At 66.6% G+C, this 57671-nt stretch carries 49 protein-coding genes, 3 rRNA genes and 1 pseudogene (1 of these 53 cut by a window edge); 13 read left to right on the forward strand and 40 right to left on the reverse strand.

The genetic code is table 11. The annotated features are described in order from the left end of the window. Positions 1–38 precede the first annotated feature (38 nt). On the forward strand, positions 39–380 hold the full coding sequence (locus tag BJ987_RS31175) for a DUF6766 family protein (protein ID WP_209896650.1): 342 nt from the start codon (positions 39–41) through the stop codon (positions 378–380). Here the strand turns inward: BJ987_RS31175 and BJ987_RS31180 are convergent, their stop codons facing one another. After that, positions 381–725, reverse strand: coding sequence for a MerR family transcriptional regulator (locus tag BJ987_RS31180; RefSeq protein WP_209896651.1), 345 nt, complete (start codon positions 723–725; stop codon positions 381–383). 63 nt (positions 726–788) lie between these two features. On the opposite strand from BJ987_RS31180, the gene BJ987_RS31185 reads away from it, so the two are divergent. Next, entirely contained in the window at positions 789–1571 is a 783-nt protein-coding gene (locus BJ987_RS31185; RefSeq protein WP_209896652.1) for an alpha/beta fold hydrolase, read from the forward strand. Here BJ987_RS31185 and BJ987_RS31190 read toward each other — a convergent pair. Further along, positions 1540–2172 carry a TetR/AcrR family transcriptional regulator gene (locus BJ987_RS31190; protein ID WP_209896653.1) on the reverse strand — a complete coding sequence of 211 codons (633 nt, stop codon included), beginning with the start codon at positions 2170–2172 and terminating at the stop codon, positions 1540–1542. The two genes, BJ987_RS31185 and BJ987_RS31190, sit on opposite strands and share 32 nt — an antisense overlap. A 75-nt stretch (positions 2173–2247) precedes the next feature. Here BJ987_RS31190 and BJ987_RS31195 point away from each other — a divergent pair, with 75 nt between their 5' ends. The 3 genes from BJ987_RS31195 (at position 2248) to BJ987_RS31205 (ending at position 5048) form a co-directional block, all read left to right on the forward strand. Continuing rightward, positions 2248–3255, forward strand: a complete 1008-nt coding sequence (locus tag BJ987_RS31195) for a GlxA family transcriptional regulator (protein WP_209896654.1) — start codon at positions 2248–2250, stop codon at positions 3253–3255. 92 nt (positions 3256–3347) lie between these two features. Further along, a complete protein-coding gene (locus BJ987_RS31200) occupies positions 3348–4310 on the forward strand; it encodes an alpha/beta hydrolase (RefSeq protein ID WP_209896655.1) in 963 nt (320 codons plus the stop codon). 27 nt (positions 4311–4337) lie between these two features. Next, positions 4338–5048: an alpha/beta fold hydrolase gene (locus BJ987_RS31205; protein WP_209896656.1), complete on the forward strand. Its 711-nt coding sequence runs from the start codon at positions 4338–4340 to the stop codon at positions 5046–5048. 9 nt (positions 5049–5057) lie between these two features. Here BJ987_RS31205 and BJ987_RS31210 read toward each other — a convergent pair whose 3' ends face one another. Next, a complete protein-coding gene (locus tag BJ987_RS31210; RefSeq protein WP_209899384.1) occupies positions 5058–5714 on the reverse strand; it encodes a formylglycine-generating enzyme family protein in 657 nt (218 codons plus the stop codon). 170 nt (positions 5715–5884) lie between these two features. Between BJ987_RS31210 and BJ987_RS31215 the strand changes: the two genes are divergently transcribed. After that, the gene (locus BJ987_RS31215; RefSeq protein ID WP_209896657.1) at positions 5885–6451 is read left to right on the forward strand and encodes a 3'-5' exonuclease; all 567 of its coding nucleotides are present in this window, start codon (positions 5885–5887) and stop codon (positions 6449–6451) included. Positions 6452–6518: 67 nt separating this feature from the next. On the opposite strand, the gene BJ987_RS31220 is transcribed toward BJ987_RS31215, so the two are convergent. The 3 genes from BJ987_RS31220 to BJ987_RS31230 all read right to left on the reverse strand — a co-directional run bounded on the left by BJ987_RS31220 (position 6519) and on the right by BJ987_RS31230 (position 9180). Then, positions 6519–7712 (reverse strand): MFS transporter, encoded by a 1194-nt coding sequence (locus BJ987_RS31220; RefSeq protein ID WP_209896658.1) that lies wholly within the window; start codon positions 7710–7712, stop codon positions 6519–6521. Positions 7713–7780: 68 nt separating this feature from the next. After that, positions 7781–8374 carry a TetR/AcrR family transcriptional regulator gene (locus BJ987_RS31225; RefSeq protein ID WP_209896659.1) on the reverse strand — a complete coding sequence of 198 codons (594 nt, stop codon included), beginning with the start codon at positions 8372–8374 and terminating at the stop codon, positions 7781–7783. Positions 8375–8415: 41 nt separating this feature from the next. Beyond that, on the reverse strand, positions 8416–9180 hold the full coding sequence (locus BJ987_RS31230) for a hypothetical protein (RefSeq protein WP_209896660.1): 765 nt from the start codon (positions 9178–9180) through the stop codon (positions 8416–8418). A 176-nt stretch (positions 9181–9356) separates the two neighbouring features. Here BJ987_RS31230 and BJ987_RS31235 point away from each other — a divergent pair, with 176 nt between their 5' ends. The 5 genes from BJ987_RS31235 (at position 9357) to BJ987_RS31255 (ending at position 15118) form a co-directional block, all read left to right on the forward strand. Next, positions 9357–10046, forward strand: a complete 690-nt coding sequence (locus BJ987_RS31235) for a class I SAM-dependent methyltransferase (RefSeq protein ID WP_307869815.1) — start codon at positions 9357–9359, stop codon at positions 10044–10046. Between the two features lie 53 nt (positions 10047–10099). Further along, positions 10100–11131, forward strand: a complete 1032-nt coding sequence (locus BJ987_RS31240) for an FAD-dependent oxidoreductase (protein ID WP_209896661.1) — start codon at positions 10100–10102, stop codon at positions 11129–11131. Positions 11132–11227: 96 nt separating this feature from the next. After that, positions 11228–11680 (forward strand): VOC family protein, encoded by a 453-nt coding sequence (locus tag BJ987_RS31245; RefSeq protein WP_209896662.1) that lies wholly within the window; start codon positions 11228–11230, stop codon positions 11678–11680. Positions 11681–11776: 96 nt separating this feature from the next. Then, positions 11777–12442 (forward strand): peptidylprolyl isomerase, encoded by a 666-nt coding sequence (locus BJ987_RS31250; RefSeq protein WP_245366210.1) that lies wholly within the window; start codon positions 11777–11779, stop codon positions 12440–12442. Between the two features lie 288 nt (positions 12443–12730). Further along, a complete protein-coding gene (locus BJ987_RS31255) occupies positions 12731–15118 on the forward strand; it encodes a beta-glucosidase family protein (protein ID WP_209896663.1) in 2388 nt (795 codons plus the stop codon). A 1-nt stretch (position 15119) separates the two neighbouring features. Here BJ987_RS31255 and BJ987_RS31260 read toward each other — a convergent pair whose 3' ends face one another. From BJ987_RS31260 to BJ987_RS31365, 22 genes are all read right to left on the reverse strand, one after another. Then, positions 15120–17150 (reverse strand): M13 family metallopeptidase, encoded by a 2031-nt coding sequence (locus tag BJ987_RS31260; RefSeq protein ID WP_209896664.1) that lies wholly within the window; start codon positions 17148–17150, stop codon positions 15120–15122. 142 nt (positions 17151–17292) lie between these two features. Next, on the reverse strand, positions 17293–17919 hold the full coding sequence (locus tag BJ987_RS31265; protein WP_245367658.1) for a LysE family translocator: 627 nt from the start codon (positions 17917–17919) through the stop codon (positions 17293–17295). A 41-nt stretch (positions 17920–17960) separates the two neighbouring features. Further along, entirely contained in the window at positions 17961–18422 is a 462-nt protein-coding gene (locus tag BJ987_RS31270) for a CinA family protein (protein WP_209896665.1), read from the reverse strand. Between the two features lie 17 nt (positions 18423–18439). Further along, on the reverse strand, positions 18440–18766 hold the full coding sequence (locus tag BJ987_RS31275) for a plasmid stabilization protein (protein ID WP_209899396.1): 327 nt from the start codon (positions 18764–18766) through the stop codon (positions 18440–18442). A gap of 51 nt (positions 18767–18817) precedes the next feature. Next, the gene (car, locus tag BJ987_RS31280; protein ID WP_209896666.1) at positions 18818–22252 is read right to left on the reverse strand and encodes a carboxylic acid reductase; all 3435 of its coding nucleotides are present in this window, start codon (positions 22250–22252) and stop codon (positions 18818–18820) included. Between the two features lie 385 nt (positions 22253–22637). After that, positions 22638–24056: a ribosome biogenesis GTPase Der gene (gene der / locus BJ987_RS31285; RefSeq protein ID WP_209896667.1), complete on the reverse strand. Its 1419-nt coding sequence runs from the start codon at positions 24054–24056 to the stop codon at positions 22638–22640. Then, positions 24053–24724 carry a (d)CMP kinase gene (gene cmk / locus BJ987_RS31290; protein ID WP_209899399.1) on the reverse strand — a complete coding sequence of 224 codons (672 nt, stop codon included), beginning with the start codon at positions 24722–24724 and terminating at the stop codon, positions 24053–24055. Before cmk ends, der begins: the two co-directional genes overlap by 4 nt. A gap of 65 nt (positions 24725–24789) precedes the next feature. After that, entirely contained in the window at positions 24790–25650 is an 861-nt protein-coding gene (locus BJ987_RS38295) for a pseudouridine synthase (protein ID WP_372446907.1), read from the reverse strand. 545 nt (positions 25651–26195) lie between these two features. Next, entirely contained in the window at positions 26196–26924 is a 729-nt protein-coding gene (scpB, locus tag BJ987_RS31300; protein ID WP_209899405.1) for an SMC-Scp complex subunit ScpB, read from the reverse strand. Positions 26925–27130: 206 nt separating this feature from the next. Further along, positions 27131–28006: a segregation and condensation protein A gene (locus tag BJ987_RS31305; protein WP_209896668.1), complete on the reverse strand. Its 876-nt coding sequence runs from the start codon at positions 28004–28006 to the stop codon at positions 27131–27133. Then, positions 28003–28878, reverse strand: coding sequence for a ParA family protein (locus BJ987_RS31310; protein ID WP_209899408.1), 876 nt, complete (start codon positions 28876–28878; stop codon positions 28003–28005). Before BJ987_RS31310 ends, BJ987_RS31305 begins: the two co-directional genes overlap by 4 nt. Before the next feature lie 346 nt (positions 28879–29224). Beyond that, entirely contained in the window at positions 29225–30154 is a 930-nt protein-coding gene (gene xerD / locus BJ987_RS31315) for a site-specific tyrosine recombinase XerD (RefSeq protein ID WP_209896669.1), read from the reverse strand. Positions 30155–30166: 12 nt separating this feature from the next. Further along, on the reverse strand, positions 30167–30817 hold the full coding sequence (locus tag BJ987_RS31320; protein ID WP_209896670.1) for an NUDIX domain-containing protein: 651 nt from the start codon (positions 30815–30817) through the stop codon (positions 30167–30169). A gap of 3 nt (positions 30818–30820) precedes the next feature. After that, positions 30821–32539, reverse strand: a complete 1719-nt coding sequence (gene pyrG / locus BJ987_RS31325) for a CTP synthase (protein WP_209896671.1) — start codon at positions 32537–32539, stop codon at positions 30821–30823. A gap of 183 nt (positions 32540–32722) precedes the next feature. Then, positions 32723–33667 carry a copper transporter gene (locus BJ987_RS31330; protein WP_209896672.1) on the reverse strand — a complete coding sequence of 315 codons (945 nt, stop codon included), beginning with the start codon at positions 33665–33667 and terminating at the stop codon, positions 32723–32725. Between the two features lie 31 nt (positions 33668–33698). Beyond that, on the reverse strand, positions 33699–34910 hold the full coding sequence (steA, locus tag BJ987_RS31335; RefSeq protein WP_209896673.1) for a putative cytokinetic ring protein SteA: 1212 nt from the start codon (positions 34908–34910) through the stop codon (positions 33699–33701). Positions 34911–34978: 68 nt separating this feature from the next. Continuing rightward, positions 34979–36193 (reverse strand): cytochrome P450 family protein, encoded by a 1215-nt coding sequence (locus BJ987_RS31340; protein ID WP_245366212.1) that lies wholly within the window; start codon positions 36191–36193, stop codon positions 34979–34981. A 17-nt stretch (positions 36194–36210) separates the two neighbouring features. Further along, positions 36211–37512 carry a cytochrome P450 gene (locus tag BJ987_RS31345; protein WP_245366213.1) on the reverse strand — a complete coding sequence of 434 codons (1302 nt, stop codon included), beginning with the start codon at positions 37510–37512 and terminating at the stop codon, positions 36211–36213. Further along, positions 37509–38117 (reverse strand): GTP-binding protein, encoded by a 609-nt coding sequence (locus tag BJ987_RS31350; protein WP_372446908.1) that lies wholly within the window; start codon positions 38115–38117, stop codon positions 37509–37511. Before BJ987_RS31350 ends, BJ987_RS31345 begins: the two co-directional genes overlap by 4 nt. Continuing rightward, positions 38098–38478 carry a DUF742 domain-containing protein gene (locus tag BJ987_RS31355; RefSeq protein ID WP_209896674.1) on the reverse strand — a complete coding sequence of 127 codons (381 nt, stop codon included), beginning with the start codon at positions 38476–38478 and terminating at the stop codon, positions 38098–38100. Before BJ987_RS31355 ends, BJ987_RS31350 begins: the two co-directional genes overlap by 20 nt. Next, positions 38475–38888 carry a roadblock/LC7 domain-containing protein gene (locus BJ987_RS31360; RefSeq protein WP_209896675.1) on the reverse strand — a complete coding sequence of 138 codons (414 nt, stop codon included), beginning with the start codon at positions 38886–38888 and terminating at the stop codon, positions 38475–38477. The genes BJ987_RS31355 and BJ987_RS31360 overlap by 4 nt, the downstream gene beginning before the upstream one ends. Further along, a complete protein-coding gene (locus tag BJ987_RS31365; protein ID WP_307869816.1) occupies positions 38885–40255 on the reverse strand; it encodes a sensor histidine kinase in 1371 nt (456 codons plus the stop codon). Before BJ987_RS31365 ends, BJ987_RS31360 begins: the two co-directional genes overlap by 4 nt. Positions 40256–40522: 267 nt before the next feature. Between BJ987_RS31365 and BJ987_RS31370 the strand changes: the two genes are divergently transcribed. Next, entirely contained in the window at positions 40523–40948 is a 426-nt protein-coding gene (locus BJ987_RS31370) for an SRPBCC family protein (protein WP_209896677.1), read from the forward strand. A gap of 70 nt (positions 40949–41018) precedes the next feature. On the opposite strand, the gene recN is transcribed toward BJ987_RS31370, so the two are convergent. The 6 genes from recN to BJ987_RS31400 all read right to left on the reverse strand — a co-directional run bounded on the left by recN (position 41019) and on the right by BJ987_RS31400 (position 46889). Continuing rightward, positions 41019–42788 carry a DNA repair protein RecN gene (recN, locus tag BJ987_RS31375; protein WP_209896678.1) on the reverse strand — a complete coding sequence of 590 codons (1770 nt, stop codon included), beginning with the start codon at positions 42786–42788 and terminating at the stop codon, positions 41019–41021. Next, on the reverse strand, positions 42778–43836 hold the full coding sequence (locus BJ987_RS31380) for an NAD kinase (RefSeq protein WP_209896679.1): 1059 nt from the start codon (positions 43834–43836) through the stop codon (positions 42778–42780). Before BJ987_RS31380 ends, recN begins: the two co-directional genes overlap by 11 nt. Continuing rightward, positions 43833–44654, reverse strand: coding sequence for a TlyA family RNA methyltransferase (locus tag BJ987_RS31385; protein ID WP_209896680.1), 822 nt, complete (start codon positions 44652–44654; stop codon positions 43833–43835). The genes BJ987_RS31380 and BJ987_RS31385 overlap by 4 nt, the downstream gene beginning before the upstream one ends. A 1-nt stretch (position 44655) precedes the next feature. Beyond that, a complete protein-coding gene (locus tag BJ987_RS31390) occupies positions 44656–44925 on the reverse strand; it encodes a hypothetical protein (protein ID WP_209896681.1) in 270 nt (89 codons plus the stop codon). 45 nt (positions 44926–44970) lie between these two features. Next, a complete protein-coding gene (locus BJ987_RS31395) occupies positions 44971–45858 on the reverse strand; it encodes an HAD-IIA family hydrolase (protein ID WP_209896682.1) in 888 nt (295 codons plus the stop codon). Positions 45859–45920: 62 nt separating this feature from the next. Beyond that, positions 45921–46889 carry a glutamate ABC transporter substrate-binding protein gene (locus tag BJ987_RS31400; RefSeq protein ID WP_209896683.1) on the reverse strand — a complete coding sequence of 323 codons (969 nt, stop codon included), beginning with the start codon at positions 46887–46889 and terminating at the stop codon, positions 45921–45923. A 260-nt stretch (positions 46890–47149) separates the two neighbouring features. Between BJ987_RS31400 and BJ987_RS31405 the strand changes: the two genes are divergently transcribed. Beyond that, the gene (locus BJ987_RS31405) at positions 47150–48031 is read left to right on the forward strand and encodes a hypothetical protein (protein WP_245366215.1); all 882 of its coding nucleotides are present in this window, start codon (positions 47150–47152) and stop codon (positions 48029–48031) included. 36 nt (positions 48032–48067) lie between these two features. Here BJ987_RS31405 and BJ987_RS31410 read toward each other — a convergent pair. From BJ987_RS31410 to BJ987_RS31435, 6 genes and pseudogenes are all read right to left on the reverse strand, one after another. Next, positions 48068–48988 (reverse strand): annotated as a pseudogene (locus tag BJ987_RS31410) (tetratricopeptide repeat protein); the annotation flags it as partial. Between the two features lie 1303 nt (positions 48989–50291). Continuing rightward, positions 50292–50408: ribosomal RNA gene (rrf, locus tag BJ987_RS31415) — 5S ribosomal RNA — on the reverse strand. Positions 50409–50511: 103 nt separating this feature from the next. After that, positions 50512–53649, reverse strand: a 23S ribosomal RNA gene (locus BJ987_RS31420). A 322-nt stretch (positions 53650–53971) separates the two neighbouring features. Further along, a 16S ribosomal RNA gene (locus BJ987_RS31425) occupies positions 53972–55490 on the reverse strand. The 16S, 23S and 5S rRNA genes sit together here, the layout of an rRNA operon. Positions 55491–56004: 514 nt before the next feature. Then, complete coding sequence (tyrS, locus tag BJ987_RS31430; RefSeq protein ID WP_209899423.1) at positions 56005–57288, reverse strand: tyrosine--tRNA ligase; 1284 nt, start codon at positions 57286–57288, stop codon at positions 56005–56007. 266 nt (positions 57289–57554) lie between these two features. Then, positions 57555–57671, reverse strand: partial view of a DoxX family protein gene (locus BJ987_RS31435; RefSeq protein WP_209896684.1) — the final stretch only. Its footprint extends 318 nt past the window's final position; only the last 117 of its 435 coding nucleotides appear in the window; its start codon lies off the right edge, out of view — the gene reads right to left on this strand; it ends in the stop codon at positions 57555–57557.

A 57671-nucleotide genomic window follows, 5' to 3' on the forward strand; every position in this document is an offset into this window, starting at 1 on the left:
CCGAGAATGAGCTGCATATTCGCGGGTATTCCCCGATCATGGCCCACTTCAGACGGTGGGGAGCGGTCTACCTGCTGCTCCTCTTATTCGCCGGATCATGGTTCGGGCAGTTCGTCATGCAGCTGAACGATTTCCGCAGCACGCAGCAGTCCCTCGGGCAGCCTTTCGCCTGGACCGATTTCTGGCACAACTTCCTCGCCAGCACCTTCGAGAACTGGCAGAGCGAATGGCTGCAACTGATCTTCCAGGCCATCCTGTTGCTCGGCGCCAAACATTGGCTGTTCCGCGTCGACGCCGAGGATCTGGAACGGATCGAAGCGAAGGTCGACGCGATAGCGTCGGTGGTCGCGCCGGGCGAGGTGCGCGAAGATCCCGCGTGACTAACGCAGAGTGCCGCTGACGTCCAGCAGCGCGGCGCGGCGGCGCCGCAGTTCGCTCAGTTGCTCGTCGACCCTGGAGAGCTGGTTGTCCAGCACCTGGACCGAGTGCGGGCAGGCCACCAGACCGGGACCCTGCTCGGTGCACGGCAGTAAGGAACGAATCGCTTCGGTGGGCAGACCGGTGTCGAGCAGTTCACGAATACGGGCCACGCGGGTGACGGCGTCGGGCTGATACCAGCGGTAACTGTTGGCATCGCGCTCGGAGGTCAGCAGGCCCTGCTGTTCGTAGTAGCGCAACAATCGTGGGCTCACTCCGGTGCGGCGCGACAGTTCTCCGATGCGCATGGGTGCGAGATTCCCTTCGACGACTTGACCTTCACACTGATGTCATACGGCAACCTCGCGGCCATGACACGAATTCCCACACTCTCCGCCACCACGCACGGCACCGGTCCCGGCATCCTGCTCGCACACGGCGCCGGCGGCAGTATCGCGGGCAATTACGCGCCGATCATTCCCGCGCTGGCCGCAGGCCACACGGTGGTCGCCCCGGACTATCCGGGCTCGGGTGCGACACCGCGGGTCACGGGCGACCTCACCGTCGACATGCTCGCCGAGGGCATCGTCGCGGCCGCTGATCGCGCCGGCGTGGAAACCTTTACGCTGCTCGGGTATTCGCTGGGCAGCCTGGTTTCGGTACGGCTGGCGGCGCGCTGGCCGGAACGCGTGCGGGGGCTGGTGCTGACGGCCGGGCTGGCGCTGGCCGACAACCGGACGGCAGCCGCGTTGGACCTCTGGCAACGCCACCTCGCGGCGGGCGATCTCGCGGGCTTCGCCCGATTCGTCGCGCTGACGGGCTTCGGGGAGGACTTCTTCAACGCGGTGCCGCGCGATCAGGTGGCCGAGTTGCTCGACACCATCGCGGCGGGCGTGCCCGCCGGAGCCGCCGAGCAGGCGGGGGCGGTGCGCAGTGCCGACACCACCGCCGATCTGGCCGGGATCGCCGTGCCGACGCTGGTCATCGCGACTACCCGAGACACGCTCGTCTCCCCCGCCAATTCCCGGTACCTCGCCGAACACATCGCGGGGGCGGAATACGCCGAGATCGATACCGGGCACGTGCCGATGGCGGAACGCCCGGAGGAATGGCAGAAGGTGATCACCGACTTCCTGAACCGCCACGGTCTGTGACGACGAGTTGAACCGGAGTCAGCCCCGCCGCCGAAACCTCCGCGATCTCGGACAACCGGTCCCGGGCAATGCCCAAGCGGCTCAACTGGATCAGGCCCTGCGCCACCACCACGACGGTGGCGCTGTGCGCGGCCAGGGCTTGCTCGTCGACCGGTTCGCCCGCCGTCCGGGCCGCCCGGCGTAACCGCTCGGCGACGCCGTCCTCCATGGCCGCGGTGGTCCGGGCGCCGATGGTCAGCACCTCGGGGATGCGGCTGCCCAGCTGGGCGATGCTGTTGATCATCAGGCAACCGCGCCGATCCGGATGCGCGGTGCAATCGTCGATGACCGCCTCGAACAGCGTCCGCACGGCGGCGCGCGCCGAACCCGGCGCGGCGACGACGGTATCGCGGACGAACCGTCCACGGCCCTCGCAGTAGCGCGCGAACGCGGCGAGAAACAGCCCCCGCTTGTTGCCGTAGGCACCGTAGATACTTCCGTTGCCGACGCCGGTCGCGCGCGACACATCCTCCACCGACGTGTCGTCGAATCCGTGCGACCAGAACAACTCCGTGGCGGCGTCCAGCAGGCTCGATTCATCGAACTGTCGTGGCCGTCCCATTCGGTCACCGTACCAACGCGCGTGGGTTGGCCCACATCGCTTGTTCTGGAGGCATGCCTCCAGAATACTGGTGCGATGGCTCCCACTCCCCCCGAGCAACCTCGCCGCCGCGTCGGCATCCTGGTCTTCGACGGCGTCAAGATGCTCGACTTCGCCGGCCCGGCGGAGGTCTTCGTGGAAGCCAATCAGGCGGTGCCCGGCTACGACGTCGTGCTGGTCTCGCCGGACGGCGGCAGTGTGCAGACCTCCATCGGCGCGAAGATCGAGGTGCACGTCGCGGCCGCCGACGCCGGACAATTCGACACGGTCGTAATCCCCGGCAGCGAATTACCGGCATCGCGGTTCATGACCCCCGAGGTGCTCGCCGCGGCCCGGCGGTTGGCGGCGCGGACGCGGCGGTTGGCCTCCATTTGCAGCGGCGCCGCCGTCCTGGCCGAACTCGGCCTGTCCGACGGACGCCGCGTGACCACGCACTGGAAATTCGCCGCGGATCTGGCCCGGCGCTATCCCGCGGTCACGGTGGAACCGGACGCGATCTTCGTCCGCGACGGCAATCTGTACAGCTCGGCCGGGGTGGCGGCCGGGGTGGATCTCGCATTGGCGCTGGTCGAGGAGGACTACGGAGCCGATGTGGCGCGCCGGGTGGCGCAGTTGCTGGTGGTCTACATGCAGCGCTCGGGCGGGCAATCGCAGTTCTCGGCGTCGCTGTCCGGGCCCGCGCCGCGCAGTCCGCTGGTGCGCAAAGCCGTCGATCTGATCTGCGCGGATCCCGCGTACCCGCATACCGTGCAGACACTGGCCGCCCATGCCCGGGTGAGCGCCCGGCACCTGACGCGGTTATTCCGGGCGGAGCTGGAACGCTCCCCCGCCGAGTACGTCGCCTTCATCCGGTTCGGGGTCGCGCGCGACATGCTGCACGCCGGGCACAGTGTCACCGAGGCCGCCATGGCCGCCGGATACGGCAGCAGTGAGGCACTGCGGCGGGCGTTCGTGGCCCGGTTGGGCATTCCGCCGCTGAAATATCAGCAACGATTCCGGTCCACTCGGCCGGTCACGCACCGGGAACCGGCGCTGGTGTCCTGATCCGTGGTATTCCCGGCCCGTGGCGAGGGGCGCGCGCAGGATTGCCAGGAGGAAACTGGAAGTGGCCCAATCCCGTTCAGGAAGGAAATCTCATGTCTGGAAATCCGCACGGAATCGCCCTCGAACCGGCAGCTCAGGAGTTCGTCGACGCGACCTCCGAGCCCCCGTTCCTCTACCAGCTCGCCCCCGAGGAAGGCCGCAAAGCGGTTGACTCGGTGCAGGATTCGCCGATCTTCAAGCCGGAGATCGACGAGCAGTGGATCACCGTCGAGGGCGGGCCGACCGGCTCGGTGCGGGTGCGGATCGTCAAGCCGCAGGGTGTCACCGAGACGCTGCCGGTCATCCTCTACACCCACGGCGCCGGGTGGGTCTTCGGCGACGCGCACACCCACGACCGGCTGGTGCGCGATCTCGCCGTCGGCGTGCGCGCCGCGGTGGTCTTCCCCGAATACGACCGCTCGCCCGACGTCCGGTACCCGGTCGCCAACGAGCAGTCCTACCGTGTGGCGCAATGGGTTTCGACCGACGGCGCGGACTACGGGCTGGATTCCGGACGGATCGCGGTCGCGGGTGACTCGGTCGGCGGGAACATGGCCATCGCGCTGACCCTGATGGCCAAGGAACGCGGTGATGTGTCCTTCGCGCAGCAGGTGCTGTTCTACCCCGTCACCGACGCCAATTTCGACACCGGCTCCTACCAGCAGTTCGCCACGGGCTACTTCCTGACCCGGGAGGGCATGCAGTGGTTCTGGGATCAGTACACCACCAGCGCCGAGGATCGCGCCCAGATCACCGCCTCCCCGCTGCGCGCCACCACCGAGCAGCTGACCGGCCTGCCGCCCGCGCTGGTCATCACCGCCGAAGCCGATGTGCTGCGCGATGAGGGCGAAGCGTTCGCCGGGAAGTTGCGGGCGGCCGGTGTTCCGGTCATCCAGGCGCGCTATGGCGGAATCATCCACGACTTCGTCATGGTCAACTCCATGCACGACACCCATGCCGCCAAAGCAGCAGTCGCCCAGGCGGTCTCGGTGCTGCGCGCCGCCCTGCACGCCTGACGTGCCGTCCCGGAAGGAACTTCACCCATGAGCACCGAACCCACCATCGTCCTGGTGCACGGCGCCTTCGCCGACTCGTCCAGCTGGCACGGCGTCGTCGAAAACCTGCGGGCCCAAGGCTATTCCGTTCTCGCCGCCGCCAACCCCCTGCGCGGGCTGGCCACCGACGCCGCCTACGTCGCCTCGGTGCTCGACACCGTCGAGGGCCCCGTCGTGCTGGCGGGCCATTCCTACGGCGGCAGCGTCATCACCGTCGCCGCGGCGGGCAAGACGAACGTGACCGCGCTGGTCTATATCGCCGCGTTCATTCCCGCCGAGGGCGAAAGCGCGCTCGAGCTGACCGGCAAGTTCCCCGGCTCCACCCTCGGACCCACCACCCGCCCGGCGAATTACCCGCTCGCCGACGGCGATTCCGGCACCGAGCTCTACATCCGCCAGGATGAATTCCCCGCCCAGTTCGCCGGGGACGTGCCCGCCGCCACCGCGGCGCTGATGGCCGCCACCCAGCGTCCCGTGGCGCTGGACGCTCTGGAACAGGGAGCCACCGCCGCCGCCTGGCAGCACATCCCGTCCTTCGCCCTGCTCACCACCGACGACAAGAACATCCCGATTCAGGCCCAGCGCTTCATGGCCGAACGCGCCGGGTCGCATGCGGTGGAGATCGCGGCTTCGCACGCGGTCAGCGTCTCCCACCCGGGCGCGGTCAGCGATCTGATCACACTCGCGGCGACGAAGTAGCGCGAGCCGTTAGCCAGGAGGTCGCGCGGTTGCCGACCGCGCGACCCGGAAACCGGTGTCGTCGATCCGCAGACTGGGATGGCTGCGGCGGCGCACCGAGGCCCGGCAACTCCAGTGTTCGTCGAACCAGCCACCACCGCGCAGCACTCGATAGGCGCCGTAGACCTCGATGTCGTAGAGATCCCAGCACCATTCCCAGACATTGCCGAGCATGTCGTGCAGGCCCCAGGCATTGGCGAGCTTGCTTCCGACATCGTGCGGTCGTTCGCCGGAATTGGCGCGATACCAAGCGATTTCGTCGAGGTCGCCGTAGCGCGGCCCGGTGCTGCCGGCCCGGCACGCGTACTCCCACTCGGCCTCGGTCGGCAATCGATAGCCGTCCGCCGCGCGGTCCCACTCCGTCTCGTCGCCGCGGCAGCGGTAGGCGGGCCGCAGCCCCGCCGCGCGCGACAGCGCGTTGCAGAAGCGCACCGCGTCCGGCCACGACACACTCTCGACGGGTCGCCGCTCCCCGTGCGCGGCGCTCGGCCGCTCGCCGGTGATCTCCGCGTAGTGGACCTGGGTGATCGGGAAGACCGCCAGCTCGAACGGCGCCACCTCGACCGGCCAGCTGCGCTGGGTCCGTCGATCGGTCAAGGTCACCTCGCCCCCGGACAGAGCGGTCATCTCGATTGCTGCGTTCATCGGAGGTCATCGTAGGCGTGTGGCGCGCCTGGCCGGACTCCCGCACCAGTCCCTGCCAGGCTCGCCGGTCCACCGTGAACTCGACAGGCGCAACACGATGAACGCGGCGTAATTCGATTGAACCGCGCGGCACACAGCCCTACGCTCGCCCGATGACCAACGGCCTGCTCAATGTCGTCGACGTGGAGGCGACCTGCTGGGCGGATTCGACGCCGCCCGGCATGGTGAACGAGATCATCGAGATCGGCCTGACCGTGGTCGATCTCGACGCGGGCGAACGAATCGCCAAGCACCGCATCCTCGTCCGCCCCGAACGCTCCGTCGTGAGCGAATTCTGCACCGAACTCACCGGGCTCACCCAGGCCGAGGTCGACACCGGCCGCTCGTTCGCCGAAGCCTGTCAGCTTCTGGTCACCGAACACCGAGCTGCCGTGCGCCCCTGGGCGAGTTGGGGCGACTACGACCGCAAGCAATTCATCACCCAGTGCCGTGCCACCAACACTCCCTACCCGTTCAATTCCCGGCACACCAACGCCAAACTGCTTTTCTCCGAGGCCTACAACCTGCGCCGCCGCCAGGGCATGGCGGGCGCACTCGGCATCGCCGGACTGCCGCTGGAGGGTCGCCACCACAGCGGCGCTGACGACGCCTGGAATATCGCCGCCCTGGTGCTCGACATCGTCGGCCGGAACGTGTGGCGGGCGACAACGACCGAGTAACCCGGCCGGCACCAGTCGCCTCGCACGACGATCGAAATGCCTGGGCGACAACGACAATCGAGTAAGCCTAGGCGCGGTCCTCAATCCGTTCCACTGGGACGGCCGGCTTCGCGGCGTTGACGGCGAGGGTCAGCACGGCCAGGGCGGTCAGGCCGAGCGCGGCCGCGAGAGCCGGGAGTTGTTGAGCGCCGAGGCTACCGAGGGTCAGACCGCCGAGGGCTCCGCCCAGGGCGACGCCGAGGTAGGTGCCGGAGGTGTTGAGAGCCAGCGCTTGAGCCGCGACGGGACCGGCGAGGGTATAGAGGCGAGCGGAGACTGCCGGGGCATTCCAGAAGGCGATCCCACCTTGCACCGTTCCCACCACAATGATGACCGGAAGCGGGACCGGCCGGGCGAATCCGAGCAGCCAGAGGATCGCCATGGTGGCGATGAACAGGATGATTCCGGCGCGCAAGGTACGGTCCGGGCCCCACCGGTCGGTGGCCAGACCACCGAGCCAGATGCAGGCGATCCCGGCGAAACCGGAGAGGGCGAACGCGAGTGCGCGTTGTTCCACGGTGGCGTGGCTGACGGCGGCGAGGTAGGGGGCCTGATAGGTCAGCATCATCATCGACCCGGTCATCAGGGCACAGTTCGCCAACAGGCCGAGGGAGACCGGTGGGCTGGCGAGAGCGCGCAACTGGTCGGTGATCGCGAGTGCGCCGGTGGACGGGCCCAGTTGCCTGGGCAGGACGCTGAGCAGGAACGCCAGCGCGGCGGCTCCCGCCACGGCCATCGCGAGGAAGGTCGCCTGCCAGCCGTACCGGCCGCCGATCCAGGTGCCGATCGGGACGCCGGCCGCGATCGAGCCGGTCACGCCGAGTGCGACGACAGCGACGTATCTTCCGGTGCGCTCCACAGGCGCGCGTTCGGCGGCGAAGGCGAACAACGCGGGGGTCGAGGCGGCCGCGGCGATCGCGGCGAGCACCCGCAGCGCCAGCAGTGCACCGAAACTGTTCGTGGTCGAGGCCAGCAGGTTCGCCGCAATGAAGAGTGCGAATGCGATGGTGAACAGACGCCGGCGGGTGACCCGTGCCAAGGCGACGGCCGCGATCGGTGCGACGAGGGCGACGGTCAGGGAGAAGACGGTCACCAGTTGACCGGCTTGCGCTTCGCCGACACCGAGATCCCGAGCGATCTCCGGCAGCACACCGGCGATCACATAGTCGTCGGTATAGAGCACGAAAGCGGCGGCGAGCAGTGCGAACAGCCACGCGGGCACGGCGAATCTCCTTGGGCGCAGGACGAGATACCCGATGCGTCGCGCAGCGGGCTCAGTGTGCGATACGGTCAGCCGGACAGCACCGAATCAAGGTGCGCCCGAAGGGTTTTGCGCAATCGTTCGATGCCGATCGAACCGTGCGGCGTCACCGCGTCGATCGCCAGGCCACCGATCAACGCGACGAGCTGTTCGGCTCGCTCGGCCGGTTCGGGCGTCCCGAGTACACCCAGGGCCTCGGTCAGCACCGATCGCATGTCGGCGGCCATCTGTTCGGTCACCGGCCGGAAGATCGGGTGCACCCGTGCCGCGAGGATGAATTCCAGCAGCACGATGGATTCGACGCGGCGTTCGGCGTCGACCGGCAGCAACTCCTCGACCAGCGCCTGTAGCGCGTCGACGGCCTGTGTGCCGGTACGTCCGCGCAGCGCCTCGAGCGGATGACGAGCGAGCCGCTGCCCCATCCGATCGCCGACCTCGGTGGCCGCCGCGACCAGCAGATCGCGGTGGTCGTCGAAGTAGTGGCGCACCGAGCCGATGTTCAAACCGGACTCAGCCGCGACCTTGCGCAGGGACAAGCCGCTGAATCCCTCGGCCACCAGCAGCCGGAACGCCGCTTCGACGACATCCCTGCGGCGTTGTTGCGCGTCGATTCGAGCTGGCATGAAAGCAATGTATCACATGTGTGATAAATAGCTTCCGCCGGTCACGGCACGCGAGGCGACCACATCGCCTCCCACTCCCGCACGCCCTCGGTCAGGCGCCGCGTGATGAGGTGCCTGAGTACATCCGGTACAGCGCTGAGCACATCGGTGGTCTGATCGGGGCCGGAGCCGTAAGTGTGTGCCGCAACGGTGAATCCGATGCCGTAGGAGGCGGACGCGACCTCTTGGGGCTCGAAATCCGACCAACCCCATTTGGTGCCCAGCGCCCCCGGCAGCCAGGTGGTGCCCCAGTCCTGCACGGTGCCGTCGGCGGCGACCGCGCCCGGCGAGGACATCCAGTCCAGGATCGGGGAATCCGGATCTTGGTGGCGCTTCTTGTTCAGGAAGTCGGCGACATCGGCGGTGCTGGTCGTGCAGGTCCGCCAGTCGTCGCCGGAATGCGTGTCACGCAAACGGTATTCGGCCGCGACCAGTGCGATGCCCTTCGGATACTTCGCGGCCATCGTGGTGGCGGCGCTGTCGTCGGAATAGCGGATCATGCGCTCGGCCAGGTCCCGGTCCTCGGCGGAGTGGTCGCCGTGGCGGATCGCGTAGTCGGCCAGATACAGCTTCGCCAGCGACAGCGCCCCGCGCTGCTGATGCTCGTTGGCCGTGCCCCATTGCAGGTTCGGCACGTTGGTGCGCACCGATATCGCCGAGCGCGGTGGCACCGCGTTCGGGTCCAGCGGGTCCGCCCCCGCGGCCGGTGCACCCAACAGACCCGCCAGAGCCGCGATCATCACAGCCGCTCGCATCGGACTACTCATTCGGCCACCTCCGTATCCGCTGGTCATCCGTACCGGGCCAGCTTGCCCACCGGACTGCGGAGGCAAGCCCCGACACGCGGCAGCGAAAAGACACCGTTCCGCATCGCAACGGCACACGCTGCCGGGCAGCCCGCGCTATTCTGCGACCGTCGCTTCCGGAACGTGAGGAGCCCGTGGTGGTGGACGTTCGAGAGATGTGGCGCGCCAAGGCGTTCGGGCAGGTCTGGGCGGCAGCTTACGACGCCGTGGTCGAGCGGGAGGCGCTGGCTCGGCCCGCCGGGTGGGCGCTGTGGGGAACCGATGTCGGGTCGCTCTACCGGAGCATGGCATTCCTCGGGGAGTTGCCGGACGGGACCGCGGTGCTGGACGTGCCTTGCGGAGGTGGAGTCGCGTTGCGGGGATTGCGGACGGGTCAGCGGCTGCGTTATGTGGCGACCGATATCTCGGCGGCGATGCTGGAACGGACTCGGGCCCGCGCGCGGCGGCAGGGTGTCGAAGGGCTCGAGGTGGTGGAAGCCGATATCGAGGCAATGCCGTTCGCCGACAACGAGTTCGATGTGTGCGTGAGTTATAACGGGCTGCACTGCCTGCCGGACCCGGCGGCCGCGCTGCGGGAGATCACCCGGTGTCTGCGGCCGGGTGGCCGACTGGTCGGAAGCTGTGTGGTGCGCGGGGCCGGGGTGCGATCCGAGGCGTTTCAAGTGCTCGCACGGCGGGTCGGGATGTTCGGCCACAGCGGTAGCCGCGAAGACATCGCGCGCTGGATGACCGGAGCGGGCTTGACGATCGAGCGGTTCGACTGCTCGGGTCCGATCCTCTACTTCGCCGCGCGGCGGGCCGGAGCGGTGGAGCATACCGGACCCTGAAGCTATTCTGCCGCAAGGGATCTGCGATACAGGCTCGACTCGGACGGGGACACATGGTCACGATAATCGGTGGCGGCATCGCCGGAACCGTGCTGGCGGGGGCTCTCGCGCGGCGCAATCACTCCGTCACAGTGTTCGAGCGTCAGCCCAGCGCCCGGGGCGGCGCCTTCCTCGTTCTCGACAGGCACGCCCACGATGTGCTCGCCGGCCTCGGCGTATCGCTCGGCGATCTGCACGCCGCGTCCTACCCGGTGCCGGGCCTGCAGTTCCACTACCGGCCGGACACCCGCAACGCCATCGGCAGCGGCGGGCAACGACTCTACCGGCGGTCCGAGCTGATGCGTGTGCTCACCGAATTCGCCACTGCCGCAAGGGCGGACATCCGTTACGACGTGGCTGTCACCGAGGTGGACCCGGTGACCGGCACCCTGTACAGCGAGGATCGGGGCGTCGCCGTGGACGACTTGCTCATCGCCGCCGACGGGATCGATTCGATCGCCCGCGGACGACTCGAACCCGAGCGAGTCCCGCGATACGCCGGGCAGGTCGTCCTCTACGGAACGACGCGGGGCCGGGTGTTCCTGCACACCGACCCGACGATCCTGCACTTCGACGGACAACTCGGCGCGGGCCCCATCCCCCTCAGCACGTTCGGCCACCACTGGAACGACGATGCCGCCTTCTGGTTCGTGCGCCTGACCCGCGACCCAATCCTCCAGCAAGGCAACGGATTCCACCCAACGGCGGACTGGGCCGAGGCGGTCCGGCAGGCCGCGCCAAATCTGCCCGAGGCCATGGATACGCTCCTGGCCGCCACCGACCGGGTGCACGTCTCGAACGCCCGCATCGTGCCGCTCACCGGCGCCGCGCCACCAGCCGCGCCGGTCATCCTGTGCGGAGACGCCGATCACGCCATCACCCCGGCCGCCGCCCGCGGCGCGATCGAGGCGATCGACGATGCCGCCGCACTATTCGAGGCACTGCTCGCGGGCGGCGACCCGGCGGCGGCGATGGCAGACCGGCGAGCGCGCATCACCGTCGAACGCGAGCAGTCCCAGCGTCGCTTCGCCAGCCCGCGACCGTAGATCAACTCAGGTGCCGCGCGGCGAATTCCAACGGCACGGTCGCGGTGCGAATCGAAATCCCGTAGTTGTCGTACCCCTTGTCTAATGTCTACGCCCATGGCATTAGGTTGGAAACTCATCATCGACAGCGTGAACGCGCCTGTCCTCGCCGATTTCTGGGCCGCCGCGCTGGAATACGAGGTCGAAGATCCCACCCCGCTGATCGAGCAGCTCCTCGCTTCCGGTCAGCTGCCCGAGGCCGCCGTGATCGAACACGAAGGTCGTAAGAACTTCCGAGGGCTGGCCGCCGTCCGGCATCCCGACGATCCGTTCGACCAGACCAGCGGCGTGGGCCAGGGCAGGCGGCTGTTGTTCCAGGACGTGCCGGAGCGCAAGTCGGCCAAGAATCGCCTGCACATCGACATCCACAGCGGCCCGGACGGACGGGACAAGCTCGTCGAACGGCTCGAAAAACTGGGTGCGACCCGCGTTCAGGAGTTCGACCAGGGCCCCGCCGGTCACTGGTGGGTCATGCGGGATCCGGAAGGCAACGAATTCTGCGTCGCCTAGTTCGCGGTTCGGTCGCCCGGCTCGTCTGGTCAGCCGGGTTCGCCCGGATTGTGGCTTCCGCGAACGTGTTCGGGTGGATTCGGCTAGCTTGCTTGCATGGGATCACGTTGGGGTTTCGCGCTCGCCGTTTCCATCGCGTCGCTGGGCGGGCTGATCACCGGTTCGACACCGGCGGCCGCCTCCGTGTCGCCACCCGTGGTGTGGTGCGAATTCACGCCCACCCCAGAGAATCCCGCGGCACGTCCGGTGTCGCCCCCGCCGCCCGTCGCGCCGGCACTCGGCACCATGGATGTCACCTTCCACTTCAACTACGGTCCGGTGACCATCCGCCTCGACCGTGCCGGCGCCGCGCCCTGTGCCGTCCAGAACATGGCAAGTCTTGTGGCGCAACGCTTCTACGACCAGAGCCGATGCTGGCGGCTGACCGACAGCGCCCGCCTTGGCGTCCTGCAGTGCGGTGACATCTACGAGGTGGAGAAGGGCGGTCCCGGCTACAAATTCCCGGACGAGGTCAGCGGCACCGAAACCTATCCTCGCGGCACAGTGGCGATGGGCAACCAGGGTCCAGGTACCAACGGCAGTGAGTTCTTCATCGTCCATTCGTTCGCCAACATCCCAGCGAACTACTCCGTGCTCGGCCAGGTGATCCGCGGCATGGACGCCCTGGACCGTATGGTCGCCGCGGGCATCACGCCCAGCGAACGCGGCCCCCGTGACGGGTTGCCCGCCCAGCCGGTGACCATCACCACCGCCACCTTCTGATCACAAACGTCGAGGTCAGTACGCGGTGAGTTGACCCTTCGGGCGAGAAAGACACCACCACTCGCCGATCCGGCCCAGTTGCGCGACCGCTGCTCGTCGCCTACGTCGACACCGAGGATCTGCGGCGTCGCAGGTGCACAACCAATGGGTGCGCGATCGGCCCGGTACACGTGGGTCGACCACCTGACTGACGAGGACGTGCCCCAGAAGGTGGGCGCAGACCTCGTCGAGTTCCGGGTCGCTTCAGTAGCCTGATATTTGCCAACTGACTCGAGACGGGACATCGCCATGGATGATCGCATCGACGAACTGCTCGCGAAGCTCGATCTGTCCGGGAAACTCCGGTTGATCACCGGGTCGGGGATGTTCCGGCTGGCGGGTGACCCGGCGATCGGGCTGGCCGAGATGCCAGTGTCCGACGGCCCCTCCGGGGTACGCGGTGAACACTGGGACGAGCGGGACCCGTCGGTGAGCCTGCCGTCCGGGACCGCCGTGGCGGCGAGCTGGAATCCGGAGTTGCTCGGTGAGATCGGCGCGCTGATCGCACACGAGGCACGACGCAAGGGCGTCTACGCGGTACTCGGGCCGACCATCAATCTGCACCGGTCCCCGCTCGGCGGCAGACATTTCGAATGCTTCTCCGAAGATCCGGTGCTGACCGCGGAGATGTCGGCCGCCTATGTCGCCGCGGTGCAGGCGCACGGTGTCGGCGCGTGCCCGAAACACTACGTGGCCAATGATTCCGAAACCGATCGCTTCACCGTCGACGTGCGGGTCGGCGATCGCGCGCTGCGCGAGCTGTACCTGTATCCGTTCGAGCGGAGCGTGCGGGCCGGGGCGTGGATGATCATGGACGCCTACAACTCGGTCAACGGCGTCACCATGACCGAGAACGAACTGCTCGACGAACCACTCAAGGGCAGCTGGGGTTTCGACGGTGTCGTGGTGTCGGACTGGACCGCGGTGCGGTCGACCGCGGGCGCGGCCAAGGGCACCGACCTCGCGATGCCGGGACCGCCGGCGCTGTGGGGTCAGCCGCTGGCGGAAGCCGTCCGCAAGGGTGACGTGCCGGAATCGGCGATCGATGACAAGGTCCGCCGCATCCTGCGTTTCGCGATGCGGGCCGGCGCGCTGGACGGGGAGCCGACTCCCGCGGCGGAATTCAGCGCGGAACAGGCGCAGGCCCTGGTGCGCCGTGCTGCCGCCGAAGGCATGGTCCTGGTGCACAACGACGGCGTACTGCCGCTGCGGCCGGAGACGAAGGTCGCCCTGCTCGGGCCGCACGCCGCGCTGCCGCGGTTCATGGGCGGCGGTAGCGCCAGCGTCATCCCGGCGCACACCACGACGCCGCTCGAAGGACTGGAAGCCGTTCTGCCGGTTACCCATACGCCCGGTGTGCGGTTGGCGGAGAAACTCGTCCCCGTGCCGGTGGACCTGGTGACCGACCCGGAAACCGGCACACCGGGCTTGTCCCTGCGCTATCTGGACGGTGACACCGTCCGCGATACCCAGCACCGCACCGCGGGCAACCTCATGCTGTTCGGCGACGAGCGGGCCGCCGCGGCCGACACCATCGAGATCCGCGCACGGCTGCGCGCGGATGTCGCGGGCGATTGGCAACTCGGCATCGGCACCCTCGGCCGGGCCCGGCTCGAGCTCGACGGCGACCAGGTGCTGGACGAGACCATCACCTTCGAAGGCAACGACCCCGTAGGCGCGATCCTGTACCCGCCGCAGCGGTCGGTCACTCGCCCGCTCGCCGAGGGACAGGAGGTGGACGTGCGCATCACGGTCGGCACGCCGCCGGCGGTTCCGGGCCTCGGCGTCGTGCTCGGCGTGACCTTCGGTATCACTCGCCCGCAACGCTCGGCGGACGAAGAGTTCTCCGCCGCAATCGAATCCGCGCGCAACGCGGAGGTCGCGGTGATCGTGGTCGGCACCACCGAGCAGATCGAATCCGAGGGTTTCGACCGCACGGACCTCCGGCTGCCCGGCCGCCAGGACGAGCTGGTCTCCGCCGTCGCCGCCGTGAACCCGCGCACCATCGTGGTGGTCAATTCCGGTGCGCCGGTCGAGTTGCCGTGGCGCGACGAGGTGGCGGCGGTACTGCTGTCCTGGTTCCCCGGGCAGGAGTTCGGCGCGGCCCTGGCCGATGTGCTCACCGGCACGACAGAACCCGGCGGCCGCCTGCCCACCACCTGGCCGAAAACCATCGATGACGTGCCGGTGCTGAACACCACACCGGACGAAGCCGGCACACTCCCCTACTCCGAGGGTATTCACATCGGGTACCGCGCTTGGCTGAAAGCCGATGTGGCACCGGCTTATCCGTTCGGGCACGGACTCGGCTACACCACGTGGACACTGCGCGACCTCACCGTCACGGGGCGCACCGCCACCGTCACGGTCACCAACACCGGCGACCGCACGGGCAAGCAGGTGGTGCAGGCCTACCTGTCCCGCGCGGACAGCACCATCGACCGGCCGGTGCGCTGGCTCGCCGGATTCACCCCTGTCGCAGTCGAACCCGGCGAATCCCGCACGGTAGCCATCGAAATACCGCGGCGCGCCTTCGAGCACTGGACGGATGCGGGCTGGGCGACCGAACCCGGCGCCTACACACTCCACGTCGGCACGTCGGTGACCGCCCTGCCCCTGACCGCCGAGATCCGCTGAGCTACAGCGTCACCCGCTCACCTGTCGGCAACCACATCTTGTCGCTCTGCTTGACCCCGAAGGTCTCGTAGAAGTCGGCGAGATTGCGCACGGTCTGGTTGCACCGGAATTCGGCGGGTGCGTGCGGATCGCTCGCGAGCTGCGCCTCCAGCGCCTGGGGCGTGGTCTTGGTGCGCCACGTCCGAGCCCAGGATTCGAAGACGGTGCGCAGGGCCGGATCCGAGCCGTCCCGCCCGGCGGCCAACCGGATAGCGGCCAGCGCGATCTGCAGACCGCGCAGGTCGGCCAGATTCTCACCGACGGTGAGCGCGCCGTTGACGTGCTGGCTCGGCGGCAGCCCCGCGGGCACGAGCGTGTCGTACTGTGCGATGAGCTGCTTGGTCTTCGCGTCGAACGCGGCGCGGTCTTCGGGCGTCCACCAGTCGTGCAGGTTGCCGTCGCCGTCGTAGCGGGAACCCTGGTCGTCGAAACCGTGCCCGATCTCGTGACTGATCACCGCGCCACCGGCGCCATAGTTCACCGCGGGCACGGCGTCCTTGTCGAAGAACGGCGTCTGCAGAATAGCCGCGGGGAACACGATTTCGTTGGCGCTCGGGTTGTAGTAGGCGTTGACGGTCTGCGGCGGCATCTCCCACTCGGTCTTGTCGACCGGCTTGCCGAGCCGGTCGAACATCCGCTTGTCCTGGAAAGCGATTGCGGTGCGCAAGGATTCGACGAGCTTGCCGCGGGTTATGGTCAACCCCGAGTAGTCCGGCCACCTGTCGGGATAACCGAGCTTGGTGGTGATCTTGTTCAGCTTCACGATGGCGGCCGCCCGCGTGGCCGGCGACATCCAGGTCGACTTCTCGAAGTCGACGCGGTAGGCCGCGAGCAGGTCGCCCACCATGTCCTGCACCCGTTGCTTCGCCTCGGCCGGAAAGTACTCGGCCACATACATCTTGCCGAGTTGATCGCCCAGGTATTCGTTGACCGTGGCGAGCGCGGTCTTCCACCGCTCCGGCTGCTGCTGCACGCCCTCCATCACTTTGCCCCAGAAGTCGAAGCGGGCGTCGGCGATCGGGGTCGGCAGGTACTGCGCGAACGTACGGACCAGCCCGAGCTTCAAATAGTCACGCCAGGTGGCGATATCGACGTCCTGCCACAGCTGTGCCGCGCCGGACACGAACGACGGTTCCCGCACCACCACCTGCTCGAAGAGCTCCCGGGGCCGGTCGGTGCGGCCGGCCAGCCACCGATCCCACTCGAAACCCGGTGCGCTGCGGGTCAATTCGGTCCAGCTGGTCGGGTTGTAGGTGGCGTTCGGGTCGCGTTCGCGCACATCGTCCCAGAACAGCGCGGCGATCCGGGTTTCCAGATCCAGCACCCGGTGCGCCAGCGGGGTCGGGTCGGCGAAACCCGCTCCGGCGGAAATCCGTTCGAGGAAGGTGCGGTAGGCGGCGAGCTTCTCGGCGGCTTCGGGTTTGTCGTAGTACTCCTCGTCCAGTCCGATGCCGGATTGGGCGATCATGGGTATGTTGGCGGCGGAATTCTTCGGGTCGGGGCCCACTACCAACCCGATCAGCCCGGCCATCGGCAAGGTGCCCATCACCTGCGCCAGATCAGCTTTGGACCCGGCGCCGTCGATCCGCGCGAGCAGATCCGCCAACGGTGTCATGCCCTGCTCGTCGATGGCCCGCGTGTCCATGGCGGCGTCGTAGAGGTCGCGCACCTGCTGCGCTTCGCTGCCCGATTTCGGGTCTCGGAGGCCATCGATGAGGTCGCGCAGTTGCTTCTCGGTGCGGTCGGACACCTCGGCGAACGTGCCGAAGGCGACCTTGTCCGGCGGCAGCCGATACTCCGCCAGCCAGCGGCCGTTCACATAGCGGTACAGGTCGTCCTGCGGTTTGACCAGCGGATCCGAGCCCGCCATGTCGGGATCGGCCAGGCGTTGGGGTGCCTGGGTCCGTTCGCACGCGGCCAGGGCGGGCAGTAGACCGAGCCCGATCAGGAAGTTGCGGCGGTCGAGATCGTACAAACGCCCGGACGTGCTCACGGAACTCCTTCAGCCGACGATGTGCACTGCGGGAACTACCTCGAACGGGCGTCGACCTTACCGGGCCGCGGCGGCCGAACGGCCCAACCGGATCCGCGGTGTCGGTCGGCCCGGTCCCCGCGGTGCGCGAACTCCGCTGCCGTCAGGAGGTCTGCACGGCCACCCGGACGCCGAACGCGACCAGCATCGCGCCCATGGCGGTATCGATGGCCCGGCGCACGGTCGGCCGGGACAGCAATCCCCGCATCGCGTTCACGACATTCGCCAGCAGCGTGAACCACACCATGCACACCACCGCCGAAATCACCCCGAGCGTCACGGTGTCCACCGGCGCGGGCGCGTCGGGCACGAACTGCGGAAGCAGCGCCAGAAAGAACACCGCCACCTTGGGATTCAGCAAATTCGTCAGCAAGCCTTGGCGGAATGCCGCCCACGCATCGGGGCCCGAGAGGTGGGTACCGGAGTCCACCTCGTAATCGCCGCGCCGCGCGGCCAACAGCGCACGCAACCCCAGGAGCACCAGATACCCGGCGCCCACCAGTTTCACTACGGTGAATGCCACCGCCGACGCGGCCAGCAGACCCGCCACTCCGACAGCGCTGACCACCGACCACACGAAGACGCCGGCGGCGATCCCGGCGGCGCAAGCCATCCCGGCACGTCGCCCGGACAACGCCGCGCTTCGCGTCACGATCACGAAATCCGGACCCGGGGCCATCGCCGCCACCAGAGTCACTCCACCCAGGGCCACCATCTGTGCTGTCGACATCACAGAAACAGCGTACGAGCCCAGCCGCGCCGAATCACCTGCTACGCGTGCGTCTTCGCCGCTTCCAGCAGGAGGTCCAAGGCAAGGGTGACGGTTTGGTCGAGAACTTCTCCGGGTTCGCCGTCGAACTGGCGGTGGGTGGCGCTGGTTCCGTCGGGGGTGGAGATCGCGAACCAGACCGAACCCGGTGGCTCACCGTCTTGAGAGTCGGGGCCGCCCGCACCGGTGACGGCCACTACGAGGGTGGCATCCAGCAGCGTGCGGGTGTTGTCGGCCATGGCTCGGGCCGCGGGCTCGGAGACCACCGGACCCGGCGGAACCTTCAGCAGATCGTGTTTGACGGTGGCGGAGTAAGCGACGATGCCGCCGCGGAACCACGCACCGGAGTCGGGTGCGGCGCCGAGGGCGGCGGCCAGATTACCCGCGGTCAGCGATTCCGCGACGGCTATGGTCAGTCCGCTGTCCGCGGCGAGGGCGGCTAGGTGCTCGGTTACTGCGTTCAACGGACCTCCCGTGTCGTCTATTTGCCGAGGGCGTCGGCGAGTTCTCCCTTGCTCATGGTCGAGCGGCCCTTGATGTTGCGCTTCTTCGCTTCGTTGTAGAGCTGGTCACGCGTCGGACCCTTGGGCCGGTTGGTGCCGGACCGCTGGCCGCCGCGCTGCTGCGGCGACTTGTCGCGAGTAGAGGTACGGCTCGCGGTCCTGGACTCGCCGGACTGGGCACGGTTCTTGTTCACCGTGCGCGCGGCGATCTCCTTCGCGCGTTTCTCGCCGGTGCCGCGGTCCTCCTGCGACTCCTTGATGTGCTCATACTGGCGTTCTCGCTTGTTACTCCATTGCTTGGGCATGGTCACACCTCCTTTACGGCAGGCGTACCCCGGCAGCGGCGGAGCTAACGCCTACAGCAATCCCCACAGGTGCAGATCTGCCGCGTACTTACTGATCAGGGCCGGTTCCAGATGCGGAATTTCGGTTCCGGCGGCGTGCACGGCGGCGTGGAAACGTTTGGTCGGCAGTGCCGCGCCCGGCAGCGGTCTACCTGGGCGTTCGAAGGCGTGCAGGAGAGGCAACAGGGATTGCCCGCGCTGTTTCTCGGGCAGAGCGCGCAGGGCGTTCTCGAAGCGCGTGAACCAGTCGCGGTAGTCGTCGATGCGCTGGATTCGATGACCCGCGTCGATCAGCCAGTCGACGAAGGTATCCAGGGAAATATCGTCATCGTGCGGGTTGAGGACGTCGTAGGTCTGGAAACCGGTCGATCGTCCGCCGAGCGCGGTGATCACGGCGGCGGTGAAGTCGGCGGGCAGGCCGTCGTAGTGGGCGCGACGGCGGGCGCCACCGGTGGCCGTCGTGTAGAAGGAGTGCGGGGCGAGACCGGTCGCGAGAACGCTGAACACCAGCCGGGTGAACATGTCGGGCAGGTTGAGCTGCCCGGCGTACCGGCTGTGCGCCAGGATCATGTCGGAGCGGAAAACCGACACGGGGAGGCCGAAGCGGTCGTGCGCCTCCCGCAGCAACACCTCGCCTGCCCATTTACTGGTGCCGTACCCGCCGGCGTACGCGCTGTCGAGCCGGCGCACCGGGCTGATCAGGCGGATATCAGCGTCTTCATCGAAGTCGGCGGGGTCGATCTGCGCGGCCACCGCGACCGTGGACAGGAAGTCGACCGGTTTGACGCGCGCGCTGACGGCCAGGCGAATGATCTCGGCGGTGCCGACCACATTGGGGCCGAACAGTTGCCGATAGGGAAGCACGTGATTGACCAGGGCGGCGCAGTGCACGATGAGATCGACGGAGTCGGCCAGGCGCGACCAGGTCGCTCGAGCCAACCCGAGGCCGGGTTCGCCCACATCACCCGGAACCACCTCGAGGTGCGCGGCGGATAGTCGCTCGAATTCGCTGAGCAACCCGGGATCACCCGAGTCGAATGCCGCGGCCAGCCGGTGCCGCGCCGCCGCGGCATCGGCACCGCGTACCAGGCAGATCACCGTTCCACCGGCCGCTTCCATCCGCCGCAACCATTCCAGGCACAGGAAGCGTCCCAGGTAGCCGTTGCCGCCGGTGAGCAGAACGGTGCGGACTGCGGAGTCGGGCCGCACGGTCGTAGCGGCAGCCGCGGGGTCGAAAAACCGATCGAGGGCGAGATCGGTGGCACGCACCTCGTTATCGTCGCCGTGTACGGCGGCGAAGGTCGGCCGCCTGGTCACCGAATGCCGTTCGGCCGCGATGTAACCGGCGATCTCTCGCAGACTGGCAGCCGGACCGGTCAGCACCCCCACCGGCACCTCTACCTCGAACAGGTCGTACAGCAGATTCGACAGGGACAACGCCGAGAGGGAATCACCGCCCAGATCGGTGAAGTGCGCGTCGGGGCGCAGATCGGTGTCGGCGCAACCGAGCAGCGCCCGCACGGCGCGACCGAGCGTTTCCAGCACGGGCTGGTCGGCGGCCGAGCGGCGCAGGGCGATCAGCTCATTCGTCTGCGCTGCCGCAAGATCGGTGTAGAGCCGCTCCAGCCGCTCGCCGTAGCGCTCTTTCAGCATGGGCCGCAACAGTTTCCCGATCCCCGACAGCAGTCCGTTGCCGGTGCTGAACGGCTCGGTCTCGATCAGGAAGTCGCGCGGAATCTCGTAGGAGTTGAGCTTCGCGTCCTTGGCCGACCGCTGCAGTGATTCCGCCAGCACGGCTTTCGGATCACGGGTGCGCAACGCGTCCGCCGAAGGCACGATGACCGCGAGCAGGTAGGCGCGTTCGCTACTGCCGTAGACAAAGATCTGCCGGACCAGCGGGCTCGTCGAGAACACCGCCTCCAGCTTCGCGACCGTCACGAATTCGCCCTGCGACAGCTTCAAGACGTTGTTGCGGCGGTCCACACACACCACCTCGTCGGGTCCGAGCTCGGCCACGATATCGCCGGTCCGATAGAAGCCGTCCTCGTCGAACACCTCGGCGGTGATGTCGGGCCGTTTGAAGTAGCCCGGAATCATCGCGGTCGTCTTCAACAGCAGCTCGCCGCGCGGATGCGGCAGGTCAGTACCGAAATAGCCGAGTTCGGGTACGTCCACCAACTTGTAATCGAGCACCGGTGGACGGCGCACCCGATTGTCGATCACCAGACCGCCGCCCGCCTCGGTGGATCCGTAGCCGTCGTGCAGTTCCAGATCGATCACCGATTCGATGAACGTCTTCATCTCCGCCGCCAGCGGGGCGCTACCGCAGATCGCGGTCATCACGCGCCCACCCAGGAATCGTTCGCGCAGTTCGGTTTTCACTTGCTCCTCGACGGCGGAGCGATCGGCGCCCGCAACCCAGCGCCGGTCGACCTCACTCAGGAACCGCTGAAACACCATGTCGCACACGCGCGGAACGAGGAACAGTTCCGTAGGACGGACCAGTGCGATGTCCTCGAACAAGGTGGACATATCGCTCTGCGCGGAGAAGTAGGCGGTGCCGCCGCGAGCGAGTAGGCCGTTCAACGTCATCCGGCCCGCGACGTGACTCATCGGCATGAAATTGAGATTGATCGCCGCGACCGGCGGCTGCGCCAGCCAGATCTTGCGCACCAGCGGCTCGGTGTACATGGCGCCCTTGGGCGTTCCGGTGCTGCCGGAGGTGTAGATCAGCAGGGTGAGGGTGTCGTCGTCGGCCTGACAGACCGGTGCCGCGGGTAGGTCGCGACCCCGTTCGATGACCGCGCCGAGAGCTTCCACCGTCACTCGATCGCCCAGCCGCGCATGTGCGGATTCAATTGCACCGCAGCGCGTCTCGTCCTCCGCATGGAAATCGAAGACCTGAAACAGCTCGGGCACCGAAGCTTCCAGCACACAGTCCACCGCGTGGTGGACCAGATCTGCACTCGCCGCGACGACACGCGGCTCGGTCTCGCGCAGGATCGAGCCCAATTGCGCGACGGACGCATTGGCCTGCAACGGCACAGCCACGGCACCCAACCGCACACACGCCAGATCCAGAATCGTGTAATCGATGCTGGTGAATCCGATGATGGCGACGAAATCGCCTGCCCGGACCCCGGATTCGTGCCAGGCCGCGGTCACCGCAGCAACCTGGTCCCCCAGCTCCGCATAACTGATCGTCTCGAACTCCGGCAACAACCGCCGTGTCCGCCCGGCCTCGCCGGTCACCCACTCGAACGCCCGCTGCCCCAGCGCCGGGCGGTCAGCATAGGCCGCCACCACCGTCTCGATGATCTCCGGCAACCGCATCCCCCGCAACGCCGCACTGACCGCTTTGTCCGGCCGCGCCGCCCGAATTTCCGGAAACTCGGCATACAGTTCCGCGACCCGCCGCGCCCGCCGCTCCGCCACCGACTCGACCATCGTCCACCCTCCTCGAATGACACCGTCGTCACTCGCCCCATTCTGAGGGCAACCGCCGCCAGATAGCCAGCCGACCGGCTGGGACAGTTCCCCGCCCGCCGAGACCGGCCGTGCACCCCAGGTCAGGCTGTTCGCTACGAGCTTCCAGATCGCTACAGAACCAGATACCGAGTTCCCGCCGCCTACGCGGCGAACCACACCTCGACCAACCCTGATAGGGACCGCAAGTTTCGCCGCCGAGTACGACTTGATCCGGGACGAGCAAGACCCGCACGCGGTGGGCGTGCGGGTCCTGATCGGCCGATGGTGCCGAACACCGCCAGCAGAGCGGTGCGCCCCTTACCGGGGTGACGCGCCGCTGGGCTTGGGCGCTCGAGTCGGGCGGCTACTTCTTGTTGCGCTCGCGCTTTTCGCGGATGCGCACCGAGATGCGCACCGGTGAACCGTCGAAACCGAACTCCTCACGCAGCCTGCGCTCCAGGAAGCGGCGGTAGCCTGCCTCCAGGAAGCCGGTGGTGAACAGCACGAAGGTCGGCGGGCGGGTGGAGGCCTGGGTGGCGAACATGACGCGGGGCAGGCGGCCGCCGCGCATCGGCGGCGGAGTGGCCGCGATGACTTCCTTGAGCCAGTTGTTCAACCGGCCGGTCGGAATGCGCTTGTCCCAGGATTCCAGCGCGGTTTCCATGGCGGGCACCAGCTTCTGCACGGATCGCCCGGTGTGCGCGGAGATGTTGACCCGGCCGGCCCACGGCACGCGGACGAGTTCCCGGTCGATCTCCTTCTCCAGTTGCAGCCGCCGGTCCTCGTCGACGAGGTCCCACTTGTTGAACGCCAGCACGAGGGCGCGACCGGAATCGGCGACCATGCTGATGACCCGCAGGTCCTGTTCGGTCATCGGCTGCGAGGCGTCGATCAGCATGATCGCGACCTCGGAGGCCTCCAGCGCCGACTTGGTGCGCAACGAGGCGTAGAACTCCATGCCGCTGGCATGGGAGACCTTGCGCCGCAGGCCCGCGGTATCGACGAATTTCCAGACCTTGCCGCCCAATTCGACGAGCGAGTCGACCGGGTCGACGGTGGTGCCCGCGACATCGTGCACCACCGAACGCTCCGCGCCGGCCAGCTTGTTCAGCAGGCTGGACTTGCCGACGTTCGGCTTGCCGACCAGCGACACCCGGCGCGGACCCTGACCACCGGTGCCTTCGCGCGGCGTCTCGGGCAGCACACTCAGGACGTCGTCGAGCAGATCACCGGTGCCGCGGCCGTGCGCGGCCGAAACCATGCGCGGCTCACCGAGACCCAGCGACCACAGCGACGCGGCTTCCGCCTCGGCGCGTGCGTCGTCGACCTTGTTCGCGACCAGGATCACCGGAATCTTGGAGCGCCGCAGCTTCTTCACCGCCGCCTCGTCGGTGGCTGTGGCCCCGACGGTGGCGTCGACGACCAGCAGGATCGCGTCGGCGGTTTCCATCGCCAGCTCGGCCTGCCGGGCCACCGCCTGCTGCAAGCCCTTGGCGTCGGGCTCCCAACCGCCGGTGTCCTGCACGAAGAAACGCCGGCCCGACCAGGTGGCCTCGTAGGAGATGCGGTCACGGGTGACGCCGGGGATGTCTTCGACGACTGCTTCGCGGCGGCCCAGAATGCGGTTCACCAGTGTGGATTTGCCGACATTCGGCCGACCGACGATGGCGAGGGTCGGCATGGCGACATACTCTTCGTCCTCCCCCGCACCGTCGAGTCCGAGGAGCTCCCAATCGGTTTCGTCGCTCCATACGCCGTCACCGGCAAGTACGTCCTCGCTCACTGAGACTCTCCTGTAATCGAAAGCTGCTGGGCGACAACCTGATACAACTCGTCGATGACCTGGTCCTTGGTCAGCTCGCTGGTATCGACCAGCACCGCGTCCTCGGCCGGGCGCAACGGGGAGATCTTGCGCGTCGAATCCAGGTTGTCGCGGCGCTGCACGTCGGCCAGCACGGCCGCGTAGTCGTCGCCGCGACCCTCGGAAATATTCTGCTGGTTGCGCCGCTGCGCCCGCGCCTCGGCGGACGCGGTCAGATAGATCTTGGCGTCGGCGCCGGGCAGCACGACCGTGCCGATATCCCTGCCCTCCACCACAATTCGGCCGGCGGCGGCGGTGATGTCGCGCTGCAGGGCGACGAGCAGTTCCCGCACCTCGGGCACGGCGGACACCGCCGAGACGGCCTTGGTCACCGCGTCACCGCGGATCTCCGAGGACACGTCCGCGCCGTCGAGTTCGATCACCTCACGGCTGGGATCGGTGCCGATGCGCAGCGGCAGTTCCTTCACCGCCACCGCGATCGCCGCGGCGTCGTCGAGATCGATGCCCGCGCGCAGGACGCGCAAGGTCGCGACCCGGTACATGGCGCCGGTATCGAGGTAGCTCGCGCCCAGGCGGGTCGCCAGCAGCCGCGACACGCTGGATTTGCCGGTGCCCGAAGGCCCGTCCATCGCCACGACCAGCGGACCGCTGCCGATCAGCTTCTCCGTAATCGCCACGGAAGTCTCCACACTGTTCACAACGACACCGCCTCGTACAATTTGCCGACTTCGCTGCGACCGAGCACCTTCAGGGTGCCGGGCCGCTGATCGCCCAGGGCGACCGGTCCGATGTTGGTGCGCACCAGGCGGATCACCGGATGACCGACCGCGGCGAGCAGGCGGCGCACGATGTGCTTGCGCCCCTCGTGCAATTCCAGCTTCACCAGCGAACGACCTTCGCCGAGTTCCAGCACCTGGAATTTGTCCACCTTGGCCGGGCCGTCCTCGAGCTCGACACCGTCACGCAGACGCTTGCCGATGCCCTTGTGCACTTCGCCGTTGACGGTCGCCAGGTAGGTCTTGGAAACCTCGAACGACGGGTGCATGAGCCGGTGCGCGAGATCGCCGTCGTTGGTGAGCAGCAGCAGGCCCTCGGTGTCGGCGTCGAGCCGCCCGACATGGAAGAGCCGCTGCCCGGCCGCGATCCGCTCGGCGACAATATCGCCGACACACGGGCGGCCCAGATCGTCGGACATCGTCGACTGCCAGCCCTTGGGCTTGTTCAGTGCGAGATGGACGAGTTCCTCGCGCACCATGACGCGAGTGCCGTCGACGCGAATGACCGCTTTCTGCGGATCGATCCGCAGGCCCTGTTCGCGCACGATCGCGCCGTCGACCTCGATGCGGCCCTGCTCGATCATCTCCTCGGCGGCGCGGCGCGAGGCCACCCCCGCCTTGGCCAGGACCTTCTGCAACCGCTCACCTTCACCGGTGGGCAGTTTGGCGTGCGCGTCGTAGACCTCGGTCGGTTCGACATACTGATGCTTGGCCGGTTTCGCGTTGCTCAGCAGCGGCGCCGACGGGGTCGGACGCTTCGGCTTGGCGGTCTTCTTCACCGGCGCGGGCGCGGCCTTGCGCGGTCCGCCCGGTCCGGCGGCGCCACGACCGGGCGCGCCGCCACGCGAGGCGGGAGCTCCACGCTCGCCCCACGAAGCCCCGCGCTGGGCCGAGCCGCCACGCGACGGTGTCCCGCTGGGCGTGGTGTATTCGCCCCGCGAAGAGGCCCGCGATCCCGTGCCGCGCTGCGTTGCGCCGCCCTGGGAACTGCCGCGACGACCGCCGCGCTCCGCACTCCAGCTACTCCGCTCGGCGGGAGCCCCGCGACCACCGCCGCGTTCCCCGCTGAAGCCGCTCCGCTCGGCGGGAGCCCCGCGACGACCACCACGCTCCTCACTGAAGCCACTCCGCTCGGCGGGGGCCCCGCGACGACCGCCGCGCTCCTCGCTCCATCCGCCACGCTCCGGTGCGGCGCCACGCTGGGCCGCGCGGGCTCCGCGCGATCCTGTGCTGCGGGCCGAACTGCCGCGGGCGGGCGGCTGGTCATTTCTTTTTCTACGATCCGGTGTGCCATCTCGGCGAGCGGGCGTATTCAATGTTTTTCCTAGTCCTCGGTGCCGAGATCCAAATCTGCCTCGGCGCTTTTTTTCAGCCTGGTGTACCGGGGGTCGGTATCCAGACTGTCGTTGATCTCATCGATCAGGTCGACGCCCGGAAGCAAGGGCGCCAGGGGCGGCAGGTCCGACAGTGACGCGAGCCCGATCCGCTCCAGGAACAACTCGGTCGTGCAGTACTGCGTACCGTTCGTTTCCGAATCGACGCCGGCCTCGGCGATCAAGCCGCGAGCCAATAGCGTGCGCATCACGCCGTCGACGTTCACGCCGCGCACCGCGCTCACCCTGGTCCGGGTCACCGGCTGGCGGTAGGCAACCACCGCCAATGTTTCCAACGCCGCGCGAGTCAATTTTGTTCGCGCGCCGTCGAGCAGCACCTGTTCGACATAGGGTGCGTACTCGCTGCGAGTATAGAAGCGCCAGCCATCACCCACGAAACGCAGGTCGATGCCGCTGCGACGCGCGCTGAGCTCGGCCGACATGGCGCGCAGCGTGCTCTCGACGCGCTCGGTGTCGTCGTTCAAGGCCGCGGCCAGCTGTTCTGCGGGCGCGGGCGCGTCCACGACCAGCAGCATCGCCTCGAGCGCTGAGCGGAATTCGTCATCGTCGAGCGGGCCCGAGGTGTCGAGCGTCTCGTCCGCAGGCTGCGGCGGAAGAGGCGCGTCGGCGGGCGCGGGGCCGGTGTCGAGGCCGAAGAGTTCGACGCCGTCGTCGGCCAGCAAGTCGGCATCGCGCTGGATCAGTTCGGCGGTCGTGGGTATCGCGGGCTCGGTCGCGCGGGCGTTGCGGGCCGCGAGCCGGGCGACCTCGGCCAGCCGGGCGGCTTCCATCATCCGAGCGGCCGCTGTCTCGCCGTTCGACGGCGTTTCCGGTGCGTTGCCGCCGGTCGGCGAAGTGTCGGCCTCGTTGTCCCCGGTGGGCTCGCTCACCCGTAATCCTCCTCGATGTTCACTGCCCGCGGCGGTTCGCCGTCCGGGCCCAATTCGCCGATCCAACTCACCGCCAGCGGGCCCAGCGGTTCCGGTTGCTCGAACTCGATCGTCTTGCCTCGATACAGCTCCAGCAGCGCCAGGAAACGCGCCACGATCTCGACCGGCACCGTGCAGTCCTCGACGAGCTCGGCGAAGGTCAACCACGCGCCCGCGCCGCGCTCCTGTAGTCGCTGCAAGATCAACGCCGCCTGCTCCGGGATGGATATCGCGTGCGAGTGCAGATGGTCCAGACCGACCGTGGGTACCGGGCGCGGCCGGAAGGCGACGGCGGCGATCTCGGCGAATCCGGCCGCGTCTATGCCCAGCGTAACCTCGGGCAGCAGGCCGGCGAACCGCTCCTCCAGGCTCACCGACCGCGGGTAGCGCCGCAGCGCGATCGCTTCCAACTCGCCGAACAGCTCGGCCACCTGCTTGAACGCGCGGTACTGCAGCAACCGGGCGAACAATAGGTCGCGTGCTTCCAGCAATTCCAGGTCTTCGGCGTCGGTCATCTCCCCCGAGGGCAGCAGCCGCGCCGCTTTCAGATCCAGCAGTGTGGCCGCGACCACCAGGAATTCGGTGGTCTGGTCCAGAATCTTGTCGGCGCGGAGCCCGGTCTCCTCCGCCATCCCCGCTGTCAAAGCCTTGGTATAAGCGATGAATTCATCGGTGACCTTGTGCAACGCCACTTCGGTGACGTCGAGCTTGCGCGAACTGATCAGCGTCAGCAGCAGATCGAAAGGACCCTCGAAATTGCTGAGCGTCAGATGGAATCCGGTCTTCTCGGATTTCTCGGTCGCTGCCGGAGCGGGGTCGAGCGTGTCGTTCACCGGCCAGACCGGTGGATGACTTCCCTCGCCATCGCCCGATACGCTTCGGCGCCACCGGATTTCGGCGCCCAGGTGGTGATGGGTTCACCGGCCACACTGGCGTCCGGGAAACGCACGGTGCGGGAGATCGCCGTGTCGTAGACCAGATCGCCGAACACTTCGACTACTCGAGCCATGACCTGTCGCGAATGCAGTAGTCGCGCGTCGAACATGGTGACCACGATGCCGTACAGGCTCAGCCTCGGGTTCAGGCGGTCTCGCACCTTCTCCACGGTGTCGTTGAGCAGGGCGAGTCCTCTCAGCGAGAAGTACTCACACTCCATCGGAATGATCACGCCGTCGGAGCAGGCCAGCGCGTTCACGGTGAGCAAGCCGAGTGAGGGCTGACAGTCGATGAGGATGTAGTCGTAGCGGTCGCGGATGGGTTCCAGTGAGCGCCCGAGGGTTTGCTCCCGGCCGACCTCGTTGACCAGCTGAATCTCCGCCGCGGACAGATCGATGTTGCTGGGTAACAGATCCAGGTTGTCGACGCGGGTTTCCATCAGCACGTCATCGATGGACGTGCGCGTTCCGATCAGCAGGTTGTGCACCGTCTGGTCGAGATCGTGATGCGCGACACCGAGACCCGCGGACAGCGCGCCCTGCGGATCCAAATCGACCAGCAGTACGCGACGACCGTATTCGGCCAGTGCGGCACCGAGATTGATGGTCGAGGTGGTTTTGCCGACGCCGCCCTTCTGATTGCACATGGCGACGATCAGCGCGTTACCGTGCTCGGCGAGCGGCTGCGGCTCCGGCACCAGGCGCAATGGCCTGCCCGTCGGCCCGAGTTCCGCGCTCTCCGGCACAGGTTCGGCCCCATTGGCCCACAGCGTTTCCGCCGCGGCGTCCGAGTACGGTCCCGCCGCTCCTGCTGTAGTCACGATCCCGCTGCTCCTTACGCGTTTGCCCAGTGCCGTAGCGACTGCTCGCAGGTCGGTCGAAATGATCGACCTCGCCGAGCGTAGCGAGGCCCATCAGGCCCGACCTCGCTTTCGTACGGTCCAGCTCTATTCAGACGCTACCGCTTGACAGCGCGAGACTTGCGCTCGGACACGCGAGCCGCCGTACCTACTCGGTGAGACGATACCTGGTGATCGCCGGTCGGAACCCCGTTGCGGTGTGAGCGACCGGGGCGAGCGGGGTGAACTCCGCCAATCGCGGGCGGTGCGAAGGCAATCAACGAGCCCGCGGGTGCGCGGTGGCCCAGACTTCCCGCAAAGTGCTGACCGTGACGAGGGTATAGATCTGGGTGGTGGTCACCGAAGCGTGCCCCAGAAGCTCCTGGACGACACGGACATCCGCGCCGCCGTCGAGGAGATGGGTGGCGAAGGAATGCCGCAGCGTGTGCGGCGAGACGGTCGCGCCGATGCGCGCCCGCTCCGCCGCGGTCTGCAGCACCTGCCAGGCACTCTGCCGGGACAGCCGACCACCGCGGGCATTCAGGAACAGCGCGCCCGCGTTGGCTTTTCCCGCGGCGGCCAGCAGCGGACGGCCGCGCACCAGGTAGGCGTCCACCGCCGCGAGCGCGGGACGGCCGATCGGCACCATGCGCTGTTTACCGCCCTTGCCGCGCAACACCACCGCGCGCTCCTCGATATCGAGATCATCGACGTCGAGGCCGACCACCTCGGAAATCCGTGCGCCCGTGGAATACAGCAACTCCAGCAGCGCCCGATCCCGCAGACCGCGCGGTCCGCCATCGTTTCCGGCCTCGCCGCCCGCGGCCTCGAGCAAGCGCAGAACCTTGTCGTAGGGCAACGCTTTCGGCAGCCGCCGCCCCGGCGCCGGTGGTTTGACCGCGTGCGCGACATCGGTGGTGGTCAAGCCCTCCGCGGCGGCGAAGCGATGCAGACCGCGCACCGCGATCAGCGCGCGCGCGACCGAACTCGCGGCCAGCGGCGGATGGTTTTCCGCCCCGGCCCGCAAAGCCATGGTGAATTCCGCGACATCGGATTCCGCGACCCGGTCCAGTCCCTCGATCCCGCGCTCGGTGAGGAAGTCGCGGTAGCGGTCCAGATCGCGGCGATAGGCGCCCAGGGTGTTGCGGGCCGCACCGCGTTCGACCGCGAGATGGTCAAGGTAGGCGTCGATCTCGCGTGCGAGCACCCCGGGATCCTGTCAGTCTTCGGATCGCTGTGCTGCTTTACGGCGCAGGAATCCGGTGGGTTGCTCCGGCCACGGCGCGTCGGCCGGGCGCAGCGGCAGATTTCCGGCGCGGGCCGCCGCCAGGGCGAGTACGCCCGCCACCGCGGAAGCGTTGACGATCTCGCCCGCGAGCGCTGCCCGCACCGCCTGGTCCACCGGCATGACCGTGACGCCGAGGTCGGCTTCTTCGAATTCCGGTTCGGGACGCTCGGTTTCGTAGAGTCCGCGGGCCAGATAGACGCGCAGCGCCTCGTCGGTGAACCCCGGCGAGAGCGCCACGTCGACCAGCACCGACCATTCGCGCGCGGCCAGCCCGGTCTCCTCGGCCAGTTCTCGCTTGGCCGCTTCGAGCGGATCCTCGCCCGGCACGTCGAGCAGACCGGCCGGCAGTTCCAGCAGCCGGCGTCCGATCGGATGCCGGTACTGCCGGATCAGCACGACATTGTCGTCGTCATCGATGGCGGCGACGGCGACCGCGGCGTGATGCTCGATCACTTCCCGTTCGGCGACGCGGCCGCCGGGCATGGCCACCTGGTCCAGCCGCAGCGCGAGAATCGCTCCGCTGTATACGGTCTTACTGGACACCGTCTCGAAATCGTGACTGCCCGGCCCACTCCCACTCATTCCTTAATTCTCCGCACCCGCGAGCTCGTCCGCACCGGTCAGGTCCACCGGAAGCCGTTCGGCCGCCTTGTAGGCCAGCGCCGCCGCGATCAGCGCCGCGAACAGCGGATGCGGACGGGTAGGACGGCTTTTCAGCTCCGGGTGCGCCTGGGTGGCGACCAAGAACGGATGGACATCCGCGGGGTATTCCACGAATTCCACCAGGTGCCCGTCGGGTGAGGTGCCGCTGAACCGCAAGCCGCTCTTGACGATCGTGTCGCGGTAGGCGTTGTTCACCTCGAAGCGGTGCCGGTGCCGCTCGGAAACCTGTTCCGAGCCGTACGCCTCGGCCACGACCGAACCCTTGGTGAGCGTCGCCGGGTAGGCGCCCAGGCGCATGGTGCCACCGAGATCGGCGGCACCGGCCACGGCGTCCTTCTGATCGGCCATGGTGGAGATGACGGGATGCGTGGTGTCCGGCTCGAATTCGGTCGAGTTGGCGTCGTCCAGGCCAACCGAGCGCGCCGCCTCGATCACCACGCACTGCAGACCCAGGCACAGGCCCAGCAGCGGGATGCCGCGGGTACGGGCGTAACGGATCGCGCCGACCTTGCCCTCGATGCCGCGGATGCCGAACCCGCCGGGGATGAGCACCGCGTCCACATCGCGCAGCGCGGCGATCGCACCGGCTTCGGTTTCGCACTCGTCGGAGGGCACCCAGCGGATCTGCACCTTGGCGCGGTGCGCGAAGCCGCCCGCGCGCAGCGCCTCGGTCACCGACAGGTAGGCGTCCGGCAGGTCGACGTACTTGCCGACCAGCGCGACCTCGACCGTCTCGCGCGAGTTGTGCACCCGCTCCAGCAGGTCACCCCACACGGTCCAGTCCACGTCGCGGAACGGCAGACCCAGGCGGCGCACCACGTAGGCGTCCAGGCCCTCGCGGTGCAGCACCTTCGGGATGTCATAGATCGACGGTGCGTCGGGGGTGGAGATGCAGGCGTCCGAATCCACGTCGCACATCAGCGCGATCTTGGACTTGAGCGCCTGCGGGACGTCGCGGTCACAGCGCAGGATCAGCGCGTCGGGCTGGATACCGATACTGCGCAGCATCGCCACCGAGTGCTGGGTCGGCTTGGTCTTGAGCTCGCCCGAGGGCGCGAGGTAGGGCACCAGCGAAACGTGCAGGAAGAAGACATTGTCACGACCGACGTCGTGCCGGATCTGGCGCGCCGCCTCGAGGAACGGCTGCGACTCGATATCGCCGACGGTGCCGCCGATTTCGGTGATCACCACGTCCGGGGTGTGGCCCTGCAGATCGGGGCCCTGCATCGCCAGGATGCGCGCCTTGATCGCGTCGGTGATGTGCGGGATGACCTGCACTGTGTCACCCAGGTATTCGCCGCGGCGCTCCTTGGCGATGACCGACGAATAGATCTGTCCCGTGGTGACATTGGCGTCCCGGGACAGATCGCGGTCCAGGAACCGCTCGTAGTGACCGACATCGAGATCGGTCTCGGCGCCGTCCTCGGTCACGAACACCTCTCCGTGCTGGAACGGATTCATGGTGCCGGGATCGACGTTGAGGTAAGGGTCGAGTTTCTGCATGGTGACGCGCAAACCGCGCGCCGTCAGCAGCTGACCGAGGCTGGAAGCGGTAAGGCCTTTGCCCAATGAGGAGGCGACACCACCGCTGACGAAGATATGTTTCGTGGCAGTTCGCGCCTGAATCCGTGTTTGACCCACGGGTCTTCACGGTAACACTGTTTGGTCCCGGCGTTCCAACGCCACGCACGTTTGCCCACAAGTCGCCAAGACTTCATCCGGGGTCTGACCTCCCGCCCGTTCGGTACGCTCACGCGCCTGATGAGCCGAACGTCACGTTCGGCTCGGCGCGGTACCGTCGCGGCTTGTCCGGGACCTTCGTGGCTACCGTGGCGGCGCGGCGAAGGTGAGCGAGGTGGCCTCGGCCGCGGTGCCGTAGCGGCCCGCGCCGCCGTTGAGCTGCTCGGACAAGCCCAGCACGGCGGTGACCCGGCCGATCTCGCGGTCCAGGTGGTCGATCGTGGTGACCGTGGTGGCCAGCACGGAGTCGGAGCGCACTTCGGCGATGGGCCCGGACCCCTCGGCCGCGCCCGCACGGCCCGCGAGCACGGTGCCCGCGCTGCGGGCGCGCAGGGCGCCGGCGAAGCGAGCGATGTTGGCACCCTGATTGTTTTCGCTCGCGCGCGCGCCGTTGCCGGTGATGACGAGGGCGAGTTGGGCCGGGCGGGCCGGCGTGTCGCCGTAGGCGAGGAAGCCGCCGCCGCGCAGCGTTTCCAGCACGAGCGCCAGTTCTTCCGGGGTGCTGCGAGGTTGCGTGTTGACCGGATCGAGCAACAGCACCAGACCCAGCAGATCACCGGCCAGGCTGGCTTGATCGACCGCGCCGGTGCGCAGCTGCGCCCCCGCCGGGATGACATTGGTGAGCGAGGTCCGCATCCGATCGCCTTCGCTGGCGTCGAGGAAGGCGTCGGTCAGCGCCATCCGGCCGGTGATCGCGGCGCCCGCGGTTTCCAGGCCGCGCGATACGGCTTCGACGTCCGCGGGGTCGGCGTCGGGCGTGGTGAATACCGCGACGGTGCGGTCGGCCAACGCACCCTGCAGAATTCGGTCCGAGGAACCGGCGATGAAGCGGTCGGCGGCCTCGAGTTCGTCGGTCTGACGCCGATTCTGTTCGGCCAGGGTCTCGACCTGCTGACGCAGTTCGGATTTGTCCGAGCGCAGCCCCGTGAGCATGTCGGCGGCCAGGGTCTGCGAACCCAGCACCACGCCGATGGCGAGGGCCAGGAAGATGCCGACGATCGAGATCAGGTGCTGGCGAGCCGAAATCATGATCCTCCGATGCTGGTCGAGAGCTTGGCGATCAGAGCAGGCGTTGGACCGTGTCCCCGGCCCAGAGCAGGGCCCGGTCCCAGGCCGCGCCCACCCAATCGACGATCTCGCCACCCGAATTCGAGGCGAGCAGCACCACGATGATCGCGATCAGCGCGGCCAGCACCACCATCGAGATGGCGACCCCGGACATCCGGCTGCGATACAGCGTGGCGACGGCCTTGGCGTCCATCAGCTTGGTGCCGAGCTTGAGCCGGGTCAGGAAGGTGGCCGGGCAGCTGTCGCGGCGGCCGGCGTCGAAGAAGTCGTCGAGCGAGGCGGCGGCGCCGGCGGTGACGATCAGCGCGGCATCGTGGTGGCCGGCCAGCAGCAGCGCGAGGTCCGCGGGTGCGCCCGAGGACGGGAAGGTGGTGGCGCCGATCCCCAGGTCCTGGATGCGTTCCAGACCCTTGGCGTGGCCGTCGGTGTCGGCGGGCAGGATGACTTCGGCGCCGCATTTCAAAGTGGCGGTGCTGATTTCCTCCGGGTCGCCGACGATCAGATCCGGTTGGTAGCCCTGCTTGACCAGGGTGTCCGCGCCCGCGCCGACGCCGACCATGACCGGTGCGTACTCCTTGATGAACGGCTTGAGCGCTTTGAGATCGGCCGCGTGCTCAGGGCCGTCGGCGACCACCACCACGTGCCGGTCCTTCATCGACAGCTGCAACTGCGGAATGCCGACTCCGTCGATGAGCAGCGGGCTTTCGGTGCGGATGAACTCGATGGCGTTACCCGCGAACGCCTCCAGATGATCGGCGAGTCCGGTGCGCGCCTCGACCATCCGCTCGACGATGACGGCGTCGGTGAGCTGGACTCCCTCCAGCAGCACCTCCGGGTCTTTCCTGGTCAGCTTGTCCGCGTAGACCACGCCCTCGTCGATGCGAACCTTGCTGCCGTCCTTGATTCTGGTGAAGGCATCCGGGCAGGCCGTGTCCAGCAGCAGAATCCCATGGGCCACCAGGGTTTCCGGGCCGAGATTGGGATAGCGGCCGGAAATCGACGGTGCGGTGTTGATCACCGCGACGACGCCGGCCGCGACCAGCCGGTCCGCGGTGAGCCGGTCCAGATCGAGTTCGTCGAGTACGACGACATCGCCCGGACCGACCCGTCGCAGCAGACGCCGGGTGTTGCGATCCACCCGGGCTACACCGGTCAGGCCGGGTAACGTTTCGGTGTTCCTCGACAACAGAGCCAACATCTTCATGGCCCGATGATGGTCACAATTCCTCGACCTTTAGTGGAGGCGCGCCGACCATCGGCCCAGGTCGCGCCTTAATTACCCAGGTGGATCGGGAACGCCGCCAGGTCGTTCTGGGTCATAACCGGCAGGTTTACCAGCTCCGAGTCCGGCACCGCGAGACGCAGATCCGGGAAGCGGGCGAACAAGGCGGGCAACGCGATCGCGGCTTCCATCCGGGCCAGTGCCGCGCCCGGGCAGATGTGCGGACCGTAGCCGAAGGACATGTTCCGGCCCGCGGTCGGACGGGTGAGATCGAACTCGTCGGCGTCGGCGCCGTGCAGGTCGGTGTCGCGGCCGATGGCGCGGTAGGACATGACCACGCCGTCGCCCTTCTCGATCAGCACATCACCGACGGTGATGTCCTCGGTGGCGAAACGCATCAGCAGGTGATTCACCGGGCCGTCGTAGCGCAGTGTCTCCTCCACCGCCGCGGTCCAGTCCCGCTCGCCGCTGCGCAGCGCGGCCAGCTGTTCGGGGTGGGCGGCCAGGGCGCGCACCGCGTTGACGATGAGGCTGACGGTGGTCTCGTGGCCCGCGGCGACCAGCGCCTTCAGATTGCCGATCACCTCTTCCTCGGTGAGGGGCTCGCCGCCGTCGGTGGCCTGGATGAGCGCTGAGGTGAGGTCGTCGGTCGGGTCGGCCGTCTTCTCCTTCACCATGTTGGTGAAGTAGACGTCCATGTCCGCGATCACCCGCAGACGTTCGTCCTGCGGGGTCATCACCGAGAAGAACTTCTTGTACCAGCTCAGCAGCATCGCCTCGTCGGCCGGATTCACACCCATCAGCTTCCCGATGACCCGCATCGGCAGCGGATAGGCGAACACCGTCTTCAGGTCCACGACAGCGCCGTCCGCTCCGGCCTTCGTCAGGTCGTCCAGCAGTTCGGCGGTGATGCGCTCGATGGTCGGCCGCAGATCCTCCAGCCGCTTACGGCTCAGTGCCTGCGTGGTCTTCAGGCGTAGTCGCCGGTGTTCCTGCCCGTCCACGCTGAACATCGAGCGGTCGACGAGGATCATGCCGATCAGCGGCCACTGATCGGTGACCGCGCCGGTGCTCCACAGCGACCAGGCATTGATGTCTTTGACCAGCCGGGTGTCGGTGAGCAGCTGGCGGGCCAGCGCGTGCTCGGTCACGGTCCAGGCCGGGACCCCGAGCAGGTCTATCTTGGTCAGGCGTCCGGCCGCGCGCAGGCGCGCGGTCTCCCCCGCGAGATCACCGACCATCGGATCGATGGCGATGGTCTCCATATGTGGACATTCCCGCATTACAGCGTCCCTCCGACTGCACGAACTGGGGTGAAAAGAACTGGTAGCGAGGTCATTCCACGCAGGAACGCGGAGGGCCGGCGCACCAGGGTCTGGGCGGGGACGGCGAGATCGATATCGGGCAGCCGGTCCAGCAGCACTTCGATTCCGGTCCGGGCGATGATCTCGGCGATCTGTTGCGCGGGGAACGGGCAGCGGTACTCGCCGTAGCTGAAGGAGAAGTGCGCGTTGTTGCCGGAGTGCGCCGGCTCGGTGTTCACCGAGACATGTTGGCGCACATGCGGATCCGCGTTGGCCGCACCCAGACCGAGGAGCAGCATGTCACCGGCTCGAATGATCTTGTCGGCGAGGCGGGTATCGCGCGCGGCCCAGCGTCCGGCCAGGATCTGCGTCGGGGTGTCCTCCCACAGCACCTCGTTCATGGCCTGCCCGACACTGCGCCGGCCACCACCGAGCGCGGCGGCGAAACGATCGTCGGTGAGCATGAGCCGCACCGAGTTGCCGATCCAGTCCGCGGTCGGCAGATACCCGGCCGCGGTGAGCGCCATGATGTCCATGACGTACTCCTGATCGGAGAACGGCTCCGGGTGTGCCAGCATTCGCGAGGTCAGGTCGTTGCCCGGCATGCCCTTCTTGGTGGCCATCAGCTTGCCGCACAGCTCGGCGAAACGCAGATGTGCCGACTGGGCATCGGCGCCGCCGTCGGTGAAAGTCTTCATCACCCAGGCCAGTTCGGGCCCTTCCTCGTCCGGGAACCCCATGATCCGGGCGAGCACCAGCACCGGCAGCGGTTCGGCGTAGTCGGTGACGATCTCGGCCGAGCCGCGCCCGCAGAAGCCGTCGATCAGCTGATCGGCGATCTCCTCACAGGCGCGGCGTAATTCGAAGGGGTCCACCGACTCCAGCGCCGGCTCCACCATCGACACGTGCCGCCGGTGCTCGGCGCCCGCGGTGAAGTAGATCGACGGCATCGGGCGCCCGACCATCGGCAGCAGCGGCCAGTCCTCGGGGATGTTGGGCCACTGGTTCCACAGGCCGACATCGCGCGGAAACAGCTCCGGATCGCTGGTCACCTGATGCAGTTCCCGGTAGCCGACCACCAGCCAGGCCGGAAAACCACCCGGCAGCTCGACCGAGACGACCGGACCGTGCTCGCGGCGCATCTCGCGATAGAGCTGATGCGGATCGGTATGGAAACGCGGACCGCTGAGCGGCACCGCACCGGAATCGTGTCGCACCGGGCAGCCGGAGGGCGAGCTGTCGCCGGTGAAAGCGATATCACCACTATTGGGCATCGTCATCCGACGTGTTCCTCCCTAGCTGCATAGAGGTGCTCGACCAGGGTGATCAGCACGCCCTTGCTCGACTCGCGATTGCGGGCGTCGCAGTCGACCAGCGGCACCAGCGGATCCAGATCCAGCGCGTCGCGGACGTCGTCGAGCCGGTGCCCGCCACCGAAGTTGTTGCACGCCACGATGAACGGCGTGCCGGTGGATTCCAGCCGATCGATGGCGTACCAGGAATCGGCGATCCGGCGCTGGTCCACCAGCACGATCGCGCCCAGCGCACCCGCGAACAACCGGTCCCACAGGAACCAGAACCGCTCCTGGCCCGGCGCGCCGAACAGATACAGCACGTGCTCGTCGTCGATGGAGATCCGGCCGAAGTCGAAAGCGACCGTGGTGGTCGACTTTCCGCGCACCGCGCTCAGGTCGTCGATGCCGACGCTGCTCTGCGTCATCGTCGCCTCGGTGTCCAGCGGCCGGATTTCGCTGACCGAGCGCACCAGCGTGGTCTTACCGACCCCGAAGCCGCCGACGATGACGATCTTCAAACCTTGGCTGGTACTGGCGGGCAGCGGCGCGTCGGCCCGCGCCGGACGGGTGTCAGAGCTTGCGAAGTCCAACGAGCACCTTCTCGAGGGTGGAGGCGTCCGGCAGCGAAGTCCACGGTCCGCCAGGCGAACTCGGGGCGGACGTCGGATGCCGCACGGTGATCTTGCCCATGTCGAGCAGATCCGAGAGCAGGATGGTGGCGATCCCGACCGGCAGGCGTAGCTCCGCCGCGATCTCGACCACCGCGGTCGGCGCGGTGCACATGCGCAGGATCGCGACATGTTCGGACTGCATGCCCGGGGTCGGGTCGGATTCGGTCACCACCAGGGTGACCAGGTCGAAGCTGTCGGAATCCGGTTTGCTGCGGCCGCCGGTCAGGGTGTAGAGCCGATCCGGATCGTCATCACGCCCGGGACGGCCTGGCCTTGTCACGGTCGCGCCGTTCCGACCCGCGGCTGGGCCGCGAGATAGTGGCCGAGCTGCTCGACCAACTCGCGCATGTTGTGCCCGATCAGGCCGGCGTCGGCGTCCTCGCCGGCGACGACCGCGATGTGCGCGCCCATCCCGGCCTCGACGACGAACAAGATGCCGCCGTAGAACTCGGTCATGGACTGGCGCACGCCGCCACGGCCGTTACCGAATTCGACGGAGGCGCCGTGCGCGAGGCTCTGAATTCCCGCCGAGATAGCCGCCAGTTGATCGGCGCTGTCGACGCTGAGTTCGGGTGTGTGACAGATCTTCAGGCCATCGCCGGAGAGCAGCAGGGCGTGGCGGGTTCCAGGGGTACGGGTCAGCAGTTGTTCCAGGAGCCAACCCAGCTGGGACGGCACGGTAGTTGTCATCGTTCGTTCTCCATGGCAACCGAAGGGGCAGGAGGTCTGGGGGATGGCTGGCCGACGGGGTCGGCGGGATGGGTGGATACCGCGTCAGCACCGTTGCTGTCCGAGGGCTTGTCCGAGGTGGTGTCACGGGGCGCCACGGCGCGCTGGAACGCCCCGAACGCCGAGGGCCGCGACACCGGCGGGGGCGGGGTCGGTTCCATCCGGGTGTCCGGCAGACCGTCGGGGTGTACCGCGGCCAGCGTGCTGCCGCGGCGGCGCTTCGGTAGTCCGGAATCGACGACTCCGGACGTGGTCTCGGTACCCACCGGCAGCGGCTCCGGCGTGGCGAGCTGCGAGAGTGGTTGCGCCGCAATGGTTTCCGGCGCCTCGACGACGCGGTTGCGTCCGGTGGTGGGCAGACTGAGCGCGGTCATCGGCGCGGTGGTGCGTTCCAGCCGGGTGGTGAGATCACGCGGGACCACCACGACCACGGCGGTACCGCCGATGGCGGAGGGCCGGTAGGACACGGTCAGACCGTGCTTGCGGGCCAGATGCCCGACCACCGCCAGACCCAGCCGGGTGCCGGTAAGCGAGGACAGGTCGGCGCCGCGGCGGTTGTCCCCGCCCTGCCCGGAGACGGCCTGTTCGGCACGGCGCAGCGCCGATTCGCTCATCACCAGGCCGGAATCCTCGATGGTGATCACCACGCCCGCGGGCACCTCGGCGGCGTAGACATGCACCTCGGTGGTCGGCGGGGAGAAGTTGCACGCGTTGTCGAGCAGCTCGGCCAGGGTATGCATCAAGCCCTCGGCGGCATGCCCCGCGACCGCGATCTCCGCGACCGCGCGCATCCGCACCCGCTGATAGCCCGCGACCCGGCCCATGGCGCCGCGCAGAATCGACTCCATCGCAATGGGTTTCGCCCAGCGCCGGCCGGTGCGAGCGCCACTGAGCACCGCGATGCTGTCGGCCAGGCGACCGGCCTGCGCCGTGCGGTGATCGAGCTCGAGCAGATCGGCGAGCACCTTCGGGTCGGCGTGCCGATGTTCCATCTCGCGCAACTCGGCCAGCATGGAGGTGGTCATCGCCTGCATGCGGCCCGCGGCGCCGGCGAAGGCCGCCATGGCCGCGGCCCGGCGGTTCTCGCTGTTCTTGATCTCCCAGGCCTGCTTGGTGGTGGCCTCGTTCGCCGCCGCGATGATGGCCGCAGCGTCGGTGTTGGAGGTCGCCGCGGCTCGCCGGATGCGCTGTGTCTCCTCGCGGAAGTACACCGCCGCGGTCACGCTGGCGCACACCAGCAGCGCCGCGATCACGGCACCGACCAGCAACGGGATGCGGAAATCGCCGGGCGCGGCCCAGACGGCGGCCGCGACCACGACAGCGCTCACGCCGAGACAACTGAGTAGAGTCCGATAGGGCAATCGCGGGCCCGGTACGGCGGGTTTGTATAGCTCGCCGTCAGGATTCGATGTCTGTGACAAATTCCGATCTTCCGCCAAAAATGCAGGCCGCCAGGCAGTTTGAAATCGGGCATGAGCATAACCGGCGAATCGGGCGCGCGAAAGTCGAGCGGGCGCCGGGTGCCCGAGGTCACGAGACATAGAGCAGGTACCTATATGCTTCCGTCACAGACAGTTCGAACAGGAGATTGCGCCATGGTTACCAGTACGGTCGAGACGGTCATCGCCGCCCCGCGCGACGTCGTCTACAAGTTCTTCACCGAACGCGACGGCATCGGCCCCTACCTGCCGGTCGTGAACTTCAAGTTGAAGAAGCCGGGCGCGGGCTCGGCCTCCGGTGTGGGCGCCCAATACCTGATCGGTGTCGGCGGTCTCGGGATCACCGAGGAGACCACCCAGTTGGTGCCGAACGAGCGGATGGAGTACAAGATCGTCGCAGGCGCGCCGGTGAAGCGGCATGTCGGCACGATCACCTTCGCCGACGCGGACAACAACAGCACCGCGGTGAGCTACACGATGGAGTCCGAGCCGAGCCTGCCCGTGCCCGCCAAAGTGCTGGAAATGGGCCTGCGCTCCCTTATCAACCAGTTCCTCGGCGGCGCGAAAAAAGCCCTGCGCTGACCTTCGTGTGCCCAGCACCCGCCGCACCGTTGCCCCCGAGGCTTCGCGCGGCGGGTGTTTTCCTTGGTTGTCAGGCGTTTGCTCGCTCCGCCTTCGCGGTTTCCAGCAGCTCCTCCGCATGCGCGCGGCCGGTCTCGGTGTCGTCCAGGCCGGCCAGCATCCGGGCCAGCTCGATGACCCGCTCATCCTTGGTCAGAGCGCGAACTCCGCTGTTCACCTTGCCTTTTCCGTCGTCGGACTTGTCCACCACCAGGTGCGTGTCGGCGAAAGCCGCGACCTGCGGCAGGTGGGTCACCACGATCACCTGATGGGTGCGCGCGAGCCGCGCCAGCCGGCGCCCGATCTCCACCGCCGCGCGACCGCCGACACCGGCGTCGACCTCGTCGAAAACCATGGTGGCGCCGTGGTCGGAGCTGGCGAGCACCACTTCCAGCGCGAGCATCACCCGGGAGAGTTCACCGCCGGACGCACTTTTGCTCAGCGGAAGCGACTGCGCCCCGGAGTGCGCGGACAACCGGAATTCGACCTCGTCGACGCCCGTCGGCCCGGCGTGCAACTCCTTGCCGTCGACGGTCAGCGGGGCGGAATCCTGCGGCCCGGCGGGCACCGGGCGCACCGCTACTTCCAAACGGGCCTTGCCCATGGCCAGACCGCCGAGTTCCGCGCTGACCGCCGCGGCCAGCTTGCCCGCCGACTTGGCGCGGGCCGTACTCAGTTTCCGTGCCGCCTCGCGCACCCGCTCCGCGGCGATATCGACCTCGGCGGACAACTTCGCGAGCGCTTCCTCGGACACGTCCAATGAGCCCAGGCGGGTACGGGCGTCCTCGGCCCAGGCGATCACGCCGTCCACATCGGAAGCGTACTTGCGGGTCAATCCCTTCAATTCGGCTTGCCGGGTGAGCAGGGAATCGAGGGCGCCGGGATCGGAGGGCAGGTCCGACAGGTAGCTGCTCAATTCGGTGGTCACGTCGACCACCACCGCGATGGCGTCTTCCAGGCGCGGCGCGAGCGCGGTCAGTTTCGGGTCGTCGGAGGACTCGATGCGGGCGCGGGCCAGGCCGAGCGCCGCCAGCGCGCCCGAATGATCTTCCGGCGCATCGGAAGGACCGGCGAGCGCGTCATGCGCGGTGGCCGCGGCCTCGCGCAGCGAATCCAGGTCGCTGAGCCGGCGCACCTCGTCCAGGATGCGCTTGTCCTCACCGGGTTCCGGTGCGACCGCGTCGATTTCGTTGAGCGCGTATTGCAGCCGATCGGCTTCCAGCGCGAGTTCGCGGCTGCGCGCGGTCCGTTCGAGCAGTTCCGAACGCGCGTCCAGCCAGGAGCGCCGCGCCACGGTGTATTTGCGCAGCAACGGGCCGACGGTGTCGCCGGCGAACTGATCCAGTGCGCCGAGCTGCTGCTCCGGACGCTGCAAGCGGAGCTGATCGTTCTGGCCGTGCACGGTGAGCAGCGGCGCTGTGAAATCGGCGAGCACCGAGGCAGGCACGCTACGACCGCCCAGATGCGCGCGGGACCGGCCGTCGCTGCCGACGGTGCGGATCGCGATGACGCTGCCGTCGTCGTCGGCTTGCGCCGCAGCGGCTTCGAGCACCTCCCCGACCTCCGCGCGCGCGGCGGCGTTGACATCATCGACGGTGAATCGGCCCTCGACCACCGCGCGCGCCGCGCCCAACCGGACGCGGCCCGGGTCGGCCCGCGCACCGCTGAGCAGGTGCAGACTGGTGACGACCATGGTCTTACCCGCGCCGGTCTCACCGGTCAGCACGGTCAGCCCCGCATGGAATTGCGCTGTGGCAGTGGATATGACGCCTAAGCCGTCAATCCTGATCTCAGTCAGCATCGTGTCTAGCCACCCCGCCTTCTCCGTCGGCTACCGTCCCCTCGCGCTTACCCACCCCGCCTCCTTCGTCGGCCGCCACCGCCTGGATGCTCTCCGCTCGCCGCCGACCGCGCCAGCCGGTCACGGGCAACTGGAACTTGCGCACCATCCGGTCGGCGAAGGGCGCGGAATCCAATCGCACCCAGCGCACCGGTTCCACCCCGCGGACCGCTTCCACGCGACCCCCGCGCGGCAAGGCCATGGTGCGCCTGCCATCCAGGAAAACTATCGCATCGTGTCCGGTAGCCACCGACTCGACGGCGATCCGTGACTCCGGGCTGGTCACCAGCGGGCGCGCGAACAAGGCGTGCGCGTTGCTCGGAATCACCAGCAGCGCTTCGAGTTCCGGCCACACCACGGGACCGCCCGCGGAGAACGCGTAGGCGGTGGAACCGGTCGGCGTCGAGATGAGGATGCCGTCACAGCCGAACTGCGACACCGGGCGGCCGTCGACCTCCAGTACCACCTCCAGCACACCCATCCGAGACGCGTTCTCGATGCTGGCTTCGTTGAGCGCCCACCCGGTTTCGACGATCTCGTCCTCCACCCGGACGGTAAGATCGATGGTCATCCGCTGCTCGATCCGGTAGTCACCCCGCACCACCTGGGCCAGCGCCTCGTCCAGATGCTCGGCCTCGGCCTCGGTGAGAAAACCGATGCGGCCGAGGTTGATTCCCAGCACCGGCACCGCAGCGGGCCGCGCGAGTTCGGCGGCGCGCAGGAAAGTGCCGTCGCCGCCGAGCACCAGCACCATTTCGCAGCCCACGGCCGCGTCCGGGCAATGATCGACCACGGTGGCCGGATAACCGCCGGGTTCGGCGATGGCCAGCACACCCCGGGTGGGGTCCTCGCATTCGAACCGGGTGCTGTCGGCCTCATCGGCCAGCACCCGCAAACCGATCCCGGCGTCGGCGAAGATCTTCGCGACCCGGTGCGCGGTCTCGATGATCTCCGCCCGTCCCGGGTGCGAGATCAGCAGGATTTCCCGGCCTGTCGGTTCCGCGCTCACTGTGGACCCTCCTCGACCGCACGCTCGACCAAGGCGGCAACCTCGTCGGCGTCGTAACTGAACTGCCCATCCTTGCGCAGCCACAGGAAATATTCGACATTGCCCGACGGACCGGGCAGTGGACTGGCCACCGCGCCGAGCGTCCGCAACCCCAGCTTCGCGGCGGCTTCGGCGACATCGCGCACCGTCTCGGCCCGCAACGCCGGGTCACGCACCACCCCACCCGCGCCGAGACGTTCCTTGCCGACCTCGAACTGCGGTTTCACCATCGGCAACAGATCCGCGCCCGGCGCCGCACAGGCCGCCAGCGCCGGCAGCACCAGCGCCAGAGAGATGAACGACAAGTCGCCGACCACCAATTCCACTGTGCCACCAATGGTTTCCGGTGTGATGGCGCGCACGTTGGTGCGGTCGAAGACGCGCACGCGCTCGTCGTTCTGCAACCGCCACACCAGCTGGCCGTAGCCGACATCGACCGCGACGACCTCTTTCGCCTGCTTCGACAGCAGCACGTCGGTGAATCCGCCCGTGGACGCGCCCGCGTCGAGACAGCGCTTACCCGCGACCGTCACACCCCGGGGTTCGAAGGCCTCGAGCGCGCCGATCAACTTGTGCGCACCCCGCGACGCCCACGACACCTCATCGGGTTCCTCCCGAACCAGCAGCGGGGCGCCCGGATCGACCTGAGTCGCCGGTTTCGTCGCCACCGCACCGTTGATCAGGACCCGGCCCGCGCCGATCAACTCGACCGCGTGCTCCCGCGATCGCGCCAACCCGCGGCGAACCAGTTCGGCGTCCACCCGTGCGCGCCTGGCCACCTCAGATCTTGTCCACCGTGGCAAGGGCCTGCACCAGCACCTCGTGCGCCTGCTCCAGGATGTGAGCGCGGCGGGCGATGTCGACACCGGAATCGGCGCTGGTCGCGGCCGAATCGTAGGCCTCGGGGCGCGCCTCGAGCTCGGAGAGGAGGCTGTCGATCTCCGCGCTGATACGGGCCGGGTCGGCGGCTTCGGGTCCGCCCTGCGCTGGAATATGCTGCCCCGGCAGCGGGACGCCGGGGCGGGGTCCATTCGAGCCGGGCGCGCTCATTCCTGATCCAATCGCGAGGGCAACGTAGTCATCGTGAGCACAACGCTATCGGATATCGGAATTGGACGCGCGCACCGTCACCGCGCGGCCGGGGTTGCGCCGCAGACGCTCGGCCAAGTCGCCGGACGACTCGAATTCCACGGGCGGATGATTCAGTGCGTCCAGCGCGTCGGCGACGAACGTCGGAATCAGTTCGGCCGGTGCGTCGCGCAATTCGTCCAGCGTGCTCACGCCGGTCAGTACCAGCAGCGAATCCAGGCCCACGGCGTTGGCGCCTTCGATATCGGTGTCCAGGCGGTCGCCGACGACCAGGGCGCTGCGGGTACCGGCCCGGCGCAGCGCGTCTTCCATCAGCGGCGCGAACGGTTTGCCCGCCACGATCGGATCCCGGCCGGACGCCGTGCGCAACGCGGCCACCATCGAGCCGTTACCGGGGGCGAGACCTCGCTCGTTGGGCAGGGTCTTATCGGTGTTCGCGGCGATCCACAACGCGTCGGCGCGCAGCGCGTAGGCAGCCTCCGCAAGATCCGGCCAGCCGGTCAGCGGTGAATGCCCTTGCACCACAGCGGCGGGCGCTTGACCGTTGAACCGGCGGATCGGCCGCAGGCCCACCGCGTCGACCTCGGCGGCCAGATCATCGGTGCCCACCACCAGCACGGTCGCCCCGGGCTCGAGTTGCTCGGCGAGCAACCGGGCCGCCGCCTGCGCGCTGGTCACCACATCGTCGGTGGCGGCGGGGAAACCCAGCTCCGCCAGGTGCTCGGCCACGATCTGCGGCGACCGGCTGGCGTTATTGGTGACATAGACGTGGCGCTGCGCCCCCACACCCTCGGCCAGTGCCGCCGGCGCACCATCGATCACCACCGGCCCCCGGTACAGGGTGCCGTCCAGGTCCAGCAGTAATGCCTCATAGCGATCTCGTAGTCGCGCCACGGCACAAAACCCTACGCCAGCCCGCCGACAACAAATTTCACGGCTCGGACCTGGATTGTCTTTCAGTCCTTGTACTTCGGGGCGGGCGGCCCCGGCGACGGACCGAGCAAGCTCAGATGCTTCGCATAGAGCGTCTGCCAGGTGCCGTCGGCGCGTATCCGGTCCAGGCTGGCGTTCACGAACCGCACCAGATCGGTTTTGCCGTCCGGTAGACCGATCGCGTAAGAATCGAACGCCATCGGCGTGCCGACCACCACGAGATTGTTGTCCTGCAGCGCCAGCCCGTGCAGGATCGGCGCGTCGGTGCTGATGGCGTCGGCGGCGCCCTGCTGCAGGGCTACCAGACAATCGGTCCAGGTCTGCATGCCGATCACCGACGGTGGCGTCCGCTGAGCGAGCAGCGGCTCCACCGACGTGGTGCCGGTGACGCTGCACGCCCGCTTACCGGCCAGATCCTCGACCGACTTGATCCCCGAGCTCCCTACCACCAGCACCTTCTGCTCGGACACGTAATAGACCGAGGAGAAATCTATCTCCTTGTCCCGCTCACAGGTGGTGGAGAAGTTGTTGACCACCAGATCCACCCGGCCGCTCCGCAGCGCGGGAATCCGCTCCGGCGAACTCAACGGCACCAGATCGATCTTCGTCGGATCGCCGAACAGATCGCGGGCGATCTCCTTGGCGATATCGATGTCGAACCCCTCCAACGCACCGGTCCGCGGATTCCGGAAGCCGAACAGGTACGCATCCTGCGCCACCCCGACCCGCACCCGCCCGTTCGCCACGATCTGCGCCATCGAACTGCCCGCCGGCATCGCCCCACGCGGCGGCAACCCGCCGGGCCGCAAACTCGCCGTCGCATCACAGGATTGGTCACCACGCTGATTAGGCGCACTGGTGATCTCCTGCGCCCTCGGCGGCATCGGCTGCACCGGCCCGACCGTCACCCCCGTACTCGCCGGCGGCCCCGAATCACACCCCGCCACCACCGCCGACACGGCAACCAGCAGCGCCACACCCATCGACCGCATCCGCCTGACCATGAGCCAACCCCCTCGCCTGCGATTCTACGACCGATTCATCCCAGCTTGGCCACGAATTCACCAGTGCGCAACCGATATTCAATCGCCACCCCCGAAACCCGCACCCGCCAGCCCGATTCCAAACACCCACCCAACTCGCCAGCGCGTTGCCCGACGCCACCAGGGCGTGTCCGCGGACTCACCGCCCCCGACCGGTCAAACTCCCCGCCCCCGAACAAACTTTCGCACCTAAGACTACTTTGACCACTATGGTCAGCCCTCAACACGAGGCCATGCACCGCCTCTTCCAACACGACCCAGGCACCTTCGCCCGCGCCTTCAGAGCACTAGGCCTCCCCTTCCCAGACCCCGACGAAGTCGCCCTCCTATCAACAGATTTGACCGAACCCGCCCCGATCGAACGCCGCGCCGACACCGTCCTCCGCATCAGCTCGAGCCATGGGCCGTTCCTGTTGGTGGTCGAGGCACAGCGAAGACAGGATCGCGGCAAAGCAGCAGCCTGGGCGTACTACATCGCTTTCCTGCATACGAAATACGAATTACCGATCGTATTGCTGATCATCTGCCAAGACGAGCCCACCGCGCTCTGGGCAGAGGGACCACTGCATATCGGCACACCGATATGGCCCAGCCTGGCCGTCCGCCCCCTCGTCCTCGGTCCGCACAACGTCCCTCGCGTAACCGACGTCGCCACCGCAGCTTCCGACATTCCACTCGCCGCCTTGTCCGCGATCACCCACGCCAAAGAACCCGACGTGGGTGCAATACTGAAAGCCTTCGCCCTTGCCCTCCGAGACATCGGCGAGGCACCCGAGCACAACGTCTTCGCCGAACTGACCGCCCTGGGCCTCGGCCGCAACTCGGAACCCGCTCAGCTCTGGAGGAAACTGATGTCGATCGACCTTTCGTTCTTCCGCTCTGATGTCTCGAACCTCCTGCGTGAGCAAGGAGCAGTGCAAGAACTTGTCGAAGACATCCTGCTGATTTTGGAAAGACGTGGCGTCGAGGTACCCGATGCCGCGCTGACCGAAATCAGATCTTCCACCAACCGTGAGATTTTGCGAACCTGGTTGCTGCGAGCGGCAACTGCGGACAGTATCGAAGACCTCTTCACCAGTGACGGTCACTAATGGCGTTGGGCCGCGACTGGCCCCTCGGGTCCGGGGTTACAGGTCGCCGGTGAGTTCCTGGGCGCGGTCTTCGGCGTCGGTTTCGTCGTCGAGGTCGGCGGAGGCGGCGTTGAGGAACCAGGTGAGGCCCTCGTCGGTGCGGCCGGCTGCGACCAAGGCGTCGGCGTAGGCGTAGAAGAGACGGGCGTAGGAGGAGCCGGTTTTGGCTGGGTCCAGGTCCGAGGTTTGCAGTGTGACGACGGCCTGGTCGTATTGGCCGAGGTCCATGCGGGCACCGGCGACGACCATGCGGAGTTCGATCGCTTCGTCGCCGGTGAGTTCGCGGGCTTCGTCGCTGCGGCCGAGTTCGATGGCGCGTTCGGGGCGGCCGAGGCCGCGTTCGCAGTCGGCCATGACGGCGAGCAGGCCCGCGCCACCGGACATGCGGCGGGCGGTGCGGAGTTCGGAGAGGGCTTCGGCCCATTCACCCGCATGGTAAGCGGTGACGCCGGCGGTTTCGCGAACCACGGCGACGCGACCGGCCCGCTGGCGGGCCGCGCGCGCGTGCGCGAGCGCGAGCGCCGGATCGTCGTCGATGAGCCGGGCTGCCATCACGAGATGCCGGGCCACGGTCTCGGCGTTGGTCTTGTCGAGAGTCAGCAGGTCGCGGCGGACAGCCATGTCGAGGTCGGAGGCCTGAACGTCGTCCGGCAGATCCGGCTCTTCGGCGCGCGGCGGGCGCCGGTCCATGTCCCGGCCGCCACCGGTGCGCATACCTTCGCCGCCCCGGCGACGATCATCGCCGAAGCTGTTGCGGTCACCCGAGCTACCGCTGCGATTGAACCCGCCGCGCTCCCCCGAGTCACCACTGCGCTTGAAACCACCACGGTCACCGGAATCATTGCTGCGCTTGAAACCACCGCGCTCGGACGAACCGCCTTCGCGCTTGAAGCCCGAGCGATCATCACCACCACGGCTGGTCCCGCCACGCTCGGATGAACCACCGCCGCGGTTGAACCCGCCGCGCTCACCGGAGTCATTGCCACGCTTGAAGCCGCCGCGATCATCACCACCACGGCTGTAACCGCCGCGGTCGCCGGAGTTGCTGTCACGCTTGAACCCGCCACGATCATCACCACCACGACTGAAGGAGCCGCGGTCGCTGGAATCGTTGCCACGCTGGGAACCACCGCGCTCGCCGCCAGAGCGGTAACCACCACGGTCACCAGAGTCATTGCCGCGCTTGAAACCACCGCGATCATCACTACCGGTGCCGGAGCCGCCGGGGCTGCTGCGATTGAAGCCGCCGCGATCACCGGAATCGTTGCTTCGCTTGAAACCACCACGGTCATCACTACCGGTGCCGGAGTCACCACGGCCGCTGCGATTGAAGCCGCCGCGATCACCGGAGCCGCTGTCACGCTTGAAACCGCTACGGTCATCGCTACCCCGGTTGTAACCGCCGCGATCAGCGGAACCACCGCCACGGTTGCCACCACGATCGTCACTGCCACGGTTGAATCCGCCGCGATCATCGCTGCCGCGTTTGAAACCGCCACGATCGTCACCACGGTTGGAGCCACCACGATCGTCGCTGCTGCGGTTGAATCCGCCGCGATCATCGTTACCGCGTTTGAAACCGCCACGATCGTCGCTACGGTCGGAGCCGCTGCGGTCGCCCGAGCCGCTGCGGTTGAATCCGCCGCGTTCGTCACCACTGTTGCTACCGCCACGACCGCCGGAGTCACCGGTGCGCTTGAAGCCGCCACGATCCTCACCACGGCTGGCGCCGCTTCGATCGCCGGAGTCGTTGCCGCGTTTGAAACCACCCCGGTCGTCGGCACCGCGGGGGGAGCCACTGCGGTCACCGGAATTGGTGCTGCGGTTGTATCCGCCGCGGTCGCCGGAATCGTTGTTGCGTCTGAAGCCGCCGCTTGCGCTGTCGCCGCGCTGGCCGGCGGCGGAATCGCCGCGGCTGGAGCTGCTGGGGCGGTCGCTGGAATCGTTGCGGCGGAAGCCGCGCTTCTCGCCGGAACCGCCGCTCGAGCCACCGTGGGAGGGGCGATCGGATCCCTCGCCGCGTCGGAAGGATTTCCGACCGTCGTTCTGCTCCGACACGGTGATCCCTTTCTAGGTTCGTCACGGGAAAGCTGCTCTTCAGAGCCCCTTGCATTCAAGCACGTGCCGACCCAGGGGCCGAGATGCGGCGACGTAATGGGACCAAAAGGTGCCCAAACGACGATAGGGGACCCAGAGTCTGGGTCCCCTATCGTGAAGGATGTTCCGGCGGTGTCCTACTCTCCCACACCCTGTCGAGTGCAGTACCATCGGCGCAGGTGGCCTTAGCTTCCGGGTTCGGAATGGGACCGGGCGTTTCCCCACCGCTATAGCCGCCGTAACTCTATGAAACTAGACACAGAGAGCCAACACCGTTACCGGTGTTGTCTTCTGAGTATCTGTGTGTTGTTTCAGATACCGCACAGTGGACGCGTAGCTTCTTTGTTGGTAAGTCCTCGGCCGATTAGTACCAGTCACCTGCACCCGTTACCGGGCTTCCAGTTCTGGCCTATCAACCCCATGGTCTGTGGGGGGCCTTAACCCATCTAGTGGGTGAGAAACCTCATCTTGGAACAGGCTTCCCGCTTAGATGCTTTCAGCGGTTATCCCTTCCGAACGTAGCTAACCAGCAGTGCTCCTGGCGGAACAACTGGCACACCAGAGGTTCGTCCGTCCCGGTCCTCTCGTACTAGGGACAGCCTTCCTCAAGTTTCTTAACGCGCGCGGCGGATAGAGACCGAACTGTCTCACGACGTTCTAAACCCAGCTCGCGTGCCGCTTTAATGGGCGAACAGCCCAACCCTTGGGACCTACTCCAGCCCCAGGATGCGACGAGCCGACATCGAGGTGCCAAACCATCCCGTCGATATGGACTCTTGGGGAAGATCAGCCTGTTATCCCCGGGGTACCTTTTATCCGTTGAGCGACACCGCTTCCACTTGCCGGTGCCGGATCACTAGTCCCGACTTTCGTCCCTGCTCGAGCTGTCGCTCTCACAGTCAAGCTCCCTTGTGCACTTGCACTCGACACCTGATTGCCAACCAGGCTGAGGGAACCTTTGGGCGCCTCCGTTACATTTTAGGAGGCAACCGCCCCAGTTAAACTACCCACCAGGCACTGTCCCTGAACCAGATCATGGTCCGAGGTTAGAAGTCCAATACGATCAGAGTGGTATTTCAACGACGACTCCACAAACACTGGCGTGTCCGCTTCACAGTCTCCCACCTATCCTACACAAACCGTACCGAACACCAATACCAAGCTATAGTGAAGGTCCCGGGGTCTTTTCGTCCTGCCGCGCGTAACGAGCATCTTTACTCGTAATGCAATTTCGCCGAGTCTGTGGTTGAGACAGCTGAGAAGTCGTTACGCCATTCGTGCAGGTCGGAACTTACCCGACAAGGAATTTCGCTACCTTAGGATGGTTATAGTTACCACCGCCGTTTACCGGGGCTTAAATTCTCAGCTTCGCCCTTACGGGCTAACCGGTCCTCTTAACCTTCCGGCACCGGGCAGGCGTCAGTCCGTATACATCGTCTTACGACTTCGCACGGACCTGTGTTTTTAGTAAACAGTCGCTTCTCACTGGTCTCTGCGACCCAGCTCAGCTCAGGAAGCAAGTTCCGTCACCAAACCAGGTCCCCCTTCTCCCGAAGTTACGGGGGCATTTTGCCGAGTTCCTTAACCACAGTTCTCTCGATCGCCTTAGTATTCTCTACCTGATCACCTGTGTCGGTTTGGGGTACGGGCCGTGTACCAACTCACTAGAGGCTTTTCTCGGCAGCATAGGATCACTGAATTCGCCTCAATCGGCTACGCATCACCTCTCAGGATATATGTCTGACGGATTTGCCTATCAGACTCCCTACAGGCTTACACCAGTACAACCACTGACTGGCCCAGCTACCTTCCTGCGTCACCCCATCGCTTACCTACTACAGCGAAGGTCCCGTGCAGCAATCCTCCCTCTCACCCGAAGGTGAGATAAGAGAACATTTGGACGGTTAGTACCACTGATTCGGCATTGGGCGCGGATACACGGGTACGGGAATATCAACCCGTTGTCCATCGACTACGCCTGTCGGCCTCGCCTTAGGTCCCGACTCACCCTGGGCGGATTAACCTGGCCCAGGAACCCTTGATCATTCGGCGGACGAGTTTCTCACTCGTCTTTCGCTACTCATGCCTGCATTCTCACTCGCGTAGCCTCCACGGCTGGATCACTCCGCCGCTTCCATGGCTACACGACGCTCCCCTACCCACCCACACCACTGCATAAGTTTCCGCAGAAACAGATGAATGTCTTGTGTGAGTGCCGCGGCTTCGGCGGTGTACTTGAGCCCCGCTACATTGTCGGCGCAAAATCACTTGACCAGTGAGCTATTACGCACTCTTTCAAGGGTGGCTGCTTCTAAGCCAACCTCCTGGTTGTCTTCGCGACTTCACATCCTTTTCCACTTAGTACACGCTTAGGGGCCTTAGCCGGCGATCTGGGCTGTTTCCCTCTCGACTACGAAGCTTATCCCCCGCAGTCTCACTGCCGCGCTCTCACTCACCGGCATTCGGAGTTTGGCTGATTTCGGTAAGCTTGTAGGCCCCCTAGACCATCCAGTAGCTCTACCTCCGGTGAGAAACACGCGACGCTGCACCTAAATGCATTTCGGGGAGAACCAGCTATCACGGAGTTTGATTGGCCTTTCACCCCTACCCACAGCTCATCCCCTCAGTTTTCAACCTAAGTGGGTTCGGGCCTCCACGACGTCTTACCGTCGCTTCACCCTGGCCATGGGTAGATCACTCCGCTTCGGGTCTAGAACATGCGACTGTATCGCCCTATTCGGACTCGCTTTCGCTACGGCTACCCCACACGGGTTAACCTCGCCACATGCCACTAACTCGCAGGCTCATTCTTCAAAAGGCACGCCATCACCCCCAGCCGACCAAACGACTCAAAGGCTTTGACGGATTGTAAGCGCACGGTTTCAGGTACTATTTCACTCCCCTCCCGGGGTACTTTTCACCTTTCCCTCACGGTACTAGTCCGCTATCGGTCACCAGGGAGTATTCAGGCTTACCGGGTGGTCCCGGCAGATTCACAGCAGATTTCACGGGCCCGCTGCTACTCGGGTACCCACTACGAGAGCCGTTGAGTTTTCGTCTACGGGATTATCACCCTCTACGACAGGCCGTTCCAGACCACTTCGACTAACACAACGGTTTCTGACTCCCGCTCCTATCGGCAGATAGAAGAAAATGGGCCCCACTACACCGTATGGACAACGCCTGCCGGCTATCACATCCACACGGTTTAGCCTCATCCGCTTTCGCTCGCCACTACTCACGGAATCACTATTGTTTTCTCTTCCTGTGGGTACTGAGATGTTTCACTTCCCCACGTTCCCTCCACACACCCTATATATTCAGGCGCGGGTAACACGACATCACTCGTGCTGGGTTTCCCCATTCGGAAATCCTCGGATCACAGCTCGGTTGACAGCTCCCCGAGGCTTATCGCAGCCTCCTACGTCCTTCATCGGCTCCTGGTGCCAAGGCATCCACCGTACGCTCTTAAACACTTACTAACAAAGATGCTCGCGTCCACTGTGCAGTTCTCAAACAACACACAAGAATGAAACCTGATGCAGCACCAGCACTTCCCAAGGAAGCCGGTATGAACTGCGGCTCAATCTCGTCGTTTGTTTCGCCTTGAAAGAACGCGTGTTCTTTCAGGACCCAATAGTGTGCCGGTATATTCACCGCCAACCAGTCGTGTGACCGATTGATAGTGCGATGAATGCTGTCAGTGTTCCACCCATGAGCTCCGCCGGACTACATGTGAGTCCGAAACGGCTCTGCCAGTTGCTCATTCACCTACGTGAAGAACTCACTGGAGATGCTCCTTAGAAAGGAGGTGATCCAGCCGCACCTTCCGGTACGGCTACCTTGTTACGACTTCGTCCCAATCGCCGATCCCACCTTCGACGGCTCCCTCCCACAAGGGGTTGGGCCACCGGCTTCGGGTGTTACCGACTTTCATGACGTGACGGGCGGTGTGTACAAGGCCCGGGAACGTATTCACCGCAGCGTTGCTGATCTGCGATTACTAGCGACTCCAACTTCACGGGGTCGAGTTGCAGACCCCGATCCGAACTGAGACCGGCTTTAAGGGATTCGCTCCACCTCACGGTATCGCAGCCCTCTGTACCGGCCATTGTAGCATGTGTGAAGCCCTGGACATAAGGGGCATGATGACTTGACGTCGTCCCCACCTTCCTCCGAGTTGACCCCGGCAGTCTCTCACGAGTCCCCGCCATAACGCGCTGGCAACATAAGATAAGGGTTGCGCTCGTTGCGGGACTTAACCCAACATCTCACGACACGAGCTGACGACAGCCATGCACCACCTGTACACCAACCACAAGGGGGCACCTATCTCTAGGTGTTTCTGGTGTATGTCAAACCCAGGTAAGGTTCTTCGCGTTGCATCGAATTAATCCACATGCTCCGCCGCTTGTGCGGGCCCCCGTCAATTCCTTTGAGTTTTAGCCTTGCGGCCGTACTCCCCAGGCGGGGTACTTAATGCGTTAGCTACGGCACGGATCCCGTGGAAGGAAACCCACACCTAGTACCCACCGTTTACGGCGTGGACTACCAGGGTATCTAATCCTGTTCGCTACCCACGCTTTCGCTTCTCAGCGTCAGTTACTTCCCAGAGACCCGCCTTCGCCACCGGTGTTCCTCCTGATATCTGCGCATTTCACCGCTACACCAGGAATTCCAGTCTCCCCTGAAGTACTCTAGTCTGCCCGTATCGCCTGCAAGCTTGGGGTTGAGCCCCAAGTTTTCACAAACGACGCGACAAACCGCCTACAAGCTCTTTACGCCCAGTAATTCCGGACAACGCTCGCACCCTACGTATTACCGCGGCTGCTGGCACGTAGTTGGCCGGTGCTTCTTCTACAGGTACCGTCACTTGCGCTTCGTCCCTGTCGAAAGAGGTTTACAACCCGAAGGCCGTCATCCCTCACGCGGCGTCGCTGCATCAGGCTTTCGCCCATTGTGCAATATTCCCCACTGCTGCCTCCCGTAGGAGTCTGGGCCGTGTCTCAGTCCCAGTGTGGCCGGTCACCCTCTCAGGTCGGCTACCCGTCGTCGCCTTGGTAGGCCATTACCCCACCAACAAGCTGATAGGCCGCGGGCCCATCCTGTACCGATAAATCTTTCCACCCCAAAGCATGCACTCTGAGGTCATATCCGGTATTAGACCCAGTTTCCCAGGCTTATCCCGAAGTACAGGGCAGATCACCCACGTGTTACTCACCCGTTCGCCGCTCGTGTACCCCGAAGGGCCTTACCGCTCGACTTGCATGTGTTAAGCACGCCGCCAGCGTTCGTCCTGAGCCAGGATCAAACTCTCCGTTGAAGACTCTCAACCACACCCCAAAGGGTGCAATCAGAAGAATAAACTAGAGTCCGAAAACCTAGCAAAGCCAAACACCAGCAAAAAGATTTGCTGTTGTTAAATGTCCAACCATCCCAACCGGGGGGTATGAGATGGCTAGAACCAATAAAATATTGGCACTGACATTCATCGACACACTATTGAGTTCTCAAAGAACACACGCACACACTTCAGGACCGGTCTTAACCGGGGCTTCCGTGAGGCAACTGTTCCAGCCTAAGTCATGCTTCCCACGGTGTCAAATCTCCGCTCGGACATGCTATCTGGCATGTCAGGCGCTCCCCGTCCTACCTCGTTTCCCTGGCCTCTCGGCTCCGGGTCGGTGTCCGTGTCGCTCTGACTCGACATAAGTTACGCGGCCCGGAACGCAAGGTCAAATCCGCACTACACGCTTGTAATTCCGCTGGTCAGAGGGGCTGCGGGTCGGTCGGAAGCGGGCTTGGGCCACGAATCTGTGACCCAAGCCACGACAAGATCAGACTTCCACGCGCCGAGCGCCGGCCAGGTTCTTCTTACCCCGGCGCAGCACGAGCCAGCTTCCGTGCAGGTAGTCGGCCTCGGCAGGGGTCCACTCCGAGTCGGAGATCTTCTCGTTGTTCACGTACGCGCCACCCTCGTTCACCGCGCGGCGAGCAGCGCCACGACTGTCGGACAGACCACTGGCGACGAGCAGATCGACGATCGTCTCCCCCGGCTTGACCTCGGCGACAACTCCATCGACCGCCGCTTCGCGCAACGCGGCGCCCAGCGTCGACTCGTCCAACTCGCGCAATTCGCCGCGGCCGAACAGCGCCTGGCTGGCCAGCTGCACGGACTTGGTGTTCTCCTCGCCGTGTACCAGCGTGGTCATTTCCGCGGCCAGCCGGCGCTGCGCCTCCCGCGCGTGCGGGCGCTCGGCGGTCGCCTGCTCCAGCTCGTCGAGTTCCGCTCGGGAGAGGAAGGTGAACCAGCGCAGGTACCGGACGACGTCGGCGTCGGCGGTGTTCACGAAGTACTGGTACCAGGCGTAGGGGCTGGTCATCTCCGGGTCCAGCCACAGGCTGCCGCCGCCGGTGGACTTGCCGAACTTCTTGCCGTCCGACGAGGTGACCAGCGGCACGGTCATGGCGTGCACGGAGGCCCCGTCGACCCGGCGGTTCAGCTCGACGCCGGCGATGATGTTGCCCCACTGGTCCGAGCCGCCGACCTGCAGCGTGCAGTCGAACTTGCGGCGCAGCTGCAGGTAGTCGTTGGCCTGCAGCAGCATGTAGCTGAACTCGGTGTAGGAGATGCCCTCACCGTCGAGCCGTCGCTTGATGGTGTCGCGGGCCAGCATCACGTTGACCGAGAAGTGCTTGCCGATATCGCGCAGGAAGTCGACCGTGGACAGCGGACCGGTCCAGTCCATGTTGTTGACGATGATCGCGCCGGTGTCGGATTCGTCGAGATCGACGAAACGCTCCAGCTGCGAACGGATTCGCCCGGCCCATTCGGCGACGGTATCGCTGGAGTTCATGGTGCGCTCGCCGACATCGCGCGGGTCACCGATGAGGCCGGTGGCGCCACCGGCCAGCACGATCGGGCGGTGGCCGGCGCGCTGGAAACGCTTGAGCGCGAGCAACGGGACCAGGTGTCCGGCGTGCAGGCTGGCGGCCGTCGGATCGAAACCGGCATAGAGGGTGAGCCGACCGGCCGCCAGCGCGGTGCGCAGGGCATCCAGGTCGGTGGACTGTGCGATCAGTCCCCGCCAGGTCAGTTCATCGATGATGTCGCCGCTCAGTTCGCTCACGCTTACCCATCTTTCCGTACGCCGGTCCAGCGCCGATGCGCAGGTTCCGGGCTGAATTGTGCGGCAGCGGCCGTGCGCGGACCAGCGATTAACCATCGGACACGACGACGGCCACCTGGCGCGGCGCCCAGGCCGGGAGCCGCGGACCAGATGGCCGCCGGATCGATCACCGCCAACCCGACAGTGATCGATCCCGAAAAGCACGACGCGGCGATCGGTGGGTGAGCCACCGATCGCCGGTCGTGCTTATGCAGGTGTCATCGCGAGAGCGCGTCGCGCAGGTCGGTCAGGGTGGTGCGGCGTTCGTAGGCGATCCAGGCGAAGATCGCGGCCAGCACCAGCGGGAAGATGGCCATCCCGGGCTGGCCGGCGAT

It is taken from the genome of Nocardia goodfellowii, from assembly GCF_017875645.1.
Lineage (GTDB): Bacteria > Actinomycetota > Actinomycetes > Mycobacteriales > Mycobacteriaceae > Nocardia > Nocardia goodfellowii.

Coding starts and splice junctions, on each gene's coding strand:
- BJ987_RS31175 (WP_209896650.1), top strand. CDS start 39: ATGGCCCACTTCAGACGGTGGGGAGCGGTCTACCTGCTGCTCCTCTTA.
- BJ987_RS31180 (WP_209896651.1), bottom strand. CDS start 725: ATGCGCATCGGAGAACTGTCGCGCCGCACCGGAGTGAGCCCACGATTG.
- BJ987_RS31185 (WP_209896652.1), top strand. CDS start 789: ATGACACGAATTCCCACACTCTCCGCCACCACGCACGGCACCGGTCCC.
- BJ987_RS31190 (WP_209896653.1), bottom strand. CDS start 2,172: ATGGGACGGCCACGACAGTTCGATGAATCGAGCCTGCTGGACGCCGCC.
- BJ987_RS31195 (WP_209896654.1), top strand. CDS start 2,248: ATGGCTCCCACTCCCCCCGAGCAACCTCGCCGCCGCGTCGGCATCCTG.
- BJ987_RS31200 (WP_209896655.1), top strand. CDS start 3,348: ATGTCTGGAAATCCGCACGGAATCGCCCTCGAACCGGCAGCTCAGGAG.
- BJ987_RS31205 (WP_209896656.1), top strand. CDS start 4,338: ATGAGCACCGAACCCACCATCGTCCTGGTGCACGGCGCCTTCGCCGAC.
- BJ987_RS31210 (WP_209899384.1), bottom strand. CDS start 5,714: ATGACCGCTCTGTCCGGGGGCGAGGTGACCTTGACCGATCGACGGACC.
- BJ987_RS31215 (WP_209896657.1), top strand. CDS start 5,885: ATGACCAACGGCCTGCTCAATGTCGTCGACGTGGAGGCGACCTGCTGG.
- BJ987_RS31225 (WP_209896659.1), bottom strand. CDS start 8,374: ATGCCAGCTCGAATCGACGCGCAACAACGCCGCAGGGATGTCGTCGAA.
- BJ987_RS31230 (WP_209896660.1), bottom strand. CDS start 9,180: ATGAGTAGTCCGATGCGAGCGGCTGTGATGATCGCGGCTCTGGCGGGT.
- BJ987_RS31240 (WP_209896661.1), top strand. CDS start 10,100: ATGGTCACGATAATCGGTGGCGGCATCGCCGGAACCGTGCTGGCGGGG.
- BJ987_RS31245 (WP_209896662.1), top strand. CDS start 11,228: ATGGCATTAGGTTGGAAACTCATCATCGACAGCGTGAACGCGCCTGTC.
- BJ987_RS31250 (WP_245366210.1), top strand. CDS start 11,777: ATGGGATCACGTTGGGGTTTCGCGCTCGCCGTTTCCATCGCGTCGCTG.
- BJ987_RS31255 (WP_209896663.1), top strand. CDS start 12,731: ATGGATGATCGCATCGACGAACTGCTCGCGAAGCTCGATCTGTCCGGG.
- BJ987_RS31265 (WP_245367658.1), bottom strand. CDS start 17,919: ATGTCGACAGCACAGATGGTGGCCCTGGGTGGAGTGACTCTGGTGGCG.
- BJ987_RS31275 (WP_209899396.1), bottom strand. CDS start 18,766: ATGCCCAAGCAATGGAGTAACAAGCGAGAACGCCAGTATGAGCACATC.
- car (WP_209896666.1), bottom strand. CDS start 22,252: ATGGTCGAGTCGGTGGCGGAGCGGCGGGCGCGGCGGGTCGCGGAACTG.
- cmk (WP_209899399.1), bottom strand. CDS start 24,724: ATGGACGGGCCTTCGGGCACCGGCAAATCCAGCGTGTCGCGGCTGCTG.
- BJ987_RS31320 (WP_209896670.1), bottom strand. CDS start 30,817: ATGAGTGGGAGTGGGCCGGGCAGTCACGATTTCGAGACGGTGTCCAGT.
- BJ987_RS31330 (WP_209896672.1), bottom strand. CDS start 33,667: ATGATTTCGGCTCGCCAGCACCTGATCTCGATCGTCGGCATCTTCCTG.
- steA (WP_209896673.1), bottom strand. CDS start 34,910: ATGAAGATGTTGGCTCTGTTGTCGAGGAACACCGAAACGTTACCCGGC.
- BJ987_RS31340 (WP_245366212.1), bottom strand. CDS start 36,193: ATGGAGACCATCGCCATCGATCCGATGGTCGGTGATCTCGCGGGGGAG.
- BJ987_RS31345 (WP_245366213.1), bottom strand. CDS start 37,512: ATGACGATGCCCAATAGTGGTGATATCGCTTTCACCGGCGACAGCTCG.
- BJ987_RS31360 (WP_209896675.1), bottom strand. CDS start 38,888: ATGACAACTACCGTGCCGTCCCAGCTGGGTTGGCTCCTGGAACAACTG.
- BJ987_RS31370 (WP_209896677.1), top strand. CDS start 40,523: ATGGTTACCAGTACGGTCGAGACGGTCATCGCCGCCCCGCGCGACGTC.
- recN (WP_209896678.1), bottom strand. CDS start 42,788: ATGCTGACTGAGATCAGGATTGACGGCTTAGGCGTCATATCCACTGCC.
- BJ987_RS31390 (WP_209896681.1), bottom strand. CDS start 44,925: ATGAGCGCGCCCGGCTCGAATGGACCCCGCCCCGGCGTCCCGCTGCCG.
- BJ987_RS31400 (WP_209896683.1), bottom strand. CDS start 46,889: ATGCGGTCGATGGGTGTGGCGCTGCTGGTTGCCGTGTCGGCGGTGGTG.
- BJ987_RS31405 (WP_245366215.1), top strand. CDS start 47,150: ATGGTCAGCCCTCAACACGAGGCCATGCACCGCCTCTTCCAACACGAC.